The organism is Dethiosulfatibacter aminovorans DSM 17477 (assembly GCF_900142005.1).
Lineage (GTDB): Bacteria > Bacillota > Clostridia > Tissierellales > Dethiosulfatibacteraceae > Dethiosulfatibacter > Dethiosulfatibacter aminovorans.
The window spans coordinates 1-57,671 of record NZ_FQZL01000025.1; the positions used below are offsets into that span (position 1 = coordinate 1).

The window sequence follows — 57,671 nt, forward strand, 5'->3', positions numbered from 1 at the left end:
TCCGTAAACATCAACGTCGGCGGCGTTCCCCTGTCAAGAAGCACTAACGGTGTTGCTCCTAACAGCGGCCCTGCAACCAAAACTTGGGTTGACGCTTACATTTATATCACTCCACTTGAAGATACAAACATGATCAATGACACACATACATTCACAGCTACCGTAATGGTCAACGACGGCTCAGGTTGGACTACTGCTCCTGACGGAACCACTGTCAACTTCAACAAGGATTCAGGTCCGGGAAATCTCAGTGCATCAAGTGATACAACTACAAACGGAGATGCTTCAGTAAACTTGACTTCAAGCATAGCAGGAACATCTGTAGTTAGCGCTAATGTCAACATCACCGTTGGAGGAGTGCCACTATATCGTTTCACTGATGGAAATACAGAGTTCAATCCTGGCGAATTCAATAATCCTGCCATCAAGCACTGGATAGCACCAGAAATCGAGACCGCTTGTGCCGCACATGTACCAGGAGATTACCGTTTCACTGAAGATGGTAATTGGTTCACTTACGTTGATTATGAAAGAGTAGTGAGTCCAGATGGAGATCCAGGTGAAAGTACAACATCTGGTGCTGTGAACATCTATGCAAGCAAAGATAAATATGTAGGATATGCTGTATTTACAGAAATTAGCGGTGGTGTTGAAATCACCATCCACCTTGATTCCGGATGGTATCTTGCAGATGGTAATTCCATAAGTATACAAGACTATGCATCTGCACCTGATGGTATAAAAGCAGTACCTGGCTCATTCGATTATCAATATGCCGAAGGTGATACTATTGTGGTTCCACTTAACAACTTCTATGCTATTCATATTGATGTGTACAGTATGCCATAACAAACAATAGTTTAAGTATTTAAACTAACATAATATAGTCAATTAATAAAATTTCTGAAAACTTCGGAACATAACAATCTAAATTACATAAATCAATAAACTAGATTCCCGAGATGATTGTCTCGGGAATCTTTTAATATATGTTAAAATATTTTCTTTATCAAACGCATTTTCACTTATCGAATAAAATTGTACTCATCAATTACAATTGTTGCTTTTTTGATGTAATATTTTATATATAGTATAAATTAATAATCAACAAAACTTTAAGTAAAGTTCCAACATACACTATATCACCTTAATTATGATAGTCAGGCTACTGAAATTCTTTTCAGTAGCCTATTTTAATGATAATTTCGGATTTATCATTGAATATTGAATACTGAACAGTCACGATTTTGATAATATTTTTGGAAAGAAACCCAGTAACACTTCTGCTACTCTAAATATTAAAAATATTTATTGTTTTCATGTTACACCGATTGGTTTTCTCATTTTTTGCGATAAAAAAATAGGCGAATAAAAAAACTCACCTATCATTAATAAATATTGATTTCATAATATTCCTCTACCTCACAATCAACATAGGAACTGTAGCATGATGAAGCACTTTGTTGGTAACACTTCCCAACAGGAACCTCTTTCCTGCACTCATTCCGTGGGTACACATGATTATAAGGTCATATCCGCCCTTTTCAGCTTCATCCAGTATGTCTGCAGCCGGATACCCCTTTACCACTTTGGAGGTTGCATTAACTCCCCTCTTCTCGAAATACTCGACTGTTTTCTTAATCATTTCCTTTCCCTCTTCTTCTGTTGTAACAACGTGATAGTCAAACACATGAAAGATCATCAGTTCGCTTTCAAACTTATTAGCTAAATCTTCTGCAATATCCAAGGCTTTTTGACACCCCATAGATCCGTCGGTTGGAAATAAAATCCTCTTCATTTTAGTACCACCTTTCAAATATTAATAATTGGGCAAAGACATTATCCTGATTTAACTCTTTTGTCACTTTAATTATACACCTAACGGCTCATTAATGAAATGCTATTTATATTCTTCCTTCAGTATTGAATAGTATTTACAATCCACCAAATCGCCTTTGTTGTTCTTAAGAATTTTTCTCAATGTGCCTTCATATGTCAGTCCGCATTTTTCCATAACCTTGCCTGACGCCGTATTTTCAACGTCATGCCTTGCAGCAATTCTCTCAAAACCTATCTTTTCAAAGCCAAACTCAATAATTGACTTGAAAGCTTCTGTGGTTATTCCCCTGTTCCAATATTTTTTTGAAATGCAATAGCCTACCTCGCAATTATAATTGTTTTCATCAATATTCATTATGCTTATACTTCCTATCAGTTCATTTTCCTCTTTGAGGCATATTGCCCACTGATAATAGTCCTTGTGAAAATAGTTATCTATCCATTCCTTTATAACATCTTTTGTCACATAGTGATTCTTATGGGTTGGCCAGGTGAGATACTTAGTGACTTCAGGATCCGAAGCCCAGTTTTCAAACATTTCCTTGTAGTCTTCCTTTTCAAACCTTCTAAGTATCAACCTTTCTGTTTCAATTTTTATAGTCCACTTATGATTAAGCATATTATCCTCCCTGTCCATCATCCATAAAATCGTATCCTCGTTTTCACAAACATATATTTTTGCACAAGGAAACTTTATTAAACTATAAAAAATGCAGCCATTTCTGACTGCAATTTTTTTATGTATGTATCTATCTTACTACCAGTATAGGCACCTTGATATGATGTACAACCTTGTTGGTTACGCTACCTAGAAGGAATCTCTTTCCTGCAGACATCCCGTGGGTACACATGATGCATACATCGTATTCCCCTTTTTCAGCTTCATCAATAATGTCTGAAGCCGGATCTCCTTTCACCAACTTGGATTCAGCCTTTACTCCCTTATTCTTGAAATAGTCAACTGTCTTTTGCAGCATTTCCTTACTGGCATCAGAATCGTAAATCTTGTCTATAACAGCCGCATATTCCATTTCATTTGGAACTTTATGATAATCGAACACATAGAATACCATAATTGTGCTGTCGTACTTTTTAGCTAAATCTTCTGCAATATCCAAAGCTTTCTGGCACTCAACTGATCCGTCTATTGGAAACAATATCTTCTTCATACTTACCATCCTTTAAATATTTAATTTAACTCTTTTGTCACTTTAATTATACAATAATAATTCATTAATTAAAAGCGAATTAAAAAAAAAGATGAGGAAAGCCTCATCTTTCATACGCCTTAGTTATGCTTTTTTTCTATTACTGATATTTAAAATCAACTTGCCATTTTTTATACTCGTAAGTAAGAGACCGCAGCATATCATAATGCATCCTAGTCCCTGTATCAATCCGAATTTTTCATCAAGAACTATTATACCGCAGACAACAGATATTACCGGTGTAAAATAGGTGAAGACTGATGTTCTTGTGCTTCCAACTTCAATTATTGCCTTGTTCCACAAGATAGTTGCTATACCTAGAGCAAGGCTTCCTGAATAAAGGATGGCATAAATACTGACAGCCGGTATTTCCATTATAACAGCAATGTCGATATGTCTCCTCCAGAAAAACAACATGCAAATAAATCCTATTGAAAGTCCATATACAGATATCTTAAGGGGAGAATACTTTTTAAGATATCTTTTAATTGTGATGGAATAGATTGCCCATGAAAAGGTCGCAAGGATAATAAACAAATTCCCTTTAAAAAACTCCATTCCAGATGACATGTCTTTACCCGAGCCCAATATAACAGTCACCATACCGGCAAAAGATATCACTATGCCAGAAATCAACTTTAAACTTATTTTTTCAAGTTTGAACAGGATGTTTATAACTACTACAAACACTGGCAACAACCCATAAATAAGCGATGTATTTCCTGCCGTTGTCAAGCTGATACCATTTATATAATAGGCCTGGTATATAAAGTGCCCCAGAAATCCGGTCATCAGAATTCCCGGTACATCCTCTCTCCTTATTTTCCAATCCTTTTCTGCTTTCAAAAGCAACATCCAACAGACAATCAGAGCCACGAAGGTTCTTGATATATTGAAGAGTATGTTGTCCATCCCTCTAAGTCCAAGCTTGACTATAGTAGGATTTAGACCCCATATGCTGACGGTTAGAAGCAATATGCCGTTTGTCCTTAAATCCCTGATTTTTCCCAATCTATTGTTTCCCATTTCAATTCTCCCGAATTTCATGACATGTCAATATGAATTCAATAATATGAAATAAATGCTGGAACTAACAGTTCCAACATTCATTATAAATCAAAAGGTTCAAATGTCAATTATTACATTGCACTATCACTGAAATTTCTTTTAACTTCCCCTTCCCGCAAGGTTGCACCGTCATCAGTCTTGATACCATATTTGGCAGCAGTAACTCCCATCAAAGCCAACCATATTAGAATAAGTACTCCTCCTGCTATCATACCGTTGCCTGCTATGGCAAAGAGAGGCAAGAGTGCTACAATGAGAATCTCAACAAATGATATGAATACATAAGCCATTCCGTAATCCTCAAGTGTTTTGCTTCTATACTCAGGATCTACAATTCTAAGAAGAGTAACGCCCATTGCCACGACACCAGTACTCCATCCATATATGAATATTGATCTTTCAAACCAGTAATTCTTAAAAAGTCTCCTGCATATTACCATTGAATAGAACACCGCATAGAACAAGCCTATAGCCAGCATAACAATTATCGGAACTGCATACTTTACAACTATTGATATTTTAATTGAGGCAACACCGAAAGCAACCAGATAATCTGTAATGGAACTGCCTATTCTAGTAATCACCCTCTTGTCTACATAAGAATCCATTTTTACAGCCTTCAATACAACTTGTACCAGTATACCCGCAAGCATTGACAAACTGAACATGGGAAGCGTGATTCCAGGCAATACTTTTTTCATGCCAATTTGGGCAAAATATCCTCCTGCAGTGGCAATAAGTATTAAAAGCAAATGCCATGTCATTGGATCTATGGACATTGGGCTAACAGTGTTTTCTCCCATTACATCCCTTTCTTTCTTTGGAACAAGTCCTGTCTGCATGCTAAGAGGAAGCTGATTCATGGATTTTACAAGTCTTGTGTATCCTTTTCTTGTTGCGATGTTAATAAGTATAAGACCACCGATAATTCCACTTAGAAGACCTATTGTAGCAAACGTTTGTCCAATTGTAATAGCTTCATCCCATCCGCCTACATCTTGAAGCGTTCCACCAATGGCAGCTGCATAGCCGTGTCCACCGACAAATCCTGCAGGCAATAATATTGAGAATGCATGATTGACTTCAGGGAAAAACTTGGTCAATACAAATGTTCCAACAAGCAGTGAAAATCCAAATTGTCCTATTTCAGCAGCCATATTTAAGGTGAAGGTGTCCCCAACCTCATTAATAACCTGCTTGAATGATCCCTTGTTTTCATTCCCTATGAAAAGACTGGCAAATAGCACCACGATTCCAAGATAAGCATAACTGGATATTTTTTCACTGAAAGGCAGTATTCCCAACACCTGATTACTGCATACAAGTCCCATGAAACCTGCAATCAATGATGACGGCAAATAAAGATTCTGAATAAGCTTTATTTTGCTCCTCATTAACTGCGCAAGAAAAAGAAGCACCGACATTAAACAAAAATCAATCAAAAAATCATAAGGTCCAAAATTCATAAAATCCTCCTCTAATTTTTAAGAGTCCACTACATTATACAATATTCATCGAATGAAGCAAAACTCTAAATTTTCTCTTAGAGGGGCAATTTCTGCCCCTCTTTTATAGTTTTGGGCTGCTTTCTTGTCTAGTCAATCCAGTTTTGTACCATGCCTGGTATAGTCTGAAGTATCTGATTCTCTACATCTTTGTCTATAAAATCAGGTTTGTAATCTTGGAGTATACTCTTGGCAATTGCATTTGCTCTTTGAGTTCCGTCAAGAGATCCGGTATTTTCCCATGCAATTCTTGTCTGCCTGTCCGACACCTTGTTGTAGAAGAATTCATTCTTCATGTTTGATATTGTATGGTCATGAGCAAGGTAGTTTCCTGCCGGTCCAACATTGTCTATTACATCTACAGCCAATGTATTGTCATTTATCTCTATCCCTTTTACAGCTCTCATGCACATTCCTATTATGTCGTTATCTATAACATACTGCTCGTAAGATATTGCAAGTCCTGATTCAATAAGCCCTGCAGCGTCATGTATATAATTGCATCCTGACAATGCACACATCATAGTTGTAGCCATGCTCTCATAACCTGATTGAATATCAGGAATCTTAGATTCGTTGACTCCTGCAGTCACATAGTTTGGCAACTTGTAGAATCTTGAAATTTGTGAGCAAGCAGCGTTCATCATTCCCATTTCAATTGAACCGAAGCAGAATGCGCCTGTTCTAAGGTCTGAAGTTGTTGGAACACAACTGAATAGTACAGGATGTCCCGGATCTAGTATTTGTGTGAGCAATACACCACTCAAAGCTTCCACAGTCATCTGAACCAACGTACCCGCAAGAGTTCCCGGCGATGTAGATCCGGCCATTGGCGCTGTCGGAGTTGCCAAAGGAAGTCCGCTTTCTATTGCAGCTATCATGAGGTCCGTATAGTCCTTGTCCATTACAAGGGGACTCATTACACAGGTGATGAATGAAAGAAATGGCTTCTCAAGGAGAGCTTCCCTGCTTCCTGCTATCATTTCAGCATATTTAGTAATATTTTCAACACCTTCTCTAGTATAAACTCCACCCATTACGTGCTTTGTAGTATTTCTGAGAGCTGCATAGAACCTGTTTACATCAATGTCCTTTTTCTCAAGCTCGTTTGGAAAACAGGAAATTACGAAATAATGAATATTTTCAAGGGCATCAACAATTCTCGCAGCCTTCTGAACATCTTCAAGGGTTGAAGGCTTCCTTTCTCCCGTTTCAATATCTAGTGCATTGGTAGCAGTACCGCCTGTGCCGATATAAACATCAAAATCATTAAGTATCATATTGTGCTTTTCATCTCTACCATACAGTGTTACTGTTTCTGGTGCAGTGCTTATTTTCTCAAGGACCCATTCTTCACTGCACTTTACTATCTTGTTCTCATAATCCACCAGGGCTCCTGCATCATCGAATGCTTTCAACGCCCTGGCATCATTCACTTCTATTCCGGTCTGTTCAAAAACCTTCATCGCAGCCTTATGAATTTTTATTACTTCTTCCTCTGATAAAGGCTTATATTTACCTCCAGGAAGTCCTCCAGGAAATTGATTCTTTGGTTTTCTTTTTACTCTTGCCATAGTTCTTTCCTCCCTCGATTAGTATCTACAAACTTATAAGGCTATTTGCCAATTCAACGGCCGATGAGGCATCAGCAGAATATTTCGCATTTATTTCTGATGCATATTTGGGACTTACAGGTGCTCCACCTATCATTACACCCACTTTGTCAAGCAATCCGTTTTCTTCAAGGGCCTTAACAGTATCATTCATGTATGCCATTGTCGTGGTAAGCATTGCAGACATACCCAACAGTTCTGGTTCATGTTCCTTAACAGCGTCCACCAGCTGTTCCGGTGAAACATCGACACCCAAATCCACTATCTCGTATCCGGCGCCTTCCATCATCATTGCAACAAGTTTCTTTCCTATGTCGTGAAGGTCTCCTTTGACTGTGGCAAAGACACATTTTCCCTTCTTCTCAACATCCCCTTCTTTTAGAAAAGGCTTAATGATTTCCATTCCCGTATCCATAGCCTTTGATGCAACCAGTACTTCCGGTACAAACAACTCCCCATCCCTGAACAGTTCCCCTACCTCATTCATTCCATTCATCAATCCTTCATCAAGGATTTGTTTGGCTGTAGCTCCCATGTCAAGAGCCTTCTGTGTCAAGATCTTTGCCTCCATTATGTTCCCGTCTATTATCGCTTCAGATAATTGCATTATTGTATTGTTCATAAATTCCTCCTGTTAAACTGTTTTTCACTATCCTAAAATTGGATTTTCCCACAATGGAAGCTTTCTTCCCAGTCCCATTTCCTTGGCGTTTGTAAATACTCTGTGTGCTTCAGACAAGTCATGAATTCCCATTCCTATAGGATTGAAGAATATTATGTCGTCTTCAGACTTTCTAACCTGAATATTTCCAACTACCGTCTGTCCAAGATCCGTTACCTTTTCTCTTGGTATGACACCATCCCTTACAGCCCTGTAGCTTACGTCAACACCGTGTCCGGATACTGCATCAAAGTCGTCAACTACTACATGATCTACATATGTAAGTGCTTCTGCAGGTGTATCCCAGAATGATATTTCACAATGTACAGCTCCTTTTTTATACCATTTCCCATCCACATATGGAGCCTTTGCCATTGTTGCAGTTGATATTACATCAGAACCCACAAAAGCTTCCTCTGCACTGTCTACTGCTACAAAATCCATATCCGGTATTTCTTTCTTCATTCTTTCACAGAAGTTCTCGGCAGTCTCTTTGTTCAAGTCATACACCTTGCATAGCTTAAGTGAAGGAGCTCCACATTTGAATGCATGTGTCTGTGTTATTCCCTGTACAGATGCTCCAACGAGACCCATAACTTCTGCTCCGGGATTTGCCAGGTACTTGATTGCCACTCCGCTTGCAGCACCTGTTCGCATTGCTGAAACCAATGCTCCATCCATTATAACGTCGGGCATTAGTGTCTCCGGATCAACTATTATTATTATTGCATTTGCTCTTGGCAATCCATATTTCTTTGGATTGTGTGGCTTGCTCGGTATCCATTTGATTCCTGACGTGTTTACTGCACCAAGCAGCCCCTTTGCTTTTAGTTCTTCATCATATTCCAGTCCGCCAAGGAAACTTGGCATTGACATAATTCTTCCAGTTGTTTCTTCAGTTTCTGGTCCACCCCATCTGAGTACGGGCTTGTGAGGCAACATGAAATCGCCTTTTCCATGTAGAAAGAATGATCTTTCAGTAGCCGCCATAGTTCCTTTCATGTCGTATCCACCAGCTTTAACACAGTCTTCCTGCTGTAAATAAAGAAACTCAACTCTCTTGCTCATTTAATATTCCTCCGAATTTTCTGTTGTATTGATATACAAGATTTTTAGCTTTGATCAGCTATGCCTGGATATAGTGCAAAACATATGCCAACTTTGAAAATCCTTGCAAATTCCCCTTTTAATCCTCCGAAAACGTTGTCCTTAGCTGTTTTCAAGACTTTTTTATCCCGATTATTTATTGAGCAAAAAAACAGGTTACATTTCATTTTGAAATGTAACCTGTGCTCAATATTAATTTTTTTGTGTTTTTCAGTGTTTTCAGCCTTTCGTGTCAAAATGAAATGTGCATGTCATTCTGACATCTAGTCTAAAAGATTGTATTTTTTTATTTTTCTGTATATGGTGGATCTGCTGGTTCCAAGATATTTAGCTGCCATTATCCTTCCCTCTTCAGACCACCCGTATTTATCCAAAGCCTTGACTATATGCTCCTTTTCAACCTCTTCCAATGTTTTCAGTTTTATATTGTCATCTTCATTTTCCCTGAACTGGGCAGGAAGGTTGGAACAATCTATATAATCTTCTGTTACCATATTCATGGCATATTCAATGGTATTCTGCAGCTCCCTTACATTACCCTTCCACCTGTACTTCCTGAACAGGTCCCTGACTTCGTCACTGAGGCCCAATACTTTCTTGTTGAACTTTTCAGAAAACTTATCTATGAAATATTCAGAAATAAAGAGTACATCCTCGCCCCTGTCTCTCAATGGAGGTATCTTCAGTGGAATGACGTTTAACCTGTGGTACAGGTCCTCGCGAAACTCTCCTCTTTCGACCAGCTCCCTCAAATCAACATTAGTGGCTGCAATAATTCTGACATCTATACTGATGGGGGAAGTCGACCCAATCCTGTCTATCTCTTTGCGTTCGATGACTCTCAACAACTTCTGCTGAAGGTATATGGGCATATTTTCCACTTCGTCAAGAAACAACGTACCCTTGTCGGCGAAGTAAAATTTACCATGCTTGCCGGTCTTGTCAGCACCTGTAAATGCTCCTTTTTCATATCCGAAAAGTTCGCTTTCAATCAATGTCTCCGGCATCGCTCCGCAGTTGATAGCTACAAAGGGTTTTGTCCTTCTTCTGCTTTCATTGTGTATGCTTCTTGCAAAAAGTTCCTTTCCCGTACCGGTTTCACCGATGAGCATGACAGTAGAGTTTGTCATTGATACTGTTTTCACCTTGTCTATGAAGTCGGTTATTACCTTGTCCCTGCCAATTATGTCCTTGAATGTAATTATATCATTCTTCTCGGTTAAAGATATGGCAAATCTTTTGGCAACCTTGTAATCTTCAAAGAAGTACAGTACAAATTCAAGTTCATCCTGGGCAAATACAGGGGTCGATGCATATAAAAGGTCAATTTTAACATTTCCATTTTTATAGTACAAATCTTCATACTGCATCTTGTTGAGGTTGCCGACATTTGAATCCATTATTATTCCTGGAAACACATCATCAAGCCTTTTATATTGAATGCTTTCTATATCAAAACAAAGCCTGTCCAAAATATATTGATTAGCCTTTATGATATTGAACTCCTTGTTCACTATCACAGCACCTCTGTTTATATTTTCAAATACAGTATCCATCATCTTGGTATAGGTGTCAATTTGTTTAAGTATTTCCCTTTCCTGAACCTTTGTACCAATAAGTTTTCCTATTTTATCAAGGAAGTCAAGCATTTCCCGTTCATGTCCCAGAATAAGGTTTTCCTGTGCTTCACTTAACGCACCTATTCCTATTACTCCTATGGTTATTCCATTATATTTAATTGTTGCGTAAATGGCTTTTCTATACTGGCAAATGCCATATCTGTCACAGCCGATACACATTTCATCATGCCCAGGATCGTTAACAATGAGATAATCTTCATTCCTCTCGAAAATGATTCTACTTATTGTTCCATCCCTTTTTATTTCTTTTCCCAGTATATCCTTGATTCTTCCGGTTCCAGCCAGGAATCTTCTGTCCTCGTCTATTATTTCGATGTCAAGTCCCAGAGCAGCTTTTCCCGCTTCAGCAAACTGTTGTACAACATCTTTTATATCCTTTAGTTTAACCATACCGTATCCCCTAATCGCTGTATTTTATGAATAGTTATATATTAGTATAAAGATCTGCATGATTACAAGAAAAAGATATGATTTTTTATTAGTATCCTTCAGCCCTTGGCCATACATCTGCATTTCCTATGAAGCTCTTGAAATCTATATAGTGCTCCCTTCTTTTCTTGAACCACAGTGATGCAAGGAAATAAAATACAAGTCCCGAAAGTATGTTTATCCAATAACCGAAATACATTCCCACAAGAGTCAATATCGAAAGTCCCATAAGGATAATTGATGGTATTGGATGGAATGGTGATACATATTCCCTCTGAATTGTTCCCATTGGGTACATCCTCCTGAATTTAAACATCATTATTGCAGACATAATATACACTAATATTGCCGACATTATTGAAAATGTTATTACCTGATCCAGCATCCCGGTATAGCCGAAAGCTATTGCTATTGGAAGCAGAAACAGTATTGCCCTGTATGGCGTCTTGTACTTGGGATGAAGCACTCCGAATATCTCCGGTATAAGAGTGTCTCTTGACATTGCATACCATGCCCTGCTGGAATCCGTTATGCATCCGTTTGCACTTGCCATGCATGAAAGTATCGTTCCTGCAAATAATGCATTAATTACTATTGGGTTTCCTACTGCTCTTGCCGCATCAAACAACGGATATACTGAAGAGCCAAGCACGCCTGCCTCAACCAGTCCCGAACAAACAAGCCATGTGGTTGTGGCCCCAACAAGAAGTGTTATTGTTCCCACTATTGCTCCTATTGGAAGAGCTCTGCTTGTCGACCTGCATTCCTCTGCCGCCAGGGCTGTTCCCTCTATTCCAAGATAGAACCACACTCCAAACTGCAGCGCTCCTATGATTCCCATCCATCCGTATGGAAGCCCTATTGTCATCTCCTTTATCTTAAGAAGACTCTCCGTTTCCGAATAGAACCTTGTTGAAAACAGGAGTATGAATATCGTCACAAAAGCTATGGCAGTTATTACAAAATTCAGCGTGAGGGTTGCATATACTCCCCTGTAGTTTATATAGGTCAATACTAGAAGGCTCAGTATTACATAGGGGAGAGCCTGGACATCAGGACTTAGAGTCTTGAGTATCTCTCCTACGACCAGTGCATCTGCAGCTTCAAGCATTACATATTCAAACACAAGCATAAGTCCTATGTTGAAGGCTGCCAGTGGTCCTAAAAAGTATTTCGCCATTGCATACTGTCCTCCCGCCTCGGGTATTACGCATCCCATTTCGGTGTTTACCATTACAAGACATAAATACATTATTCCTATTATCCAGCAGGCTGCTATTGCTCCCAGTGATCCTCCCTTTGCTATTGCAAAGTTCCATCCCATGAATTCTCCCACTATTACTATTCCTACTCCAAGTGCCCATATATGCATTGGGCCGAGGACTTTTGACATATGTGTGTTGTTTTCCATCCTATCGTCCTCCCTGCTGCTGTCTCTCTTTTTCCACTTTAATAAAATCCTTAGCCAGGAGAAATGCAAAGAGTCCGCAAAGCCCCCAGGCTACATAGTTCATCAATGACCAAAAACTCATACTCTACCTCACTTCAATTGTTCTCTTTGCTAACGAGTCTGCCTTAACTTAGCTGCTTCGCCTTCATAGATAAAGGAAATCATCTTCTTCAGTTCCTTGTCAGACTCCTTAAGGGTGAATACAAGGTACACAAAAAGCCCACCCATCGTAAGCACAAATGACGGCAACTTGATTGAGTAACTGAGACTTCCTTCACCTCCCACTATTACGCCTCCCTGGATTACCATGGTAGTGAGTAGCGTTGCAAAACACAGCATCATTATGAAAAGTGTATCGAATATTACCGATTTCCTGCTTTGTTTTTCTCTTTTCATTTGAATGCCTCCCCGTTCTTTATATCTTCACTGTATATCCTTTCCTTTTGTTTCTTGAGATGAATGAACACAACCATTAGCGCTGTGGTTCCAAAAACAAGAACAAGTGCCCAGACAACATTCATAAACATTAACACCGATAAGTCATTTGTAATAAGCTTGATATTATTCCTTACAACAGTAAGTATTGTCCACATTAAAGCTATATAAACATAAATCAGAATCATATCGTTTTTGAACATCCTGTTGATTTTATTCTTCATTGTTCTCTCCAATTGCTTTTCCCAATCCCCAATAAGCATTATCTTATATCTTAGACATTTTCTTTTTCTTTTAAAACTTGCGTATACACTGATTTTTCATTAATATACTCCTGGTCTCTATTCAATGCCTTCAAGAAACTGTACATAATGAACAACATCAATATCATAAACGGCAACCCGACTGTAAACGATACCGTCTGAACCGCACTCAGTCCTCCTGCCATCAATAACGCAATAGCCAAAAAGCCTTCAAATACTCCCCAGACAATTTTCAAGCCTGATGACGGTTCCAAATCTCCCCTTGAAGTAAACATTCCTATTACAAAGGTAGCGGAATTTGCAGATGTTAAAAAGAAAATTGTAACCATAATCATTGCCATAGCCGACAGGAATCCTGACAGTGGATATTGGGCAAAGGTTGCAAAAACCGATGAAGTGACATCATTGAACGTTGCTTCCGCAATGCCTCCATTTCCAAAAAGTTCCAGATGTATAGCGGATCCTCCCATTAAAGTAAACCAGATTGCACTCAAAATTGTTGGAGCTACCAATATGCCAAGAACAAATTCCTTTATTGTTCTTCCTCTCGATATCCTGGCGATGAAGCTTCCTACAAAAGGCGCCCAGGTCAACCACCAAGCCCAATAGAAGACGGTCCACGAGCCTATCCAGTCATAACCTGTTTTTTCAGCAACTACACCTGCCGCATCAGTGAAGAATGACAACATGACAACATTCTGTAAATAATTCCCTAATGCTTCGGTAAAAGATTCCAGCAGGAATACTGTAGGCCCGACCATTAATATGAACAAGGCTACTACTGCTGCAATAATCATATTGATATTACTCAACCATTTCATCCATCTCTTAAGACCAGAAACGGCTGTCATTGTAAAAATAAGGGTTACTATTGCAACAAATATTATTGAAACAGACATAGTATTTGGAATGCCGAATATATAATTCATTCCTGTGACCACCTGCATGGACCCTAGTCCCAAAGAAGTGGCTACACCAATCAATGTAACTACCACAGTTATAATGTCTACAGTCTGTCCAATAGGTCCGTTTATACCTTCATCTCCTATAAGCGGATGGAGTGTGGAACTTACCAGTGCCGGAAGTCCCTTCCTGAATTGGAAATATCCAAGAGCCAATGCAATCACACCATAACTTGCCCAAGGATGAATCCCCCAATGAAAGAATGTTGTTCTCAAAGCTATCGTAACAGCTTCAGGAGATCCTGATTCCGCAAATGGGCTGTTGGCAAAATGATAAATGGGTTCAGCCGCTCCCCAGAAAACCAACCCTATACCCATTCCCGCACTAAACAGCATCGCAAACCAGGTCATGTTGGAATACTCCGGCTCCTCATCATCCTTGCCCAGTTTGATTTTCCCGTATTTACTAAATGCAAGAACAATACAAAACAGCAAAAACAATGAAACGCATAAAAGATATAGCCATCCCAGATTATTAATAAAAAATTTGAAAAGAACATTAAATATCTCTTGCATTGTTTCAGGTGTCAAAACAGTCCAGATTACAAATATTCCACAAATCGCCGCTGATATCAGTGCGATTTTTTTGTCTACTTTCTCAAACATTTTTTCCTCCCCGTTTATTGCCAATTTCATTGGCATATGCTTTGGCATTTAAAACAAAACCACCCGCAAAGCGGGTAGTTTTTTAAACCCCATTAAGCTTATTTCTTGCTTTAACTGAAACTGGATTATAAGATTCTAAAAATCATTTTATTAATTGATATCCATTTCCTTCAAGATATTTTGTCAAACTGCGTCTAGTATCTTCCGGCATGTATGGCTTCTCATAACTAGATAGCATCTGATTCATCTTATTATCTATATTGTTCTTGAATTCCTTTTCCTGATCTATTCCCAATATTGGTCCTCTATTGGCTAAATTTGGTATAAAGGAACTATTCCTGAAATTCTCAAATGTATGATTTGCTGTTAAATACTGACCTCCAGGTCCTATTTCCTTGATTACATCTACGGCCAAATTGTTTTCATCAACCTTCAATCCATCATTGTATTTCTTGAGCATATCCAAAATTTCAAGATCGACTATGAATTTTTCATGAGACATGGAATTGTATGAACCCAGGAATCCTGCAGTGTGCAACACATAGTTGATGCCGGCTTTTAGAGTGGCGAACAGTACCATGGTTGATTCATAGGCCGATTGTACAGAAAGATTTCTTGCATCGGTGAGAGTACCGCCACCTCTTGATGGCACTCCATATAATTTGGCCAACTCAGAACAATATTCTATGCATAAAGTCGACTCAGGTGTACCAATGCAGAAGCTACCGTTTCTCATATCGTTCGAAGCTGTTGCTGAACCATAGATTACAGGTGATCCTTCTTTGACCATCTGCGTCATAATTACTCCTGCCAGACTTTCTGCATTTGAAATTGCTATTGTGCCAGCTAGCGTTACAGGTCCGGTTGTTCCTCCCATAACGGCAGGAGATATCACAACTGCCTGATTGTTTTTTGAGCACTCAATCAGTGTGTCAGTCATATTTTTATCGTATTGCAATGGTGATGCACTGCTGACTATACTCAGTGAATAAGCTCTTTTTTTAACTTCATCTTCACCAAACATAATCCTCAGCATATCGATTATTCCCTGGCTCTCTCTCAAACCTCCATTGCCACCGAAAATACATTTATCCGAATAATCCATAATAGAATAAAGCATTTGTGGAAATGGAACTTCAGATTTTATTTCACAAGGAAGTACATTACCGCTGTTGATCTTGAAATTATCGGATTGCTGGGTTATTTTAAGAAATTTGATAAAATCATCATAGGTTGGTTCCCTTTCAGTACCATCATAATCCGTCATGATTGTAGAACCCGAATTACCAGGCCCAAACTCAATATTGTTCCCACCTACGGTCATGTTGTATTTATCATTTCTGGCATGAATCATGAATTCGGAAGGAGCCTTTCCAACCCAGTCCATGACTTGTTTTTCTGTAAAATATGCTCTTTTGCCGTCTGTTCTTATTCCATTCTTCTTGAACAGATCTATTATTTCATCACTGAAAAACACCATACCTACATTTTCCATAATGTTCATTGTTGCATCATGTAAAAGATTAACCTTATGTCTATTCATTTATAAATACTCTCCCGTTAATTTTTTTTACAGCAAAATAATTTTATATTGTAGCATCTTTCTTTTCAATTGTTTTTTCTTCCAAATCGATAACTTTATCTGCCTCGCTGTTGTATTTGTTTATGAATTGTCTGGAAGTCATGATTACTACTGATATCAACACTGCCAGCTCTATAAAGAAAATCGGGAAGGATGATACTATGCTCATTGTCTGAAGTGCTTGCGTACCGACTGTCCCAGCAACCAAGAGACATAATACGGTTACAGCACCTGTCATAAGTCCCCAGAAAATCTTCATCGCTGCAGGAGGTTCATTTGAATGGGTATTTTTTGTAGTCATGACCGCTATGGTTGAAGTCATTGAATCAGCCAAAGTTACAAAGGATATACCCAACGCCATTATTCCAAGAGGTATTGTAAGCATTGGGATAGGCATGTTCTGAAGCAGTGCATACATTGCCACTTCAAGCCCGCTTGCATTGATTACATCCATTATTCCTGCACTGTTGAAGAAATCAAAGTATATGGCCGATCCGCCAAAACCTGTGAACCACAGGAATACAAAAGTTCCAGGAATCATCACATTGACTATTACAAAGGACCTTATCGTTCTTCCTATTGCAATCCTTGCCAGGAACATGCCCACTATGGGTGCATAGGCAACCCACCATGCCCAGAAGAAAATAGTCCAGCCTCCGTTCCATCCTTGTCCAACATTGAACGCATCTGCATTGAACGCAGTTGGTATCAGATTCACAAGATATGAACCCATTGTTTCCACTCCAAGATTCAACAGGAATCTGGTTGGGCCGAATGTAAACAGGAACATTACCAGGAATATGTATATTATTGAATTTACGTTGCTAAGCAGCTTGATTCCTTTCTGCAGACCTGTATAACTTGATACGGTATAAGCCACTGTTAATAAGACAATCAATGAAACATAAACTGTATTTGTAGGCACGATACCAAACATATAATCGAGTCCGGCTGCAAACTGCATTGTTCCAAAACCCAACGATGTTATGACTCCACCTATCAATGCAAATATTGAAAGTCCGTCTACAAACTTTCCTGGCAATCCATATATTCTGTCTCCAAGCAATGGATAGAGACTTGAGCTTACCCTGAAAGGCAAATTAAGGTTATAGGCAGCAAAACCAATTGCAAGCCCAAACAATGTAAACAGTGAATATGGTATATACGCCCAATGGAAAACAGCTATTTGCAGACCTCTTACAGCACTTTCCGGAGTAAGTGCTTCCGCTCCTGTGAATGCCGGAGGATTGTTGAAGTGAGTAAGCGGCTCAGCCACTCCCCAGAATACCATTGCAGTAGCAATACCTGCACATATCGCTATTACACACCAGGACCAAACACTCATTTCCGGTTTGGCATTCTTGCCGCCAAGCCTTATATTTCCTATTGGTGATATCATAATTGCAAGTGTACCTATGAAGAAAATGAATACAAAAAGAAGAAACATCCATCCGAACTCTATCAACATAAAGGACAACACTGAACTTGCTGCGGCTGCAAATCCATCGGTGAAAAACAATCCAAATATCAATGTCACTCCAAGTAGAACCGCCGGTGGATAGAATACTCCCTTTTCTATTTCAAATTTTCCAAATAAATTCATAAATTCCTCCTATATTTAATTGTAATGGTTTATTGCCTCTTTATCCTCCTGCCAAAGGACCAATTACTGTTATCAATTCATTACTATCTATAATATGATTTTTGCCGACTCTTTTGCTGTCGATCAAAATCATTGGGGCCAATATTGGATTGACCCCTATTTCCATCAATATCTCATTTACAGTCATTGGTTTGTCTATGACAAGTTTTTCCGTTTCTTTTTTATCTTCGTAAATCAGAAGCATGCTGTTTGACAGTTTTACAGTAATGTCCATCAGGCTCTCACACCAAGTGATATTCCAAGTTGTTGAAGCTTTTCAGCTGTAGGGCGACCTTCTTCATCCCACCCTCTGGCTTCGTAAAATTCATCAAGCATTTCGTTGATTTCATCAAATGTTATAAAGTGTCCCTCGTTTGGTCCGTTTGGTATTGGCTCTTCATAGAACCTTGCAGGCGGATAGTCGTATTTTCTTCCAAAGTCTTCAATTTCCCTGAAATTAAAACATCTGTTAAGATTCCAGATCTTTTCCGACAAAGTCATAAGGTCTTCCCACTTGAAAGGCTTGCCTGTTACAGCCTCATAGTTCCTTTCATAATGGAATGTCTCCAAGCCTATCTCCATATATTGTAATCTGCAAGTACCCAGTATGTCAAACGCAGGTCTGATATGTTGACTGTTTATGACTATTGGAGAAACCCCCTTGACTTTTGCTTTCGGGAATTTTTCCACACTTGAACCTTCGCTTATGAGGTCACCTACACATCCGGCTTCAGCCGACCCTGCAACATCATTTCCAAGGACCCAGCATCTACCGTGATGTGCTCCAATATCAGCAGTCATATATCCAAGCATCATTCCTGGCGCATTCCTGCTTTCATAGCCTGTCCACTCAAGTCCCTTGACATGGATTGCAAATTTTTCGGTTCCCTTTCCGACTCTTTCGGAAGCACCCTTGACTCCTTCTGCAAGCAGGTCGCCTATTTTTTCCCTGTATGATATCAGTTCAAGAATTTTTACAACTGATTTCAGGTCCCCAAATGAAACTTCCATTCCAAAGTCTTCCTGGGTAAAGATTCCCCTGTCATAGCATTCAAGGGCCCATGAAACCACAACACCTGCAGAGCATGTGTCTATTCCCAGTTCATCGCATATGAAGTTTGTATACGCTATCTCGTCAATGTCAGCCAGGTCGCAGTTGCTTCCAAGCATTGCAATGGTCTCGTATTCAGGTCCTTCCATATATGTTGATCCCATGCTTGTTTTGGCATGGCCGTATTTCCCGCAGGGGATTGGGCATCCGAAGCATCCCTTGTCCGTTATCTTTAACTTGTCCAGAATTGCCTGTCCGTTTATATCACTTGCATAGTCGTTGTGTGAAGTCTGGAAATTCCTTGTAGGCATTGCTCCTACATCGTTGCACCAGTCAGTTATTCCTGCTGTCCCCTGTGGAGTCCACCCAGTATATCCCGGCTTTTCTTTTGCAGCAAAGTATGTTTCTCTTCCTGATTCATACAGTTTCTTGGGATCAAATACAGGTACGTCTTTTGTTCCACGCATTACTATGGCCTTTATATTCTTGGATCCCAGTACAGCTCCAATCCCTATTCTTCCTGCCTGTCTTCCAAAGTCATGGGAAATACATGCGAATTTGACAAGATTTTCTCCTGCAGGGCCTATGGTTAGAATCTGATATTCCTCTCCCATCTCTTCCTTCATTGCCTTTTCAACGTCAAAGGAACCTCTTCCCCAGTATTTTTCGGCCGGACGAATTTCCACCTTGTCGTTTTCTATGAAAATATAGCTTGGCTTTTCCGCCTTTCCATTGATTACTATCATGTCATAGCCTGCATATTTCATTTCAACGCCAAAATGTCCTCCCATGTTGCTGTCTCCGTATCCTCCTGTTGCAGGGGATTTGGTTCCAAAATGGGTTTTCCCCGTAGCGGGCGAGAAAGTTCCGCTCAAAGGCCCCATTGCAATTATAAAGAGGTTTTCAGGATCAAAGGGTTCCGTATTCGGTGGAAGTTCGTCAAACAAAGTCTTTGCGACAAATCCTCTTCCTCCAATATATTCATCAACCAATTCTTCACTCAGTGCTTCTTTAACTATATCGTTTTCAGACAAGTTTATTCTTAAAGTGGTTCCAGCATATCCATATAGCATTTTTTCACCTCCTCCTATTCTACAAATTCAAGCGCCGATCTAGGGCATATTTCAACACAGGCACCACAATTGGTGCATTTGAAAGGCTTGTCGAAATCTTCATGCTGCATCATTACACCGTTAGGGCAGGCTCTTACACAGGCCATGCAGCCAATGCATGCTTCATTGTCTACGACATATGTATCCCCTTCTTTCGTAATTGCACCCACTGGACATGCCTCGGCGCATTCGCCACACTGGTCGCAAAGGTGGACTACATAATCTCCCGGACCCGGAAACCTTCCTTCAACAGAAAGTGCTGCCTTGGAAGGATTGTTCACGTTGAAGTTCTTCAGGGAACATGCCAGCTGACATGTTCTGCATCCTGAACAACTTGATTCAATATATTTCAAATGCATAGTTTTCTCCTTATTATGTTTTATACTACTCCCGTCTCTACTATAAGTTCACCTTTGGCAAAACGTTCTATGCTGAGCTTTTCGATCGGAAGGCTCGTTTCTTCACCTGCCATGCATTCAGCAACAAGTTTACCTATCATTGGGGCAAGCATGAATCCCTTACCGCATCCCAGGGCCAGGAAGTATCCGTCTACTTCGGGAACCGGACCCAGAATAGGCTGTCCGTCAGGTGATATGCCGTAATGTCCCGCCCACTGTCTGACTACTCTTAAATCCTTCATGTCTGGGAACTGATAAAGAGCTTTTTTTGCCATATCCTCAATGAATTTCCACTCATGCTTGTAGTTTATTTTCTTTGGCTCGTCAGGATTTCCAAATCCCAGAAGGAATCCACCGTGAGGCACCTGATTTATATACGAGTCATGATGAAAGGACATGACCAGGGGATCCACCATGTGCTCCATTGGCTCTGTAACCATAAGTTGATGCCTTTCAGGTTCTACAGGGTGAGAAAGACCCAGCATCTTGCCTATTTCCTTGGCATATGGACCTGTTGCATTCACCACCGTATTTGTTTCTATTTCACCCTTGTCGGTTACTACTGCCACTATTTTTCTTCCTTCTCTCTTGATTCCTGTCACTGTTGTATATTTTTCAATTTCAACGCCAAGGTCCCTTGCTCCCTTTTCATATGCAAAAGTAGCCTTGAAAGGGTTTATATGTCCATCTTCCTGGCAGAAGAAAGCCGCAGTCATGTTTTCCGTATTTATATGTGGTACAATTTCCTTTGCTTCTTCTTTGGATACTTTTCTTGAAGGTATTCCCAGTCTGTGTTGCACTTCCAGGTTTTTCGTAAGCCTTTCCGCCTGTTTTTCGTCATATGTAATGAGAAGATAGCCACTCTGTCTGAATTCTATGTCTCCATATCCCGTTTCTTCTCCTATTGTCTTCCAGATTTCTGCACTTCCTCTTGAAATCAGACAATTCATTTCCGTTCCCCACTGCTGTCTGATTCCTGCTCCGCATCTGCCTGTTGATCCGCTTGTAATATATCTTTTTTCTAGGAGTACAATATTTTTAAAGCCTTTTTTTGCAAGATAATATGCAACAGAACAGCCTATTGATCCTCCACCGATTACTACCACATCAGCACTTTTACGCATTATCTTCACCTCCTGCAATAGCCCCCAGCTTCATGGGCTTGACAGGCGCCCTGTTAATCGGTATGTCGATTTCCTCTATATCCTTGCCCAGATACCTGGCTATCTCTTTTGCTATCAAATCCTTGCAAGTCCTTCCCTGGCATGGTCCCATTGTAGCTCTCGATTCCCTTTTTATTTCTTCCATTGATGTAATTCCCCTGTCCAGCATTTCGTGCAGTTCACCGAGAGTCAGATTTTCACATCTGCATAAAATTGTATTTTTATCACTCATATCATTCACCATCCACCTTAATATTTCTCACTGAATAAATAAACTCCTTCGACAAGGCCAAAGTGATTACATTTGTATGGTCGAATCTTTCATGATCCTGAACCTTAAGCACTTCAGCCGTTCCCACTGTATTCCCCTCCCTGTCAAGGGCACTTACAACATCTCCTTCCTTTGGCAGCGGAAGAAATTCATATGGAATCTTCAGTGAAAACTTATCCTCTGAATATGTCTCATCTATTACAAAGCATGCCAAACCTGGACATGCACTTACACACATGCTGCATCCCGTACATTTGTCGTGGTTTACGTCTGGTATGTTGTTTATGTCTTCCTCTATGGATTCAACAGCCTTAATCCTGCATGAAGTGTGGCAGGGATTGCATGGTATCTCCTGAAAACACTCAAATATTGCATAAGGTCCTTTGTTTCTCCTTTCTTCTGAAGGAAACTTCTCCTTTATCATTTCCAATGTAGCTATTCCTGTTTTCTTAAACATTTTTTCACCTCCTATATTTTTAAGTTTGCAATTCCTTCTCTTATTTTTGTTCCTACAGGCCCCGACCTTAAGACATTGAGGTCTTCAATGTATTTTTGTTTCAATTCCCAGATATTGCTGCCGTATCCCAGGGATTCCGCTGCAGACAAGCCTGCTATTGTACCTTCTATCATTGCACTGCTGGCTTCTTCAACGCCTGATGCATCTCCTGCCACAAAATATCCCTTGGCTGTTGTCTCAAGGTTTTCATCTCTTAATGGTACAAATCCACCCAATAGTCCTGAAAACTTCATTTCACATCCTGTATGCGAAAGCAGCTCTCCCAGCGGAGTCAGCCCGACAGAAAGGCAAATGACATCAACATCAAGCTTCTTCTCTGTCCCCGGAATAAAATTCCATTTTTCGTCCAGCTTTCCAATTACTGCTCCCTCGACAAAATCAGTTCCAACAGCTTCTTTTATGGATGCTGAGGTTATTATCGGCACTCCCATTCGTCTTACCTTTGATGCATGTACCATAAATCCTCCTATCTGGGGTGCTGCATCTATTATGGCTTCAACCTTTACTCCTGCCTGCATAAGCTGATATGAAACAATCAATCCTATGTTTCCTGCACCTATCATAAGAACCTTGTTGCCCGGCACTACTCCGTATTGGTTCATCAATGTCTGCACTGCACCTGCGCCGTATACTCCCGGTAAATCGTTGTTTGGGAAAGGCAGCATTTTCTCAGAAGCTCCTGTAGCTATGATGGTTTTGTCAGCAGTTATTTTGTCATACTTCTTTCCTTCCTCAAAAGTTATAACGCCATCATGATATATTGATAAAACCGTTGTGTCCTTTTTTACGTCTATCAGTTTGTTTTCATTGATTTTCTCAAGAAAGATCTTTGCTATGTCTATTCCTCTCGTACCTGCATATTCCCTTTCGGATCCGAAAAACCTGTGGGTCTGCTTTACCAGCTGACCACCATAATCCTTTCCTCTGTCAAATAGCGTTACTCTGGCTCCTTGTTCAGCTGCTGCAATTGCAGCACACATTCCTGCCGGACCTCCACCAATTATGGCAATTTCTGTATTATTCATCTATTTCTCATCTCCTTTAAAAAAACCTTTTCCCTGTTGCCTATTGACTACCATGTTTTCCTTGAGCTCTTCCACGCATACTCTTACATTTGGTTCTCCATTCACTTCCATAAGGCAGGACGAACAATTGCCTATTGCACAAAACAGTCCTCTCGGTCTATGGTCATGTTTCAGATCCTTTACTCCGTTGGCATGCAATGCTGCAGAAATCGGTTCATTTTCATACCCTATCATTTCCTTTCCTTCGAATATGAATTTGACCTCTTTCTTTTTTTCAAACTTTAAAACCGGATGTTTTTCAATTCTCAATTAAATCCCTCCATTCATAGTATTTAACTCTCTGATATTACTTGTGCAATATTTGTACCAATATTTTGATTTAATGATTATTTGTGATAATTCATTAGATTTCATGTAATATAATTAAAAATCCATGGAAAACCACCCGAAATTTTTTTCAGAATATTTGTAAACACTTTTAAAAGCAAAAGTGATGCATTAAAATAATGCACCCAGCAAACCTTAGGTGCATTATTTTAATGCATCGCACTATTTTTTGTCTATGTATTTAATCATGTATGTGATTTATTTAACAATTTATATCCATATTTACAGCATAGTGTATGTTGCAGAGTGAACTATTGCTCAATACATGATATTTTCAACTCCCATAATACAATTACTTTGTTAAAAAAATATTCATTTTACACGCATTAGATTTTTGCATTTGTGAACATATGCCCCTTATTTCACTCTTTCCTGGCTTATTCCATGCTTTTTCATTCTATACTGCAACCCCTGTCTGTGAATGTCAAGTGATTTTGCAGCATGAGATATATTCCAGTTGTTTTCCTTGAGAACATTCAATATTAATTGCTTTTCAACCAGATTCAAAGTTTCAGACAATTTATTCGTTGTACTGCAAAATTCAATTTCATCGCCACTGTTACTTTCATGATTGATTTCATTAATTATATGAAAGGGCAAATGATTTCTTAATATTATGCTTTCATTCTTATCCATGATATTCATTGCCGTTTCAAATGCATGCTGCAGTTCTCTAATATTTCCAGGCCAGGGATATATGTTGAATATGTCAAGCACTTCTGCAGACAATCCTTTTACACTCATATCCAAATTCTTGTTAAACTTGTTGATAAACAGATTCGATAGAATCGGGATATCCTCTCTTCGCTCCCTCAATGGAGGAATTTCAATGCTTACACCACTCAGCCTGTAGAATAAGTCCTGGCGAAGTTTGTTTTCATTTATTGCTTTGAGCGGTTTCACATTGATATTGGATATTATTCTTACATCAACGTTTTTTTCCTCTACTGCGCCTACTCTTCTGATGGAACCCTCCTGCAAAACCCTTAACAGTTTTGATTGAAGTCCCATAGGCATTGAATTAAGCTCATCCAGAAGCAATGTCCCTTCATTGGCCTGTTCAAAAAGCCCCGGCCTGTCTATGGCTCCGGAGAATGCGCCCTTTACAGTGCCAAACAGTATGCCCTCAAGGAGATTTTCAGGTATTGCAGCACAGTTTATTGCAACAAAGGGTTTGTCCTTTCTTCTGCTTGAGTTGTGTATGCTTTGACTGAACATTTCCTTTCCGGTTCCCGTCTCGCCATAGATCAATACGGGTGAATCGCTCCCGGCCGCCTTTTTAGAGTATTTCAATGTATTGTTTATTTTTTCACTAACTCCAATAATATTGTCGAATGAATATTTTTTTGATTCTACAGGGTTTTTTACTGTAGCTTTCTTACCCTTGCTGTTTATGGATTCCCTGAGATCCACGATTTCTTCAAGAAGCTCCTGTATTTTAGAGTTGTCTCTCATAATTGATACGGCGCCAATTACTTCATTTTCCTGGAACAAGGGATATGTGTTGCATACTATGTCCAACCTTTTACCTGCATTGGTGATATATGTCTGACGGGCATCGATAAAGGATTTTTTTTGTTTGATAGCCTGCATCATAATACTTGTCTCTTCTGACAAATTGTATACTTTTGTTACATGCTGGCCAATCACCTTTTCTCTTATCAGTTCATCAAGCTTTTGAGTAGAATCGTTGTACAATGTCATATAGCCTTCTGCGTCACATGCCATAATCGCCTCATCTATAGAATTGACAATGGTTTCAAGGATATCCTTCTTTACCATTTCCCTGGTTTTTTCGAGGTAGAATATTTTGTACTTTTTTTCCGCACCTTTCTTGCAAACAATTCGTATCTTAAGCTTTCTTCCATCCGACAGCGTTACTGTTTTTCTGGTGTCATAATCATTGATATATTCCTTGAACAGTGTATTGACATTCAAATTATCAATGGAATCTATATCAAGCGTCCTCAGTGCCTTGTCGTTGCTTTCTATTATATGGTTGTTTTCATCAACAACTATGACTCCCTGCCTGATGTTCTTGACTATTGCAGTCACCAGTTCGCGGAGATTTCCATCATTATTTTTCAATATTTTCCTCCCCTGAATATATTAATTTACATGATAATATCTTAATACATAATAATGAACATATCAATCAAAACTCTTAGTGTCCAGCCTATTAAATCTTCCGACATTTCTGCTTATACGCTGCAAATATTAAAGGACTGCATTTCTGCAGTCCTTTCAATATATAACGCTTTATATTATTGAATTATCCAAGTATTGGATTTTCCCACAATGGCAATACTCTACCTATTCCCATTTCCTTGGCATTTGTAAACACCCTGTGTGCTTCCGACAAGTCGTGAATTCCCATTCCAATCGGATTGAAGAAAATTATATCGTCTTTTGATTTTCTAACTTGAATATTTCCAACTACTGTCTGTCCCAGATCCGTAACCTTCTCTCTTGGTATTACTCCATCCCTTACAGCTCTGTAGCTTACATCCACACCATGTCCAGATACTGCATCGAAATCGTCAACCACTACGCTGTCAACATATGTAAGTGCTTCTGCAGGAGTATCCCAGAATGATATCTCGCAGTGAACTGCACCCTTTTTATACCACTTGCCGTCTACATAAGGAGCCTTTGCCATTGTCGCTGTTGAGATTACGTCAGAACCTACAAATGCTTCCTCTGCACTATCAACTGCAACGAAGTCCATATCAGGTATTTCCTTTTTCATTCTTTCACAGAATTTTTCTGAAGTTTCCTTGTTAAGGTCATATACCTTGCAAAGCTTAAGGGTTGGTGCCCCACACTTGAAGGCAAGTGTCTGAGTAATTCCCTGTACTGATGCCCCTACAAGACCCATTACTTCCGCTCCAGGATTTGCAAGGTGCTTGATGGCAACTCCGCTTGCTGCTCCAGTTCTCATTGCTGATACAAGTGCTCCATCCATTATACATACAGGCATTAGTGTTTCGGGATCAACTATGATTATTATTGCATTTGCTCTTGGAAGTCCGTATTTCTTTGGATTGTGCGGCTTGCTTGGTATCCATTTGATTCCTGATGTATTTACTGCCCCCAACAATCCCTTGGCCTTAAGCTCTTCATCATATTCCAGTCCGCCAAGGAAACTTGGCATTGACATGATTCTTCCAGTCGTTTCTTCAGTTTCCGGTCCACCCCACCTGAGTACGGGCTTGTGAGGAAGCATGAAATCGCCTTTTCCATGTAGAAAGAATGATCTTTCCGTAGCTGCCATTGTTCCTGTCATGTCATATCCGCCTGCCTTTACACAGTCTTCCTGTTGTAGATAAAGAAACTCAACTCTTTTGCTCATTTTGTTTTCCTCCAAAATTTTCAAATATTTGATTACAATATTTATCATGCAATTTGCATGCCAATTATTGAAACATAAAAGCCGATTCTGAATCTGAAACAAAAAACACCATCAAGATTTTATTCACTATCCCGACAGTGCTTTTATTGAAAAATAAATTATTCAATTTAAAATGTTTCTATTTTTCCGCCCCTTCAAATTCTTCCTTTATCTTTCCCAGCAACTCCTCATCTTCAATGACTTTAACTGCAGTCAAAACCAGAGCTTCTATCGTTTTTTTCATATTGTCATAGGCATATTCCGTTTTTGTACTATCCCTGAATTCAACTGTATGCCCAATTATGCCTCTGTCGTTTGTAATGTCAAAATATGCATGTATTGTAGGACACTTGTGGCTTACATTCCCTGCATCGACAGAACCCAGTGACTCTTCGGAATCAAGTATCACATCAACTCCTGCCTTTTTCAAGTTGTCAGTAAATATATCTGAAAGAATTTCATTTGTAACTAAGTTGTCATAACTGTATTCATAATTGGAAATCTCCACAGTCGTACCTGCCGCCATAGATGCACCCAAGGCACATTTTTTCACCTTTTCTACAAGCTCATTCAAGTACGTCTTTGATTTTGCCCTGACATAAAACTTGGCTACGCAATGATCCGGTATTATATTGGCGGCCTTTCCTCCTTCCGGTATGATTCCGTGGATTCTTGCATCACTTCTAATCTGTTGTCTCAAAGCATTGATATTGTTGAAGGTGTTTATTACGGCATCCAGTGCATTTATTCCCTTTTCAGGCGATGATGCAGCGTGGGCTGACTTGCCCCTGAATTCGAACTGCAGTGCTTCCATAGCAAGTGATTTTCCACTTTTTGAATAGGCGTTGCTCGGATGAGCAATCATAACTATATCAATATCATTAAATGCACCCTTGTCTGCAAATACAACCTTGGCTCCGCATGTTTCCTCTGCCGGAGTTCCAAAGACCACAACTTTTCCTCCAATATCATCCATTACCTTCTTCAATACTATTCCTGCACCTGTGCTTACTGCACCCAATAAATTGTGTCCGCATCCATGCCCTATGCCCGGCAATGCATCATATTCCGCCAGGTAAGCAATGGTTGGACCTTCCTTTTCTGAATCATAAGAGGCCCTGAAACCCGTTTCAATTCCCAGATATTTTTCATCAACATTAAATCCATGTTTTTTTAAAATTTCAATATGAAGAGAACAGGCAAAAAATTCTTCATTTCCAAGTTCAGGCCTGTTCAATATCTTTTCACTCATTTCAATTAGTTCTCCAGAAATCCCTTCTGTTATGTTTGTAATATTATCTATCATACTTTCTCCTCAGACAATTTTGTAAATATTTCTACCGCTTGCACAGAGAAATAGCCCCCACCGGGACTATTTCATCTTGATTCAATCCTTGTATATTATTTCATGAAATTCTGAATGCAAAAATTCCTGATCACATTCCCTGACCGCTTCTTCATAAGATATCTTTTCCGATTTTGCATCTACAGCCTTCAAGTATTTCAGCCTGTTCTCTATATCCTTGAGAAGCAGCTCCTCATCCCTGATTATTTTACCATGACTTGGCAATATGACATAACTGGTAAAATCCTTAAGCTTTTCAAGGGATGTTATATGCCTCTTTATATGACTTTTGGAAATCAGCGGCAGTATAGGCACTCCATCATTTGAAAAAATAAGCTCATCTCCTATGTGTACATACTTGCCGTTAATCACTGTTAAAAGACTGCAATTAGCATGGCCGGGAAACGATTTAATTTCAATATCAAACTCGCCAAATTTGAAACTGTATTCCTCTTCAACCTTAATATCAGGAGTATAGATATGATGTTTTTCAGCATCAACATAAATATCCAGAGTCTTTTCATAATCAGCACTTCCAATTATATGAACATCCGGCAGACCAGTGAGTCCATTAATATGATCCAGATGAAAATGGCTTATTATTACACTTTCTATCCGGATTCCCTTGCTTTCAAGATTCTTCTTGACTTCCGTACTGTGCATCCTGTAGCCGGAGTCTATCAACATTGCCTTATTACCGTCAATGAGTACAAAAATATTATAGCCGAATTTATTGTCCTCTTTTGGATCAAATATGAACTTAAGAAAATTTTTTTCAATTTCTTTGATTATCATAGAATCAGCTCCCTAATAAAATTATAACATACTATTACAGCTCATTTTCAGTATCATTTGTTTCTTCAACTTCATTATAAGAAATGATATCCTCTTTCAATTCAGATGTTTCATCTTCTTCCTTATTGCCTTCATCTTTCTTTAAAACAGAATAAAGAAGTTTTTCAAAATCTTCAGCATCTAGAATTTTAGGTGCCGGAACTTTAGGATTGCTGTTCTTCTCAATTATTCCTGCAATAACTTTTATATCCCTTTCTCTCAGTACTTCAATGTATTCGGGTATACCCATATTTGCATTCATTTCCTTTATCCTTGAAATGATTCGGTCACTTAATACAGATGCATCCTCATTTTCATCGCCAAGGCCTACTAAAACTGCAAGTCTTGAAAGCCTTTTGATGATTTTATCCCGTGACATTTCAAGCAGATACGGAAATACTACAGCCAATACATAACTGTGTGAAATCCCATATGCATCGCTTAAGAAATATCCTATAAGATCTCCATACCCTGTAAGGGCAACCATATTCGCCCTGCCCGAAAAATATGAAGCTGTAAAGAGACTGCTTCCTGCATCACTGTCCATTCTGTCATCATACAATTTCTCAAGATTGTTAAAAACAATCTGTACTGTTTCGATACAAAGTTTTTCAGCAGCTTTTGTCCTATATCTGCTCAAATATGATTCCATTGTCTTGGCAAGAAGATTCATTCCTGAACAAGCAAGAATTTGAGTAGGCACTTCCTTCATTAGATTTGCATCTAGATAGGATATTTCCGGCAGCAATTTTTTATCTATCACGGTAATCTTTTCAAATCTGTTGGTATCGGTAACAATGGCCTTGAAATCAGCTTCGCTGCCAGTCCCTGCAATTGTAGGCACCGCTATGAACATGGGGGGCCTTCTCCACAGCCTGTTTCTTCCCTTCATGGAATAGACATCTTTTTTATTGGTAACCTTGGCTCCAATAAGCTTTGCCCCATCCATTGCAGCCCTTCCTCCAAAGCCAATTATCGAATCACAATGATTGGTCCTGTATACTTCCACTCCCTCAACAACATTGTCTATAGTCGGATTTTCAACTATATTGTTAAATACTATATAATCAATGCCTTCATTCCTAAGTGAAGAGACAAACTCATCCATTATTTTTAGTTTAATTATTTTCTTGTCAGTAACAACCAGAGTCTTTTCACTGTTGTGTTTTTTTAGATAGGCAGCAACCTGAGAGGAACATCCAGACTCGATTACCACTACAGGTTCCGGATATCTGGAAGACCTTCTTGTCTGTTTCCTTATGGTATGTCTTGTTCTTATCATCAATTTATTCATAAATCACTCTCACTTCAGCTTGTCATTTACAGCTTTCAATTTACCCTTGATAGTAAGATCCTTATCCCTTCTGTCATCAATTCTTATCTGTGTATAAACTCTTTCAGCACCCATCTGGTACATTCTTTCCTGAATTATTCTTATGATATTGAATATATCGTCAATATCCCCCTCAACAACAGTACTCATTGGTGTCAGTACATGCTTCAAACCGGTTTCTTCCAGTATTCTGTGACACTCCGCAACATACTTGCTGTGTCCGCCCGCCCCATCTTCCTTGGATCTTGCCGATATTACCAAATCAACTACTGCCATATTGTACCTCCCGACTTTATTGTTAAATCAATAAAATGCATTATATGGTTCTCTTTTTATTTTATCACATATAATCTTAAGTATTCAAATAAATCCCCTATTAAATAAGATTTGATTCATTTTCAGTATTATAACTATATTAATAAACCTTCATATATGATATTATTATCCTATGATTTAGCAAAACAACAATTCAGCAGGTGAATTAATGAACGAATACATTATTAAACTAATCTTTAAAAACAAAACACCATCAAGAAAATCCATAGGATATTTGAGTGCATTTACCGGAGCACTATGCAATGTTTTTCTGTTTATAACCAAATTAATTATTGGAATGGCTGTAAACAGTATTTCAATAACAGCCGATGCTTTCAACAACCTTTCGGACCTGGGAACAAACTTTGCCTCTTTCATGGGATTCAAGTATGCAGACATGCCGGCTGACAAGCACCACCCCTTCGGTCATGGCCGATACGAATATATCTCTACACTACTGATATCAGTAATCATACTGTTCTTCAGTTACGAGCTTTTGCATTCATCGACAGGAAGGATTTTAAACCCGGAACCTGTGAAGTTCGAAATGGCGGCTGTAATTATACTTATCATATCCATACTTGTAAAACTTTGGATGGCGTTCTTCAACAAAAAACTTAATACTCTGATCACTTCAAAGAATATAGATGCTGTTCTTCTTGACAGCATAGCCGACATGCTTGCAACATTCACCGTACTGCTTTCTTTCATCTTATCAAGGTACAGCATCTTGCCTTTTGATGGCATAGCAGGCATACTGGTTGCCCTTTTCATTGGGTACAATGGCTTCAGCCTCATGAAAGATACGGTAAACTCACTGATTGGCACGCAACCTGACGAAAAGCTTTTTACCGACATACAGGATTTCATACTGAGCTTTGAAAACATTGCCGGCGCCCATGATTTGAGGATACACGATTATGGCCCAGAGACAAAACTATGCACAGTTCATGTTGAAATGTCAGCCCAACACTCATTTGTATATGCTCATACATTGATTGACAGTATAGAAAATGAAATAAAGGACAAGTATGGAATAGACCTGCTGATACATGTGGACCCAATAGATGAATCATGCAATGCAACATCATTTGCAAAGGGAAAACTGGAAGAAATATTGGATAAGTATGATTCCATCAAGGGAATACATGATTTTCGCGTAGTAAACGAAAGAGGAAGAAAGGCTGTTGTATTCGACATGGTGGTGGATGATAAGATGAAACCTTCCGATGTGGAAAAGATGAAGGAAAAAATCGAAATGGATTTCTACAAGATTGACAAAAGCTACAAGCTCGTCATAAAAGCAGAAAAAGAAAGTACATTCGTGGAGATGAAATAAAAAAGACTTTCAGAGCCTATCGGTTCCGAAAGTCTTTTTTGTTTCTATTTTTACCTTATTCAGATTATTTAATTTAGTTTAGACAAGATGTCATAGGCATATTCAACTGTTATGATTTCTCCTGGATTGAATTTTCCTTGAGAATCCAGTTCAAACACTTTATGGTCAACAAGCTTCTGGATGATCCTTTTATTCTCTGAATCTTCAAGGTCAGCAATTTCCACATGATTATCCATAGCTGCATATTTACCGCGAAGATAAATCGTCTTAGCAAGCTCGTCCTTTGTTATATACTCATTTGGATGGAAGTATTCTTTCCCGTCTTCCTTGAATGAATCAACAAGTCCTGCGATGACTGCAGTTTCCACATAATCGAATTTTTCATCATTCCAGTGCACATCCCGAAACAACCCGTAGGTATGTCCCGAGTACTCACTTTCATAATAGTGGGAAGATGCCGGTGTATAAACCGGCAGATGAAAGCACTTTACTACAAGCTCGGCATAAGCTTTTCTTGTAAGTTGTTCGCTGCCAATCATATCTTCTGTTGAATCAAGAATCTCCGGATACAAATATCTGGCAAATTCCTTGACACCTTTAATATATCTGAATGTAGGTGACGATATTATTTTTTCATTGATCGTATAAACTTTGTGTTCCTTAACAGCTTTAATGGTTTCAAAGCCGGGTCGCTGAAGTATGGTTTTTTCATTGCCGCCACAGTTCATGGCTCCCCTTTGGGAAATGTAGACATCAATGTTTTCTCCAATCTCAACAACTTTTTCAAGTCCGAAAGGAGCAATTGAAGATCCCTCTGTCATAGCAGGGATATCTCCCGCTGTATTTATGCCCCCTGCAAATCCTATTGCAAGACCCGGCATTGAATCAGATGTTACAGTTCTTACATTAACATCTGTAGATTCAAAAAATATAGTCTTCTTGTCTTCAATACCACTTGTCAACTGGGATATACCATCGATGTCCTCATGAAATTCCTTTAACAGCTTTTCAGCCTCAACTGTTTTCCCCGATAAGAGAGCAAGCTTTTCGATATACTCGTCAAACTCGTCAAAGCTTTCGGGATAGAGGGAAACCACCAACACTCCTGCATTTTCAAGGGCTTCTACAAACTCTGGAGATTTTCTATTTATGAAGGGCCTTATTATCACTGCATCTGGGTTTACCGCAATAATCTTCTCCGGATCTTCCTGATATAAGTATCTGGGAAGAAAGGCCGCCTCTGGAGGATAAATAGAAGTCTTGTAGGCGCCTATTATTTGGTCTCCAGCTCCAAGGAAATACAAGTTTTCCGTATGGGCTGAATAAAGAGGGATAATTCTTTCGCAGGGGCTGTTCAGGTTAATCTGATTCCCCATATCATCAATGAATGATATGGTGTAATCAGTATTGTCAGCTTCGGTTATATCTGCTGTTCCTGTTGAACATCCTATGATAAATGACAATGATAAAATTGACAATAATACTAATATTTTTGATTTCATGTTATTCTGCGTGTTCTCCTGAGATTGCAGCTTCCAGATGCTCCAGGAACATTTGCTGAATTCCTTCAATTTGTCCAAGTCCCATAAGTACAGGCTCAACATCGTACCCTTCAGCTTTAAGAATCATTTTCCATGCATCTTCTTCGTCTCCTGCCATGTCATTGTTTGCATGGTCTCCGGCAACAATCATTAAAGGCATAAGGTAAAGCTTTGAGTAATCCTTTCCTTCAATTTGTTCCATTATGGCATCAAGAGTTGGGAATCCTTCAACTGTTCCTACATATACATCTTCATATCCCTTGTACTTGAACATATAGTCAAGAGCAGAGTATGCTGTATTTGCATGGTGGTGAGTACCATGTCCCATGAGCAGAAGGGCCTCGCCTTCCTGAAGTTCAGGCATTTCGCCTGCTACAACCTCAACAACATTTTCGAAATCTTCAGTGCTTGAAAGAAGGGGCTGTCCGATTTTAAGGTCTGCAAAGTTTTCTTCATATTCTTCAACTACAGCCATAAGATCGTCATACTCTGCACCATTCATTACATGTAGCGGTTGAATAAGCACAGTTCCGAAATCATTATCTACCAGATATTCCATGGCTTCTTCGACATTGAATATTTCAAGACCGTCTCTTTCCTGCAACTTGTCTATTATGATTTGAGCTGTGAATGCCCTTACGAATTCATAATCAGGATGTGCATCTGCCAATACTTTTTCTGTTGCCTCGATTGTTAATTCTCGTGTATCATTGTAGCTAGTTCCAAAACTTACTACTACAAGAGCTTTGTTTGCCGCATCACCTACTGCTGGTGCCTCGGGTGCTCCGTTTGTTTCCTCTGCCGGTGTGGTGCTGCATCCAGCCAATGATGCTATAAGCATCATTGCTATCAGCATTAATCCAATAATTTTTTTCATGTTCTTCTTTCTCCTTTATGTCATTTTATAATAAAGCCTTTACCAGGCAATATTTCCACATCAAGATTGAATACATCCTTAACGGACTTCTCGGTAAATACTTCATTGGGATTTCCTGAAGCATATAATTCTCCGCTTTTTAAAATATGTATGCCGTCGCTGTATCTGTAGGCGGTGTTCAAGTCGTGCATTATTGCAACAACAGTCAACTTTTTTTCATCTACTGATTTTTTCAGCATTTTTATCATGGCAAGCTTTGCGCTGATATCCATTTCCGAAAAGGCTTCATCAAGAAAAAGCACTTCAGGCTTCTGTACAAGAGCCCTTGCCAATATAACCTTCTGGAACTCGCCACCACTTATTTCCGATGTCTTCTTGCCTGCCAACTCCTGGATCTCCAAAGCTTCTATTGTTGAATTTATCATGTCATAGTCATCCCTTCCAAGCCTTTCGAGCCTGCCTGTATGAGGATGCCTTCCCATGCATATCATTTCATAGCAGGTATATGTAAATCTTGTAGAATAATGTTGCTGAACAATGGCATAACTTTTTGCCCTTTCCTTTGGTCCAATATTACTGTAATCATTGTCCCTATATGTTATATTTCCTTCATATGATTTGTTCAGCCCGCTTAGGAGCCTCATAAAGGTGGTCTTTCCTGCCCCATTTGGTCCTATGATTGAATTGAAGGTGTTTTCCCTAATATTCAAGGAAACATTATTAAGTATAGCCTTGCTTCCATATCCGAAATTAATGTTGTTTGCTTTTATCATTTATTTCCCCTCCTTAAATATATGAAGAGAAAGAACGGTCCTCCAAGTAGTGTTGTTATGATTCCTACAGGAATCTCGCTGGTGAAAACAACTCTTGAAAAATTGTCAGAAACCATGAGCACTATGGAACCGAGAAATCCCGATAAAGGTATAAGTATTCTGTTGTCAGGCGTAAGCATGAATCTAAGCATATGGGGTACTATTAATCCAACAAACCCTATTATTCCGCTTACTGCTACACAGGCTGCAGTCATAAGTGATGCCGTAACAAGATAGATCATTCTGATCTTCTTTGTTTCTATTCCAAGACTTACAGAGGTATCCTCCCCGAGAGACACGATATTCAGGTCGGCTGAAAAAAATATGCATATCATTGTTCCTGCAAATATCAATGGTGTCAGCAGATGGACATGAGTCCAGCTTCTTGATACAAGACTTCCCATAAGCCAGAAGACAATTGCTCCAACTTCTTCACCTGCTGCATTCTTAATGAAACTAATGCCTGCAGAAAGTATTGAACTGACTATGATTCCCGAAATGATCAGACTGCTGCTGTCAAACCTACCACCCTTGTCCGCCAGAACTATTACAAGTAGCAAGGTGACAAGCGCAGCAACGAATGCAAACAATATTATGGGCACCTGTACATTCTCTAGAAAGATATTGACATATATGGCAATTGATGCCCCGAAAGCTGCTCCAGTGGAAACACCTATGGTATAGGGGTCAGCAAGAGGATTCATCAGTATGGATTGAAATACTGTTCCCGATACTGCCAGACCCATTCCAACCATTGCTCCCGCCAGAATCCTGGGGAGTCTGATATCCCAGACTATGGCTGTAGAAGAATCCTTTATCCCATTAATCATGGAAGGAAGATTCAGCATCTTTCCTATGATTATTTTCCACACGTCTACAAAAGATATTTCTGCCGTGCCGAAATTCACAGACAAGGTGATGCTTATTGCTATCAATATCATTAATACGATGCCTGAAATTACCGATTTTCTTATTTTTGATGTCAATTGTGATTCCATACTTCTCCTTTAGCAGTCAAGTGCAATAAAAAAACCGCCACGATGGGCGGTTGTATCCTGCATAAAAAAACATCTAACTCCCCATCGAAGCTGATAATGCACTTTTCAGGCAGGTCTTCCGACTGATGTTTATGGCCTGGTCACCTTCCCGGGTAATCCCAGTGGTATTCGACTTCGGCAAACAATTACGGCAGCGAGGGCTGTGCAGGTCTTACACCTGACTTCCCTATTAATCACATATGTGAACCTAAAAATTTATATTCAATTTTATATTATATTAACATTCATTATGATATTTGTCTATATAATTTTTGCTATTATTTTACTGTAATTTTCTCTACATATAGTATTTCGCATGCACCATCACCGGTATCATTTCTGGTCAGGCTTGAATTCCAAGTGAAGTTTTCTCCTTTAACATATACCAGATAACCCTCCAATTCAACAAGGTCGTTGACGGTTACCTTGCTTATCTGCTTTGCAACCAGGTCATTGGCAGGAATCAGATGCACATTTGCAGAATGCTGCCCTATGTATGCCTTGGATACGGGAGTAGACGAATCATACTTGTAGTAATACCATCTGCCTGACTGGGAATAATCTACATGTTCATCAATTTCCGGTTCATTAAGCTCTCCCCAGGCAAGGGCAAAATCATAATTTGAAATTGCAGAACTCAAGTCCCTCGTATATTTCTTCTTGCTTTTTACTACTGCTTCAATATAATAACTGGCCTTTTTGGTCAGCTTGTAGGTGTTTCCTCCAGATTCTATTTTCACAAAGGGCTCACCAATAACATCTTCCTGTACCGGGTCTTCTATAGTACCATAATGGCTTTGTGTTCCGGATCCGGTTATAATATCCCTGGCCATGATTCCCAAAAGAAAGATTATTGTAAATATAATTAAGGTCTTTATTGTCTTTGACATGAGTTCCCCTTTCTTCATAATATAAATTTATTATACTATAAACCTGTGAATATTGGTACCAACACTGTTGTAAAGGGTAAATATATTTAATATTAACATTCTTAAGAAATTCTTAATAGTTGCCACAACCTAGTCTTATGAAGGCCTTGACCACCCAATACCCCCAATATACTTTGAATGTCAAAGTTTTTCATTGACAATGCCTTTTTCTGATAATATACTTTGATTGTCAAATTAATTGAAAAGAAAAAAACACAAAAATAATGTAAATTACGGAGGAATAGAAAATGACTTTTGAAAAAGTAAAAGAAATATTGGTAGAAGAACTGGGATTGGACGATGAGGTTAACCTTACTGACAATTTGAAAGATGACTTGGATGCAGATTCACTGGACCTTGCAGAGGTTGTTATAAACCTTGAAGAAGCTTTCGATATCGAGATTCCAGAAGAAGATTATCCTAAGTTTGTAACTGTAAAGGATATCGTAGACTTCATAGACGCGAAAAAGAACTAATAGGTGCCTGACATGGGATATTTAGAACTATGTAAAATGCTAGACATCAAATATCCTATTTTCCAAGGTGGTATGGCTTGGATTTCAGATGCAGACCTGGCTGGAGCAGTTTCCAATGCAGGTGGATTGGGAATAATCGCTGCTGGTAATGCTCCTGTCGAGTATCTGGAAGAACAGGTTTACAAAATAAGAAAAATTACTGATAAGCCATTTGGTGTAAACATAATGCTTATGAGTCCTTTTAAAGATGCCGTTGCTGAAGCTGCGGCATTTCTCGAAGTTCCGGTTATTGTATCAGGCGCCGGAAGCCCTGGAAAATATATGGATTTATGGAAAAGTAAAGGCAGCAAGGTATTCCCCGTTGTTCCTACTACAACCATGGCAAAAAGGCTTGTGAAAATTGGAGCTGACGGAGTTATATGCGAAGGTACAGAAGCAGGAGGCCATGTTGGAGAACTGACTACCATGTCACTTGTTCCCCAGGTGGTTGATATTGTCGATGTGCCTGTAATAGCTGCAGGCGGAATTGCCGATGCAAGAGGCTTTGCGGCAGCACTTATGCTGGGAGCTTCGGGTGTACAGATAGGTACTAGATTCCTGACTGCCTATGAGTGTAATGTACATCAGAACTATAAGGAAGCCATCCTTAATGCCAAGGATACCGATGCCGTTGTAAGCGGCAGAAGAACCGGTCATCCTGTCAGAAGCATTAAAAACAGACTGACATCCAAACTAAAGAAGATGGAAAAAAATGGTGCTTCACCTGAAGAGCTTGAGAAGGAAGGTGTTGGTGCCCTTAGAAGAGCCGTTGTTGAGGGTGACATTAAAAACGGTTCTGTAATGTCAGGTCAGATTGCTGGCCTGGTCAACAAGGAAGAGTCCTGCGAAGAAATTATTATGGATTTAATGAGCAGCACTTCTCTACTCATTAAAAACTTTAAATTTGAGGAGTAACCATGAATAAGATTGCATTTATTTTCCCCGGCCAGGGTGCTCAGTATGTTGGAATGGGAAAAGAATTTTATGATAATTTTCCTGAAGCCAAGGCGGTATTTGATGCTGCTGATGAAGCTTTAGGATTTGATATAAGCAAGATGTGTTTTGACGGACCTGAAGAGGATCTCAAACTCACAAGAAATACTCAACCGGCAATACTTACAATGAGTATTGCTGCTTTGAAGGTACTGGAAAGCAAAGGAATAAAACCTGAAATCACTGCAGGCCTCAGCCTTGGAGAATATGCAGCACTTGTTTGTTCAGGAGTAATGGATTTCAAGGATGCTGTACAGGTAGTTGAAAAACGAGGTACCTACATGCAGGAAGCGGTTCCTGCCGGTAAAGGCAAGATGGCTGCTTTAATCGGAATGGACAGGGAAAATGTACTTAAGCTTTGTGATGATTTCGGAAGCTATGGAGTACTTGAAGCTGCAAACTTCAACTGTCCAGGACAGATTGTAATAGGTGGAGCAAGTGAAGCTGTTGAAAAGGCAGTTGATGCTGCAAAGGAATATGGTGCAAAGAAGGCTGTTTTACTTCCTGTAAGTGCTCCATTCCATACGTCAATGCTCTCCCCTGCTGCCGAGAAGCTTGAAGTGGAACTGAAAAAACTCAACTTCAATGATGCTTCCGTACCAGTAATAGCAAATGTTGATGCGGAAGTTGTAGAGTCTACGGACAAATATCTTCCAAATCTAAAAAATCAGGTGTCTTCTTCAGTAATGTGGGAAGACAGCATAAGAAAAATGATAGAGCTTGGAGTCGATACATTTGTTGAGATCGGCCCTGGAAAGAGTCTGTGCGGATTCGTCAAAAAGATCGACAGAAAGCTTAACTTCATGAACGTTGAAGACATGGCCTCTCTTGAAAAAGCCCTTTCCAAACTGGAGGCGTAAAATGGTCTTAAACAAGACGGCAGTTATAACAGGCGCATCAGGCGGAATCGGAAGCGCTATTGCAAAAAGAATGAACAGCCTTGGCTACAATCTTGTTCTCAACTACAACAGCAACAGCGAAAGTCTAAAGGCTCTTGTAGAAACATTTGAAAACAAGGAAGTTGAAACAAAAATATTCCAGGCCGACATCTCGAAGTTCGAGGAAGCCGAAGCGTTGATGAAAGAAGCAATAAGCAGTTTCGGTACTGTTGACGTACTTGTAAACAATGCAGGCATAACAAGAGACAAGATTCTTACAATGATGTCAGAAGAAGATTTCAACTCAGTAATCAACATAAACTTAAACGGTACTTTCAACTGCATCAAGCATGTGTGCAAAAAAATGCTTAAACAAAAATCAGGTAGAATAATAAACATATCCTCTGTAGTAGGTTTGATGGGAAATATCGGACAGGTAAACTATGCCGCTTCAAAGGCAGGAATTATCGGTCTTACTAAATCCACTGCAAAGGAAATGGCAAGAAAAAATATTACCTGCAATGCCATTGCCCCTGGATTCATCCAAACAAAGATGACTGATGCAATGACAGATGCTGCAAAGGAAGAAATATCAAAAAATATACCATTGAAAAGACTTGGTAAGCCCGAAGAAGTAGCCGATCTTGTAGAGTTCCTTGCTTCGGAAAAAGCTTCATATATTACCGGTCAAGTTATATCCGTCGACGGCGGATTATACATGTAATTTCAATTAAAAGAATAATAATGATGTTTTATCTCATAACAAGTTTCGTAATAATTCATATAACATTTAATATATAATTGAACCGTTTATATATCAAATAACAAATGAATTAACTCAACTAAAGTTATGATATAAAACTAGGAGGAAAAGAATGAGTAGAAGAGTAGCAATTACCGGAATGGGAGTCATATCCCCTATCGGTAGCGGATTAGAAAAATTTTGGAGTGCAATAAAAGAAGGAAAATGCGGTATTGATGAAATAACTGCATTTGATACAACTGATTTCACAGTTAAGCTTGCTGGTGAAGTAAAGGACTTTGATCCTAAAGAGTATATGGACAAGAAAGAAGCTAAAAGAATGGACAGATTCTGTCAGTTCGCTATTGGAGCTTCTCAAATGGCCATAGACGATTCAGGTCTTGATCTTGAAAAAATCGACAGCGAAAAAATCGGAGTAGTCATCGGAAGCGGTGTAGGCGGAATCAATACTATAGAAACAGAAATTGAAAAACTTCACAAAAGAGGACCAAGCAAGGTATCCCCTTTCTTCATACCAATGATAATTTCAAACATGGCTTCAGGCCTTGTTGCCATTAGATTCGAAGCTAAAGGTGTTAACCTTTCTGTCGTATCTGCCTGTGCGTCAGGTACAAATGCAATTGGTGAATCTTTCAAAAAAATACAGTCAGGAGTTTGCGATATAATGCTTGCTGGAGGTTCTGAAGCTTCAGTAACACCTGCCACTGTTGCAGGATTCTCTTCAATGACTGCACTATGTACCAATAATGATAAAAACAGAGCTTCAATACCTTTTGACAAGGAAAGGTCTGGTTTTGTAATGGGTGAAGGTGCAGGAATGCTTGTAATGGAAGAATATGAGCATGCTGTAGCAAGAGGCGCAACAATTTATGCTGAAATTGTCGGATACGGTGCTACTTGTGACGCTCATCACATGACAGCCCCTCATCCTGAAGGAAAAGGAGCCGCAGGAGCAATTGCAGGAGCAATTGAAGATGCAGGAATAGAGAAGGAAAAAGTAGGATACATAAATGCCCACGGTACTTCAACTCCATACAATGACAAGCTGGAAACACTTGCAATCAAGAACGTATTTGGCGACTATGCATACAATGTTCCTGTAAGCTCTACAAAGTCAATGACAGGTCACCTGATTGGAGGAGCCGGAGCTGTTGAGGCAATTGCAACTATAATGGCCTTAAAGGATGGTTTCCTGCCAGCTACAATAAACTACAAGGTTCCTGATCCAGAATGTGATCTTGACATAATTCCAAACGAAGGAAGAAAGGCAGACATTGAATATGCCATGTCCAACTCTCTTGGATTCGGCGGACATAATGCAACTGTGTTGTTCAAAAGAGGTTAATCATGTACAACAGTAATGATATTGAAAAAGTACTGCCTCACAGGTACCCTTTCCTCCTCATTGACAGAGTCATAGAGATGGAAGAAGGAAAAAAGGCAGTAGCAATAAAGAATGTCACTGTAAATGAATATTTCTTCCAGGGTCACTTCCCTGGAAACCACGTTATGCCAGGAGTACTCATTGTTGAAGCCTTGGCACAAACCGGAGCATTTGCCATGCTTTCCCTTGAAGAGAATAAAGGAAAAACTGCATACTTCGGTGGAATCAAGAAAATGCGATTCAAGAAAAAGGTCGTACCTGGAGATACTTTAAGATTGGAGTGCGAAATCACCCGTTCCAAAGGTCCTTTAGGTGTAGGCAGTGCCGTAGCATATGTAGGTGATGAAATCGCCGCAGAAGGCGAGCTCACTTTTGCAATAAGCTAATTGTTAAATCTTAATTATATTGACTGACAATCAAAGTAAAAAAAGAGTATAAAAAATTCGAGACATGAAAATGTCTCGTTTTTTTATAGCTGCTTTGTTTCTACAAAACAAAAAACCCTGCCTGTCGGCAGGGAAAATATTAAGCTTCTTTTAGCGCTTCTTCTGTTCCAGTTATTCTCTTCTTGTAATTGTTGTAGTATTCAATTACTGCAAGGAACTTGTCAACCATTGATACTATCCAGCTTTCCTTGAATTTAGGAATTCTCGCAGGAAACATATGGCTTTTAATTATATTACATTCTTTCTCGTTTAATTCAAATATCTCTTTTGCGTTTTCTAATGCGATTACCGGATGTCTAACTGCGTGCAGGAAAGCGTCCAACGGAAGTCTCAACCTTGGAGTTTTATCAAACTTGTACAAGTAAAAGTCATGAAGCAAAGCTCCTCTTATAGTAGATTCCCAATCCAATCCCATTTTATATGCTATCTTGTAAGACTGATAAGCCACATCCAATACATGTTCGTAAACACTTTCATCATGATGCTTTATATGCTTCATCTTTTGAAATACACTATTGCTTATTATGGGGCCGGCCACTTTCATAAATCTGTGGTCAGAAAATTTCATTTAATCACCTTTTTCAATATTTAACACCTTTATCATTATACCACAAAAGACACTGCTTGTATATTAGTTTTTCTTGTTTAATATTCGCTTTCCTTATATTTATGCACCCTGATATATCAGATTCGCATTAAAAACGTTGAATTTCAGCCATTATTCCAAAGAAAACTTCCTTGAATTTTTCTATATTTATTTTTGTCAATACAGTAGTATTCTTCTCCAAATTTGAAAAAGGCCTTCTATCCGCCAGCGTCATCCCCCTTGTTATCTCTCCCCTGGTCTCAACATCAACATTGTACTTTTCTGTGCCGAAGATTTCAGGCTCAAGCAAGTACATTATTGTGCACACATCATGGACCGGTATTCCCTTTTCCGGCTTTAAACTGTACTTTGCACTGCAATCTTTGATTATTTCAACCAGTTTCCTCTGCTTGTCTCCAAAACCCGATAATTTTTCAAGGTCATGTCCATAAAGTCTGGTTTCCCTTGTTACATCCAGACCTGCCATTACAATTTCAATTCCCGATCCGAAAACATCCTTGGCAGCCTCCGGGTCACAGTAGATGTTGAATTCAGCGGCCGATGTAATGTTTCCAGTATTCAGGGCACCACCCATCATTATAATTTTTTCTATTTTCTTTTTACATCCCGGATGTGTTTTCAGCAATTTTGAAATATTGGTTAAAGGCCCAAGGGTTACAAGGGTTACCAGTCCACTTTCCCCTTCAAGCTTATCCTTCAGGAATTCAACAGCGCCTCTTTTATCCTCTTTTGTTTCACATTCCGGTAAACCGAAAACATCCTTTTCAGACACCTCTGTAGCAGTGTTTTTCCCGTTTAGCGGTTCTTTTTCGCCAAAAGCATAGGATATATCAAGATTGAAATATTCAATCATTGAAGCAGCATTTCTATTTACTATGTCCAGAGATGTATTTCCAAACACAGTTGTCAATCCTAATAAATCCAGTTTTGAAGAAAATGCTGCTGCAATAATTGCAGCAGCATCATCATATCCCGGATCTGTATCAATCAGTATTTTGATTTTTTCACAATCCATAAATTAGTCTCCACTTTGCATGGTAAGGTTTACCAGCGATTTTTCAAGTTCAAGAATCAAATTATTAATAATCTTGTACTCCCCTACTTTTATTTCATCATTGTCCAGAGTTGTTTCAGTCATGTCAAAAGCCTTGCCTGCAAGTTCCTTAAGTCTTGCGATATCTTCCTTGAGTCGTTTCACTTTCTCTTCTTCACAAGGCTCATCATCTTCCTTCTCGGCAGTTTCCTCAATCTTACCAACTTTCCTTTCTTCTTCAGGCTTTAATGTTTGCTTGACATCCTTCTTGTCGACTTTATCAATTTTAGCTTCATGTTTTTCAATTTCAGCCTTGTCTTCCCTGACAGTTTTTTTAGACTCGGCTTTCTCTGCCTCTCCGACCTCTTCCATTGCCAAGTCAAGTACGTAACCTTCTTCTATTACACTGACTTCACCGTTTTCCATCAGATATTCAGAATTCATCTTTGGAACAACAGTAGAAAAACCAAGCTCTTCTTCTATTTTTCTAGAGAATTCATCCCTTGCATCAGGTTCACCATGAACAACAAAAACCTTCTTTGGTGCTTCCTTGAATCCTTTTAGCCATTCCAAAAGTCCTTCCTGGTCCGCATGTCCGGAAAATCCTTCCACACTTTCTATTCTTGCCTGTACACAGATATCCTCGCCAAAGAGTCTGACTTCTTTCTCTCCATTCTTTAGAAGTCTTCCAAGAGTACCTTCAGCCTGATATCCAACAAATACAATACTGGAATTCTTCTTCCATAAATTGTGCTTCAAGTGGTGTCTTACTCTGCCGGCATTGCACATGCCGCTGGCGGATATTATCACTTTCGGTTCCGAAGACATGTTAAGCGCCTTGGACTCATCCGTAGTATGGGTGAAGTGAAGATTCTTGAACTCAAGGGGATTATCTCCCGAAAGTATCTTTTCTCTTGCTTCCTCATCAAAAACATATGCATTTTTCTTGAATATTTCAGTGGCCTTTGATGCAAGAGGACTGTCAATATATACAGGTATATCTTTGAAATACTTGCTGAATTCATCGTTTCCGTCGTAGTGCTCGTTTAAAGAATATATTATCTCCTGTGTTCTTCCAACAGCGAATGAAGGTATGACTACAGTACCCTTGTTTTTTACAGTGTCAATAATTATTCTCGACAGTTTATCTACTCGTTGTTCCGGTGACTCATGAAGCCTGTTTCCATAAGTTGACTCTATTATTAAATAGTCAGCCTTCTCAACAATCTGCGGGTCCCTGATTATTGGCTTGTCTTTCATCCCCAAGTCTCCTGAAAAGACCACCTTTGTCGATTCTCCATTTTCCTTGAACCATAATTCAACTATGGAAGACCCCAGGATATGACCTGCGTCAACAAACCTTATAGTCAGTATGTCGTCAATTTCTTCATACTGTTCATATAGAACCGGATTAAAATAATTTAAACTTGCTTGAGCATCCTCAGTAGTATAGAGAGGCGCTACAGGCTCACCGCCTTTTCTCATGGATTTTTGCGATTTCCATTCCGCTTCCATTTCATGTATATGGGCACTGTCCATAAGCATTATGGTACAAAGGTCATATGTGGGAGAAGATGAAAATATTTTACCCTTGAAGCCATCTTTAACCAATAAGGGTATCCTTCCACTATGGTCTATATGTGCATGACTTAGAATCAAATAATCAATTTCAGCAGGATCAAAAGGAAATCCCTCTTCATTGAGCTTTTCAACATTCTTCTTTCCCTGAAACTGACCACAATCAAGCAATAGCTTCTTACTTCCGTATTCAATATAATGACACGATCCTGTAACCGTTCCTGCTGCTCCCGTAAATTTAATCTTCATGTTGTCCACCTCGGAGTTTAATTTGTCTTTATAAACCTTTCGATATCCGCATTGCTCTTCAGTTCTTCAAGTTTTTCAGTATATTTAGCATTCTGATAATCTGCAAAAACTATATCATAGTTGTCTTCCAGGGATTCTTTTCTATCATTTACCTTCAAGATATGGAACCCATAAGTGGTTGATACTATTCCACTTAATTCTCCCGGCTCAACGCTAAATGCAACTTCTTCAAATTCGGCTACCATCTGCCCCTTGTAGAAGTATCCCAGCTCTCCACCGTTTCCCGCACTTCCAGGATCCTGTGAATATTCCATTGCCATTTCTCCAAAATCCGCACCGTCGTACAGCTTTGCCAGAATGTCTTGAGCCTCTTCCAGTGAATTCACAAGTATGTGACTTGCATTTACAGCAACAAATTTATCCTTATTTTCATCAAAATACGATTCAAGAATTTCGTCATTTATTTCAATGGTATCAACAAAATTGCTTACGTATCTATCAATTATCTCTCCATTTTTCAAATATTCCAAAAGGAAAGCCTCATCCATTCCACTACTGGCGAGTGACTCGTTATATGTTTCTTCGTCTCCGTAGTATGCCTTGTATTCTTCGAAGAGGCTTTGGAGTTCCTCATCAGTCACTTCAACACCATTCTTGGCCGCTTCCTGCAACATGATTGTATCCATAATCATATTCTCAATCACATTTTCCTTTAACGACGAAAGATAAGTAACGCCTTCTTCAATTTCTTCATCCCACGCTATGTCTCCGTACTGCGATTCATACATATTCTTGTATATTTCAAGATTTTTTTCAAATTCAGCTATGGATATTTCATCTCCATTTACAACGGCTGCCGCCGATTCCTTGTTTTCCTTCACACATCCTGATGCCATCATCAAAATCATTACCAATGATAATGCTAAAGCTGTTATCCTTCTGTTCTTCACTTTGAACCTCCATTTTTTTCTGTAGAATTTTTGTCAGTACTAAAATTATATAGGTTTTCAACAGTATTTTCAAGAATGACCAATACATCTTTTACTTCGTCTCTTCCCATTGAATATTTAAGTACAGGTTTATTTGATACATCGAATTTAAACTTGCCTTTATATTTCTCCATTATGCCGTTGATCATGGCTGGAGAAATTGCTTCGCCATTCTTAAACTCGATGTGTACAACGTTGTTTATCTGTCTCAGCATTACTATTTTAAGCTTTTTGCATATGGACTTTATATATGATATTTTAATGAGATTGTTCACTGATTTTGGAATGTCTCCAAATCTATCAATAATCTCCTCAGTAACATCACTTATGTCGTCATGATTTTCTATTACAGAAATCTTTTTATAGATTTCAATCTTTTGCTCTTCATCTTCAATATATCTAACTGGAATATGGCCGTTTACGTCAATTTCTATTACCGTTTCAAAATCATCTTCCCTTTCTTCATTATGGGTGATTCTGTTAAGCGTTCTTTCCATCATCTTGACATAGAGGTCATATCCAATAGCCTCAAGATGTCCTGATTGCTGAGAACCTAAAATATTGCCGGCGCCTCTTATTTCCAAGTCTCTCATGGCTATCTTGAATCCAGACCCGAATTCGGTGAATTCCTTGACAGCCTTCAGTCTTTTATCCGCTATTTCACTGAGAACCTTGTTCCTTTCATAGGTAAGGTATGCAAATGCAGTCCTGTCACTTCTTCCTACACGCCCTCTCAACTGATATAGCTGAGACAACCCCATTTTATCGGAATCATCTATCACTATGGTATTTACATTGGATATATCCATTCCCGTTTCAATGATTGTAGTACACACCAATATGTCATATTCACCCTCTATGAATTCAACCATTATATTTTCAAGTTCCCTCTCGCTCATCTGGCCGTGAGCTACTGCTATTCTGGCATCAGGCACCATGTTCTTCACCATGGCTGCCTTGTTGTGAATATCCTTGACCCTGTTGTGTACATAGTATACCTGTCCGCCTCTTGACAGTTCCTTTATCAGCGCTTCCCTTATGAGTCCGCTGCTGCTTTCCAGAACAAAGGTCTGAACAGGATGTCTTTCTCCGGGAGGCTCCTCTATAACACTCATATCCCTGATGCCAACCATTGACATATTTAGGGTTCTTGGTATTGGCGTTGCCGTCAAAGTTAGTACATCTATGTTTGTTTTCATCTGCTTGATAAGTTCCTTGTGCTTGACTCCGAATCTCTGCTCTTCGTCTATAACAAGAAGTCCAATATCCTTGTATCTTACATCCTTTGATAGAAGCTTGTGTGTCCCGACAACCACATCTATAAGTCCCTTGTTGAGATCGCTGATGATCTTTCTTTGCTGTCCCGGTGTTCTGAAGCGGCTGAGCATCTCAACCTTTACAGGATAGTTTTTGAATCTTTCCACCATATTCGTATAGTGCTGTTGGGCAAGTATGGTTGTAGGCACCAGGACAGCCGCCTGCTTGCTGTCCATGACAGCCTTGAATATGGCTCTCATGGCTACCTCCGTCTTTCCAAAACCCACATCCCCGCACAATAATCTATCCATGGCTATTTCACTTGTCATGTCTGTTTTTATTTCATCTATGCATCTCAGCTGGTCCTCTGTTTCCTGGTATGGAAAAGAGTTTTCAAATCCTCTCTGCCATTCATTGTCCTGAGAGAAAGAATATCCTTTTTTTGATTTTCTTTCAGTATAAAGTTTCAAAAGCTCGTCGGCTATTTCGTCTATGGCCTTCTGAGCCTTCGTCTTCGCCTTGACCCACTCTGTGCCACCCATTTTATTGACTTTGGGTTTTGCAGAATCGGATCCAATGTATTTCTGGACAAGATCCATCTGGTCAACGGGCACAAACAACTTATCCTTGTCCCTGTAACTGATGCAGAGATAATCCTTCTGGATATCCTTGATATCTATTTTCTCAATTCCCGTGTATACACCTACGCCATGATATTCATGGACAACATAATCTCCAGGTTTCAAATCCGTGAAGCTGTCTATCTTTGATGCCTTATGCTTTTTCTTTGCCTTCTTTTTTCTTTTCTTTGTTCCGAAAATCTCCTTTTCAGTCAATATGGCGATTTTCCACTGGGGAAATTCCATACCCTTGGACATGGAACCTACAACTGCAGCCCCATGTCCAGACGTAATTCCCTCGTCTCCCGAAATCAATATGGATATCTCACAATCCTTTTCACTTAGCATATCACGGATATTCCCGGCGCTCTCTACCTTCCCCAGCTCAAGATAAACCTTATAGCCTCTGTACTTGTATCTGTTGATGTCTTTTGCAAGATCGTCCATTTTTGAATAATATGTGGGAAGCTCTCTTGACCTGATGTTGAAAACCTTGTCAATGTTGAAACCCACATTGTTTTTCAGATTATTATTGTAGACAATAAAGCTTAAATCTGACTTAATTTTGCTGACAAGCGTTTCAAATTCCATGAAGATTTTTTCCTGCTTGGACAGAAGCATTCCCCTGCTGTACAAGTCGGTGAATTTGCTTATAAAATCTTCCCTGCTTCCTTTTCTGGCTTCCCTTATCAGGTTCGGTTCATCGAACACTACTATTGAATCATCTCTGAGATAATCTCCAAGATTTTTTTGTTCTACAGGCAGATATGGCCTGTAAAACTCAATATTGTCGATATAATTCCTGTTTTCCAGTGCTTCAACAACATCAAACTTCAATTTCAGAAGGTTCTCTTCAATAGTTCTTGCATCTTCCTTGCCTCTTATGAATTCAAGTCTCTGTTCAATATCCTCAGTAAACCTGCAAACAGCCTCTTTTATTTCGTCATCTGAAAGTACGATTTCACAACATGGTATTATCCTGTAACCTTCAATGTTTTCAATTGACCGCTGAGTCTTCGAGTCAAATATTCTCAAAGAGTCGATTTCAATATCAAACAGTTCTATCCTGCAAGGGTTGCTTTCAGCCGGAGAAAAAATATCCAGTATTCCTCCCCTTATTGAAAACTGCCCCTTACCTTCTATGAATTTGACCTTTTTATATCCCATTTCAACCAGTTTCCTGGAAATCGCCTTCAGGTCTATCTGCATGCCATATTCAATATCAAAGGCAAAATTGTCGTATCTCTCCTTTTCCATCAAAAGGTTTGAATATGCTTCCACCGAGCTTACAATAACCATCTCTTCATTTCCAGATAGTTTGTCAATTACAGCAAGCCTGCTGTTTATGCTTTCCCTGCTCAATGCATCTATGCCAAAGAGGGAGTATTCCTTCGCTCTCAAATGATAGGATTTGCTGTAGATACTCTTTATACTTCCATATATCCTTGATGCCTTCATATCATCGGATACAAGTATCAGCACCTGCCTTTTTTCATTTTTTGAAAGAACCGATGAAAGAAGGAGCATGGCCTCTTCTTCCAATCCGTGCAGCAACAAGCTTTTTCTTTTGTTCAAGCAGCTCATCATCTCAGAATATTCTTTTGTTTTAACTATGTTTTTTAAATAGGATTGATTCATTCTACTTCCTTCCTGTGTTACAACTTAAGCCCGGATATTATATACCCGGGCAATTAACAAGTCATTTTAAGACTTCATTTTATATTATACTTGTTCATGGCAGAATCAACAGAATTTTCTATGATTTCATCAACTGCAAGAGCTGCATTTTTCACAGTATCAGTCAGCTGTTCTATTTCAGCTTCTGAAAATTTCTGCAAAACAAAGGATGCAAGATCCATTTGTTTGTTTCTGCCTATTCCCACTCTTATGCGGCTGAAGTCTTCAGTTTGAAGCTGGTATATTATCGACTTCATTCCATTATGGGTTCCGGCACTGCCGTTGGGCCTTATCCTAAGCTTACCAGGCGCCAAATCGATGTCGTCATATATGACTATGATATTTTCTGGATCTATCTTGTAGTATCTTGAAATATCAAGTACCGCAATTCCGCTTCTGTTCATGTAAGTAAGGGGCTTTGCCAACAGGACCTTCTCTCCCTTTATCCTGTACTCGCCGTATACAGCATTAAACTTCATCTTATCAAGCTTTATATCCTTTTCAGAACAGATATAGTCAATTACTTCGAATCCTATATTATGTCTGGTTCCGGCATATTGCTTGCCGGGATTCCCCAGACCGACTACCAAATACATCTTTTCCTCTTACTCGAAAAGCTTGCTTACAGACCTGTGCTCGGAAACTCTTTGGATAGCTTCTGCAATCAGAGGCGCAACACTTACCACTTTTATTTTGTCTATCTTTTTCTCTTCAGTTAAAGGAATGGTATCAGTAATGATCAGCTCTTCTATTACGGAATTGTCTATTCTTTCTATTGCCGGCCCCGACAATACACCGTGTGTACAGCATGCATATACCTTCTCTGCACCAAAATCCTTAAGTACCTTGGCTGCTTTTGTAAGGGAACCAGCGGTATCTACTATATCGTCAATCAGAACAACATCCTTGCCCTTGATATCTCCAACAACATTCATGACCTCTGACACGTTTGCCTTTTGTCTTCTTTTTTCAATTATTGCAAGAGGAAGATCAAGTATGGTTGCAAAGTTTCTGGCCCTTAAAACTCCTCCAACGTCGGGAGATACAATTACTGTATTTGGAGTAACCCTTGGCTTTATGTATTTTGCAAGGATTGGCCCGCCAAGAAGCTGGTCAACAGGCAAATTGAAGTATCCCTGAATCTGTCCGGCATGAAGGTCAATTGTAATCACCCTGTCTGCACCTGCTGCTGTTATCATATCGGCAACAAGCTTTGAAGTTATTGGATCTCTTGCCCTTGTCTTTCTATCCTGTCTTGCATATCCGTAATATGGTACTACGGCATTGATTCTTCCTGCTGATGCCCTTTTAAGAGCATCTATGTATATAAGAAGCTCCATAAGGTTGTCGTTTACAGGCCCGCAGGTAGGCTGTATAACAAATACATCCGCACCTCTGACAGATTCCTTTATGTGCATTTGCACTTCACCGTCACTGAATGTGTTGACTTCTGCATCACCCAGTGATATACCCATTTCCTTTACTACTTTTTTTGCAAGTTCAACATTTGCATTTCCTGTGAAAACCTTGATTTCCGAAAATCCTGTATGCATTTTTTCCTCCTACTTATACTTGTTTTTGGCTTTTCCGTTTTTATTTACCTGTCTCGCTCTTGCTATTGCAAGTGTTTCTTCTTCTACATTTTCAGTGATTGTAGACCCGCATGCAACATAAGCGCCTTCACTTATGGTGACTGGAGCTACAAGGTTTGAATTGCTTCCGACAAAAGCGTTGTCCTCAATTATGGTCTTGTTCTTGTTTTTGCCGTCATAGTTTACAAATATGACTCCGCATCCTATATTTACATTTTTGCCCACTTCACCGTCGCCAAGATAAGCAAGGTGTGAAGCTTTGGATCCGTCGCCTATTTTAGAGTTCTTTACTTCCACAAAATCCCCGATTTTAACCCCGTCGCCCAATTCAGAACCTGGTCTTAAATAAGCAAAGGGTCCTACCGTAGTGCCGTTTCCAATTCTTGAACTAATTACCTTTGAATTGTCCACGCTGGTGCCTTTTCCTACAAATGAATCAATTATTCTTGAATTTGGACCTATTATACTGTCCTCACCTATGGATGTAGTTCCTTCAAGAATTGTACCTGGATAAATAACTGTGTCTCTTTCTATAGTAACCGATTCCTCGATGTAAGTACTCGAAGGGTCGATTATTGTAACACCGTTCAGCATATGTTCCTTGTTAATAAGGCTCTTTTTATATTCATTCAATTCATGAAGCTGATACCTGTTGTTAACACCGCTTATTTCAACATTATCCCCGATTAGATATCCTCCGATTTTACAGCCCTTGTTTTTAAGTATTCCTATGGCATCAGTCAAATAATACTCGTTCTGCGAATTGTCTGTGTCCAGATTCTTAAGAGCTTCCTTGAGACCACTGCCATTAAAACAATAAATACCGGAATTGATTTCTTTAATCAGTTTTGTCTCTTCATCAGCATCCTTTTGTTCTACTATAAACGCAACCTGATCTTTTTCATCCCTTACAATTCTACCATATCCGAAAGGATTTTCAAATACAGCCGTAAGTACTGATGCCGAACATTTCTCGCGATTGTGGTATTCCATAAAGTCTCTGATGGTTTCTTCCCTTATCATGGGAACATCTCCGTTCAATACAATGACAGTATCGTCATCGCCAATATGTTTCTCTGCCTGCATAACTGCATACCCTGTACCGTATGGAAATCCCTCTCCAACAGGCTGTTCCTCAAAAATCACATCAGACTCATCAAGTGAATCCATGATCTTATCCCTACCGTGTCCCAAAATAAGGATTTTCTTGTCTATTCCAGCCTTGTCAGATGCATCAAGAACATATTTGACAAGTTCCTTTCCGCAAACCTTGTGCAGGACTTTGGGAAGCTTGGATTTCATTCTCGTGCCTTCGCCGGCAGCCAATATTACTGATATATTCATTGCAATCTCCTGTATTTCCTTAATCCAAAACATATTATAATATTAATGGGAGGAAATAACAATAGTTCATATTATTTTTTTTACAATAAAAAAGGGTCCATGGATAGACCCTTAGCGGATACTAATTATTATTATTCCTCATCTTCCGCCTGCTTCTCTTCGTAAGCTTGAAATACTGATTCTTGAATTAAACTTCTAGTTTGTGAATTTATCGGATGTGCAATATCCTTAAATTCACCATCTGGCATCTTTCTACTTGGCATTGCAATGAAAGGCCCATTTTGTCCTTCAATGATCTTGATGTCATGAACTACAAAACAGTCGTCAAAAGTGACAGAAACAATTGCTTTCATTTTCCCCTCAGAGTTGATTTTTCTGACTCTTACATCTGTAATTTGCATGGTTTCCCACCTCCGGAATATTATGTCCAAACATATTAATATTTTACTACAAATTTAATAAAAATGCAAAAATCTTTATTTATTTATTGTTTTTTTCTCAAATATCCGTGTTTTCCTGATCGTAGGGCCTGATTTTTATTGCCTTTTCAATCTCATCCACACCTTCAAGTACCAGAAGGGTATTATAATCCTTAACCAGTTTATCCTTGTGCTCCGCAGTAGAAATAACGACCGATACGCCAACCACTTCTGCGTTGAACTCTGCCATCAGATCTATCATTCCTTTTGCCGTTCCTCCACCTTTCATGAAGTCATCAACCACAAGAACCTTGGATCCTTCCTTTACAGCCCTTCTTGAAAGAGTCATGGATTCAATCTTTCTGGTTGAACCCGAAACATAATTTATACTGAGGGTAGACCCTTCTGTAACCTTGCTGTTACGCCTTATTACAGCAAGCGGAACATCAAGCTCCCTTGCAGTCATAAGTGCCACAGGTATTCCCTTTGTCTCCACAGTCACCACATAATCTATTTCTTTGCTGGAATATTTTGAAGCAATGATTTTTGCTATATTGGACGAATAATATGGTGAATTGAAAATATCCGTCATATAGATATATCCTCCCGGTATTATTCTATTGGGATTTGAAAACGCAAGACAAAGTTCGCTTAAAAGTCCTGCCGTATCCTGTTCACTTAGACTGGGAATGTATATTACACCGCCTGCAGCTCCTGCAATAGTTTCAATCCTTCCAAATCCGAGATCGGACACCAGTTCCCTGACTATTACAATATCCTCGCTTATAGTTGATTTTGCAGCATTGAACAACTCCGAAAAATAATTATATGAAAACACATGGTTTGGTCTTTCAGTGAAAATTTTCATAAGAGCGCCTACTCTTTGATTCCTTTTATACTTCTTCATTAATTCACTCCTTGACGAATATTTATATCTATTATACATATAAAATTCGTGAATCACAAGATTATATTTCATAATTTTACAATTTTATTCAAATTAAGCTTTGATTTGCTAGTAATTTGACTCATATTATCTTTTAGCACTTAAGCCTTTATAATGATACAATTTATTGATATAATAATTAGAATACATTCATTGCATCTTGAATGAATAACAAAAAGGATGATAATCATATGAAAAACTACAAATATATACATTTCATCGGCATTGGCGGAATAAGCATGAGCGGCCTGGCTGAAATCATGTTGAACAAAGGCTGCAGAGTATCAGGCTCCGACATCAATGAAACAAACCTGACTGAGCACCTTGAAAGCCTCGGTGCAACAATACAAAAAGACCATGATGGCAAGATTATCGACAACCAGGACCTGGTAGTGTTTACCGCTGCAGTAAACAGCGAAAACCCTGAATACAAAAGATCGGAAGAACTCGGAATCAAGCTTCTTGAAAGAGCCGACTTCCTGGGAGAGCTCATGCATGACTACAACAGTCCAGTAGCCATTTCCGGAACCCACGGCAAGACAACGACTACGGGATTCATGTCAAGTATTCTTCTAAAGGAAAACTCTGACCCCACAATACTGATAGGAGGAGAATACGACCTCATAAATGGTAATATCAGAATAGGAAACGACGAAACGCTTCTTACCGAGGCCTGCGAATACAAGAGAAGCTTTGTGAAGTTCAACCCGCTCTATGGAGTTGTACTGAACATAGAAGAGGACCACTTGGATTATTACAAGGATATTGATGATATAAAGTCCGCTTTTCTTGAATTCGGATCTAAAATACCATCCAATGGATACCTTATATACAACAGCGACTGTAAAAATTCAGAACACCTGTTTGAAGATTTGTCGTGCAGTCTCAGAACCTTTGGAATAAAAAACAAGGCAGACATATGGGCGGACAATATAACCTACTCTCCCTATCCGTCTTACGACCTTCATATTGATAATTCTTTAATATCAAGAATTTCACTGAAAGTCCCAGGAGAACACAATCTATACAATTCACTGGCTGCCATAGCCTGTGCCCATGCAATGGAAATTGAAGTTTCACATATTGTTGAAGGCATTGAATTTTTCACCGGAACAAAAAGAAGATTTCAGTTTAAGGGCGTACTAAACGGTGCAACTGTAATAGATGATTATGCACACCATCCAACTGAAATAAAAACGACTCTCAAAACAGCCAGAAAAATGACCGACAAAAAGATTTTATGTGTATTCCAACCTCATACCTACACCAGGACTTCCTCATTACTGAAAGAATTCTCAGAATCATTCTCAGATGCCGATACAGTTCTGGTAGTGGATATATATGCAGCAAGGGAGAAGGATCTTGGTGTAGTTCATTCAAGAGACCTTGCAGATGGCATCGTAAAAAGCGGGACTGAAGCAATATACTGCAATTCCTTTGATGCAGCCGAAAAATACTTCAAGGAATATGCCTCCGAAGGCGATATAATACTGACAATGGGAGCTGGTAATGTACATGAAATAGGTGAAAATATTACAAATATTTAACATTTAATCTGTTTCAATTTTACCCCTGTGGGTATATTAATACTGACAATGTCCCCACTCCCCCTATCTGGCAGTCAACCGGATAGGAAAAGAAAGCTCCCTATCCGGAAGCTTTCTTTGCTTTTTGCCTATATCTATTTGTTACAGTTACATCTCTAAACTTACAGCTCTTTCAATTTCAGAAAGCATTTCTTCCGATATCAACAGCTCTTCACATTTGTTGATATCTTCAAACAGCTCCCTGTCCTCTTCAAGTTTTTCAACCTTGCTTCTCAACATGTTGTAGGCAATTTCAGTAGCCGTACCCAGTTTTTTCTTTCCTCTAAGATCTATGGCCTGGCAAGCGCACATCATTTCCATAGCTATTACCCTTCTTGCATTTTTCATGATTTCCCTTGCTTTTCTCGCTCCTATGGTACCCATGGATACATGGTCTTCCTGGTTTGCTGAAGAAGGAATGCTGTCAACACTTGACGGATGAGCAAGAACCTTGTTTTCTGATACCAGCGCTGCTGCAGAATATTGAACTATCATAAATCCCGAGTTCAATCCGCCATTTTCTACAAGAAAAGCCGGAAGTCCGCTCAATGCTGGATTTACAAGTCTTTCAAGTCTTCTTTCCGAAACATTCGCAAGCTCTGCAAGGGCTATGGACATGAAATCGAAGCTTAGTGCCATCGGTTGTCCATGGAAGTTTCCACCGGAAATACCAGTTTCTTCAAATATTATTGGATTGTCTGTTACTGAATTCATTTCAATATTGACTCTTTCCTCGATATAATTCAAGGCATCCTTGCTGGCCCCATGAATCTGTGGAGTACATCTCAATGAATATGCGTCCTGAACCCTAATATCTCCCTGTTCAGTAGTCATCTCGCTTCCTTCAAGAATCCTGAGCATATTGGCAGCTGTAGTCAACTGTCCCTTGTGAGGTCTTACAAGATGAGCCCTTTCATCCAGTGCAGTCGTTATACCATTCATAGCTTCAAAAGTAAGCGCTGCTGATACATCTGCAAGTTTTGCAAGATTTATTCCGTCATAAATTGTCAATGCTCCTACTGATGTCATTGCCTGCGTTCCATTGATAAGTGCCAGCCCTTCTTTCGATACTAGTTCAACAGGCTTGATTCCAGCCTTTTTCATCGCT

The 57,671-nt window shown here is 39.2% G+C and carries 53 protein-coding genes, 1 pseudogene and 1 riboswitch (1 of these 55 running past the window's edge); of the genes and pseudogenes, 9 read left to right on the forward strand and 45 right to left on the reverse strand.

What is annotated here, in order from left to right:
• A partial coding sequence (locus tag BUB05_RS18730; RefSeq protein ID WP_175548572.1) for an Ig-like domain-containing protein occupies nt 1–849 on the forward strand: 849 nt, incomplete at its 5' end.
• A gap of 568 nt (nt 850–1,417) precedes the next feature.
• On the opposite strand, the gene BUB05_RS13805 is transcribed toward BUB05_RS18730, so the two are convergent.
• The 29 genes and pseudogenes from BUB05_RS13805 to BUB05_RS13950 all read right to left on the reverse strand — a co-directional run bounded on the left by BUB05_RS13805 (nt 1,418) and on the right by BUB05_RS13950 (nt 31,113).
• On the reverse strand, nt 1,418–1,798 hold the full coding sequence (locus tag BUB05_RS13805) for a universal stress protein (protein ID WP_073050208.1): 381 nt from the start codon (nt 1,796–1,798) through the stop codon (nt 1,418–1,420).
• A 102-nt stretch (nt 1,799–1,900) separates the two neighbouring features.
• Nucleotides 1,901–2,458, reverse strand: a complete 558-nt coding sequence (locus BUB05_RS13810) for a GNAT family N-acetyltransferase (RefSeq protein WP_073050209.1) — start codon at nt 2,456–2,458, stop codon at nt 1,901–1,903.
• Nucleotides 2,459–2,588: 130 nt separating this feature from the next.
• Entirely contained in the window at nt 2,589–3,008 is a 420-nt protein-coding gene (locus BUB05_RS13815; RefSeq protein WP_073050210.1) for a universal stress protein, read from the reverse strand.
• 123 nt (nt 3,009–3,131) lie between these two features.
• Entirely contained in the window at nt 3,132–4,073 is a 942-nt protein-coding gene (locus BUB05_RS13820; RefSeq protein ID WP_073050211.1) for a DMT family transporter, read from the reverse strand.
• Nucleotides 4,074–4,186: 113 nt separating this feature from the next.
• On the reverse strand, nt 4,187–5,581 hold the full coding sequence (locus BUB05_RS13825) for a sodium/glutamate symporter (RefSeq protein WP_073050212.1): 1,395 nt from the start codon (nt 5,579–5,581) through the stop codon (nt 4,187–4,189).
• 128 nt (nt 5,582–5,709) lie between these two features.
• Nucleotides 5,710–7,197: pseudogene (locus BUB05_RS13830) on the reverse strand (trimethylamine methyltransferase family protein); the annotation flags it as partial.
• A gap of 22 nt (nt 7,198–7,219) precedes the next feature.
• Complete coding sequence (locus BUB05_RS13835) at nt 7,220–7,855, reverse strand: corrinoid protein (protein ID WP_073050214.1); 636 nt, start codon at nt 7,853–7,855, stop codon at nt 7,220–7,222.
• Between the two features lie 27 nt (nt 7,856–7,882).
• On the reverse strand, nt 7,883–8,962 hold the full coding sequence (locus BUB05_RS13840; RefSeq protein WP_073050215.1) for an ornithine cyclodeaminase family protein: 1,080 nt from the start codon (nt 8,960–8,962) through the stop codon (nt 7,883–7,885).
• A 302-nt stretch (nt 8,963–9,264) separates the two neighbouring features.
• Nucleotides 9,265–11,031 carry a sigma-54 interaction domain-containing protein gene (locus BUB05_RS13845; protein ID WP_073050216.1) on the reverse strand — a complete coding sequence of 589 codons (1,767 nt, stop codon included), beginning with the start codon at nt 11,029–11,031 and terminating at the stop codon, nt 9,265–9,267.
• Between the two features lie 88 nt (nt 11,032–11,119).
• Nucleotides 11,120–12,481, reverse strand: a complete 1,362-nt coding sequence (locus tag BUB05_RS13850; RefSeq protein WP_073050217.1) for an APC family permease — start codon at nt 12,479–12,481, stop codon at nt 11,120–11,122.
• Between the two features lie 150 nt (nt 12,482–12,631).
• Nucleotides 12,632–12,916, reverse strand: coding sequence for a hypothetical protein (locus BUB05_RS13855; protein ID WP_073050218.1), 285 nt, complete (start codon nt 12,914–12,916; stop codon nt 12,632–12,634).
• The gene (locus BUB05_RS13860) at nt 12,913–13,179 is read right to left on the reverse strand and encodes a hypothetical protein (protein ID WP_073050219.1); all 267 of its coding nucleotides are present in this window, start codon (nt 13,177–13,179) and stop codon (nt 12,913–12,915) included. The genes BUB05_RS13855 and BUB05_RS13860 overlap by 4 nt, the downstream gene beginning before the upstream one ends.
• A 50-nt stretch (nt 13,180–13,229) precedes the next feature.
• Nucleotides 13,230–14,786, reverse strand: coding sequence for a glycine betaine uptake BCCT transporter (locus BUB05_RS13865; protein ID WP_245819900.1), 1,557 nt, complete (start codon nt 14,784–14,786; stop codon nt 13,230–13,232).
• A gap of 142 nt (nt 14,787–14,928) precedes the next feature.
• Nucleotides 14,929–16,329 (reverse strand): trimethylamine methyltransferase family protein, encoded by a 1,401-nt coding sequence (locus tag BUB05_RS13870; protein ID WP_073050220.1) that lies wholly within the window; start codon nt 16,327–16,329, stop codon nt 14,929–14,931.
• A 43-nt stretch (nt 16,330–16,372) separates the two neighbouring features.
• The gene (locus tag BUB05_RS13875) at nt 16,373–17,971 is read right to left on the reverse strand and encodes a BCCT family transporter (RefSeq protein WP_073050221.1); all 1,599 of its coding nucleotides are present in this window, start codon (nt 17,969–17,971) and stop codon (nt 16,373–16,375) included.
• A gap of 40 nt (nt 17,972–18,011) precedes the next feature.
• The gene (locus tag BUB05_RS13880) at nt 18,012–18,245 is read right to left on the reverse strand and encodes a hypothetical protein (RefSeq protein ID WP_073050222.1); all 234 of its coding nucleotides are present in this window, start codon (nt 18,243–18,245) and stop codon (nt 18,012–18,014) included.
• On the reverse strand, nt 18,245–20,134 hold the full coding sequence (locus BUB05_RS13885) for an aldehyde ferredoxin oxidoreductase family protein (RefSeq protein WP_073050223.1): 1,890 nt from the start codon (nt 20,132–20,134) through the stop codon (nt 18,245–18,247). The genes BUB05_RS13880 and BUB05_RS13885 overlap by 1 nt, the downstream gene beginning before the upstream one ends.
• Nucleotides 20,135–20,148: 14 nt before the next feature.
• On the reverse strand, nt 20,149–20,532 hold the full coding sequence (locus tag BUB05_RS13890; protein ID WP_073050224.1) for a 4Fe-4S dicluster domain-containing protein: 384 nt from the start codon (nt 20,530–20,532) through the stop codon (nt 20,149–20,151).
• A 20-nt stretch (nt 20,533–20,552) separates the two neighbouring features.
• A complete protein-coding gene (locus BUB05_RS13895) occupies nt 20,553–21,695 on the reverse strand; it encodes an NAD(P)/FAD-dependent oxidoreductase (protein ID WP_073050225.1) in 1,143 nt (380 codons plus the stop codon).
• Nucleotides 21,688–21,966 (reverse strand): (2Fe-2S)-binding protein, encoded by a 279-nt coding sequence (locus tag BUB05_RS13900; RefSeq protein ID WP_073050226.1) that lies wholly within the window; start codon nt 21,964–21,966, stop codon nt 21,688–21,690. Before BUB05_RS13900 ends, BUB05_RS13895 begins: the two co-directional genes overlap by 8 nt.
• Nucleotide 21,967: 1 nt before the next feature.
• Nucleotides 21,968–22,462 (reverse strand): 4Fe-4S binding protein, encoded by a 495-nt coding sequence (locus BUB05_RS13905; RefSeq protein ID WP_073050227.1) that lies wholly within the window; start codon nt 22,460–22,462, stop codon nt 21,968–21,970.
• An 11-nt stretch (nt 22,463–22,473) separates the two neighbouring features.
• The gene (locus BUB05_RS13910) at nt 22,474–23,547 is read right to left on the reverse strand and encodes an NAD(P)/FAD-dependent oxidoreductase (protein WP_073050228.1); all 1,074 of its coding nucleotides are present in this window, start codon (nt 23,545–23,547) and stop codon (nt 22,474–22,476) included.
• Nucleotides 23,548–23,856 (reverse strand): (2Fe-2S)-binding protein, encoded by a 309-nt coding sequence (locus tag BUB05_RS13915; protein ID WP_073050229.1) that lies wholly within the window; start codon nt 23,854–23,856, stop codon nt 23,548–23,550.
• 435 nt (nt 23,857–24,291) lie between these two features.
• On the reverse strand, nt 24,292–26,022 hold the full coding sequence (locus tag BUB05_RS13920) for a sigma-54 interaction domain-containing protein (RefSeq protein ID WP_094762959.1): 1,731 nt from the start codon (nt 26,020–26,022) through the stop codon (nt 24,292–24,294).
• Nucleotides 26,023–26,206: 184 nt separating this feature from the next.
• Nucleotides 26,207–27,286: an ornithine cyclodeaminase family protein gene (locus BUB05_RS13930; protein ID WP_073050230.1), complete on the reverse strand. Its 1,080-nt coding sequence runs from the start codon at nt 27,284–27,286 to the stop codon at nt 26,207–26,209.
• A 178-nt stretch (nt 27,287–27,464) separates the two neighbouring features.
• The gene (locus BUB05_RS13935) at nt 27,465–28,631 is read right to left on the reverse strand and encodes a M20 family metallopeptidase (RefSeq protein WP_073050231.1); all 1,167 of its coding nucleotides are present in this window, start codon (nt 28,629–28,631) and stop codon (nt 27,465–27,467) included.
• An 81-nt stretch (nt 28,632–28,712) separates the two neighbouring features.
• Nucleotides 28,713–29,465: an MBL fold metallo-hydrolase gene (locus BUB05_RS13940; RefSeq protein ID WP_073050232.1), complete on the reverse strand. Its 753-nt coding sequence runs from the start codon at nt 29,463–29,465 to the stop codon at nt 28,713–28,715.
• A 34-nt stretch (nt 29,466–29,499) separates the two neighbouring features.
• Nucleotides 29,500–30,798, reverse strand: a complete 1,299-nt coding sequence (locus tag BUB05_RS13945; RefSeq protein WP_073050233.1) for an iron-containing alcohol dehydrogenase — start codon at nt 30,796–30,798, stop codon at nt 29,500–29,502.
• Nucleotides 30,799–30,807: 9 nt separating this feature from the next.
• A complete protein-coding gene (locus BUB05_RS13950) occupies nt 30,808–31,113 on the reverse strand; it encodes an MTH1187 family thiamine-binding protein (protein WP_073050234.1) in 306 nt (101 codons plus the stop codon).
• A gap of 208 nt (nt 31,114–31,321) precedes the next feature.
• On the opposite strand from BUB05_RS13950, the gene BUB05_RS13955 reads away from it, so the two are divergent.
• A complete protein-coding gene (locus BUB05_RS13955) occupies nt 31,322–32,491 on the forward strand; it encodes a cation diffusion facilitator family transporter (protein ID WP_073050235.1) in 1,170 nt (389 codons plus the stop codon).
• 68 nt (nt 32,492–32,559) lie between these two features.
• On the opposite strand, the gene BUB05_RS13960 is transcribed toward BUB05_RS13955, so the two are convergent.
• The 5 genes from BUB05_RS13960 to BUB05_RS13980 all read right to left on the reverse strand — a co-directional run bounded on the left by BUB05_RS13960 (nt 32,560) and on the right by BUB05_RS13980 (nt 37,648).
• A complete protein-coding gene (locus tag BUB05_RS13960) occupies nt 32,560–33,993 on the reverse strand; it encodes an ABC transporter substrate-binding protein (RefSeq protein WP_073050236.1) in 1,434 nt (477 codons plus the stop codon).
• 1 nt (nt 33,994) lies between these two features.
• Nucleotides 33,995–34,909 (reverse strand): sirohydrochlorin cobaltochelatase, encoded by a 915-nt coding sequence (locus BUB05_RS13965; protein ID WP_073050237.1) that lies wholly within the window; start codon nt 34,907–34,909, stop codon nt 33,995–33,997.
• A gap of 20 nt (nt 34,910–34,929) precedes the next feature.
• Nucleotides 34,930–35,682, reverse strand: coding sequence for an ABC transporter ATP-binding protein (locus tag BUB05_RS13970; protein ID WP_073050238.1), 753 nt, complete (start codon nt 35,680–35,682; stop codon nt 34,930–34,932).
• The gene (locus BUB05_RS13975; RefSeq protein WP_073050239.1) at nt 35,679–36,719 is read right to left on the reverse strand and encodes a FecCD family ABC transporter permease; all 1,041 of its coding nucleotides are present in this window, start codon (nt 36,717–36,719) and stop codon (nt 35,679–35,681) included. Before BUB05_RS13975 ends, BUB05_RS13970 begins: the two co-directional genes overlap by 4 nt.
• 91 nt (nt 36,720–36,810) lie before the next feature.
• Nucleotides 36,811–36,985, reverse strand: a riboswitch (cobalamin riboswitch).
• A gap of 51 nt (nt 36,986–37,036) precedes the next feature.
• Complete coding sequence (locus tag BUB05_RS13980; protein WP_073050240.1) at nt 37,037–37,648, reverse strand: hypothetical protein; 612 nt, start codon at nt 37,646–37,648, stop codon at nt 37,037–37,039.
• A 287-nt stretch (nt 37,649–37,935) separates the two neighbouring features.
• Here BUB05_RS13980 and BUB05_RS13985 point away from each other — a divergent pair, with 287 nt between their 5' ends.
• The 6 genes from BUB05_RS13985 (at nt 37,936) to fabZ (ending at nt 42,606) form a co-directional block, all read left to right on the forward strand.
• The gene (locus BUB05_RS13985; protein ID WP_073050241.1) at nt 37,936–38,163 is read left to right on the forward strand and encodes an acyl carrier protein; all 228 of its coding nucleotides are present in this window, start codon (nt 37,936–37,938) and stop codon (nt 38,161–38,163) included.
• A gap of 12 nt (nt 38,164–38,175) precedes the next feature.
• On the forward strand, nt 38,176–39,117 hold the full coding sequence (fabK, locus tag BUB05_RS13990; protein ID WP_073050242.1) for an enoyl-[acyl-carrier-protein] reductase FabK: 942 nt from the start codon (nt 38,176–38,178) through the stop codon (nt 39,115–39,117).
• 2 nt (nt 39,118–39,119) lie between these two features.
• Nucleotides 39,120–40,055, forward strand: a complete 936-nt coding sequence (gene fabD / locus BUB05_RS13995; RefSeq protein WP_073050243.1) for an ACP S-malonyltransferase — start codon at nt 39,120–39,122, stop codon at nt 40,053–40,055.
• Between the two features lies 1 nt (nt 40,056).
• Nucleotides 40,057–40,797, forward strand: a complete 741-nt coding sequence (gene fabG, locus BUB05_RS14000; protein WP_073050244.1) for a 3-oxoacyl-[acyl-carrier-protein] reductase — start codon at nt 40,057–40,059, stop codon at nt 40,795–40,797.
• Nucleotides 40,798–40,948: 151 nt separating this feature from the next.
• On the forward strand, nt 40,949–42,181 hold the full coding sequence (gene fabF / locus BUB05_RS14005) for a beta-ketoacyl-ACP synthase II (RefSeq protein WP_073050245.1): 1,233 nt from the start codon (nt 40,949–40,951) through the stop codon (nt 42,179–42,181).
• A gap of 2 nt (nt 42,182–42,183) precedes the next feature.
• Nucleotides 42,184–42,606 carry a 3-hydroxyacyl-ACP dehydratase FabZ gene (gene fabZ, locus BUB05_RS14010; protein WP_073050246.1) on the forward strand — a complete coding sequence of 141 codons (423 nt, stop codon included), beginning with the start codon at nt 42,184–42,186 and terminating at the stop codon, nt 42,604–42,606.
• 139 nt (nt 42,607–42,745) lie between these two features.
• Here fabZ and BUB05_RS14015 read toward each other — a convergent pair whose 3' ends face one another.
• From BUB05_RS14015 to purR, 10 genes are all read right to left on the reverse strand, one after another.
• A complete protein-coding gene (locus tag BUB05_RS14015; RefSeq protein WP_073050247.1) occupies nt 42,746–43,234 on the reverse strand; it encodes an HD domain-containing protein in 489 nt (162 codons plus the stop codon).
• A 127-nt stretch (nt 43,235–43,361) separates the two neighbouring features.
• Nucleotides 43,362–44,288 carry a nucleoside hydrolase gene (locus tag BUB05_RS14020; RefSeq protein ID WP_073050248.1) on the reverse strand — a complete coding sequence of 309 codons (927 nt, stop codon included), beginning with the start codon at nt 44,286–44,288 and terminating at the stop codon, nt 43,362–43,364.
• Nucleotides 44,289–44,291: 3 nt separating this feature from the next.
• Nucleotides 44,292–46,133: an MBL fold metallo-hydrolase RNA specificity domain-containing protein gene (locus tag BUB05_RS14025; RefSeq protein ID WP_073050249.1), complete on the reverse strand. Its 1,842-nt coding sequence runs from the start codon at nt 46,131–46,133 to the stop codon at nt 44,292–44,294.
• A gap of 17 nt (nt 46,134–46,150) precedes the next feature.
• Nucleotides 46,151–47,083 carry a peptidylprolyl isomerase gene (locus tag BUB05_RS14030; RefSeq protein WP_073050250.1) on the reverse strand — a complete coding sequence of 311 codons (933 nt, stop codon included), beginning with the start codon at nt 47,081–47,083 and terminating at the stop codon, nt 46,151–46,153.
• On the reverse strand, nt 47,080–50,637 hold the full coding sequence (gene mfd / locus BUB05_RS14035) for a transcription-repair coupling factor (RefSeq protein WP_073050251.1): 3,558 nt from the start codon (nt 50,635–50,637) through the stop codon (nt 47,080–47,082). Before mfd ends, BUB05_RS14030 begins: the two co-directional genes overlap by 4 nt.
• A gap of 74 nt (nt 50,638–50,711) precedes the next feature.
• A complete protein-coding gene (pth, locus tag BUB05_RS14040; RefSeq protein WP_073050252.1) occupies nt 50,712–51,272 on the reverse strand; it encodes an aminoacyl-tRNA hydrolase in 561 nt (186 codons plus the stop codon).
• A gap of 9 nt (nt 51,273–51,281) precedes the next feature.
• The gene (locus BUB05_RS14045) at nt 51,282–52,229 is read right to left on the reverse strand and encodes a ribose-phosphate pyrophosphokinase (RefSeq protein ID WP_073050253.1); all 948 of its coding nucleotides are present in this window, start codon (nt 52,227–52,229) and stop codon (nt 51,282–51,284) included.
• 9 nt (nt 52,230–52,238) lie between these two features.
• Nucleotides 52,239–53,612 (reverse strand): bifunctional UDP-N-acetylglucosamine diphosphorylase/glucosamine-1-phosphate N-acetyltransferase GlmU, encoded by a 1,374-nt coding sequence (gene glmU, locus BUB05_RS14050; protein WP_073050254.1) that lies wholly within the window; start codon nt 53,610–53,612, stop codon nt 52,239–52,241.
• Nucleotides 53,613–53,743: 131 nt separating this feature from the next.
• The gene (gene spoVG / locus BUB05_RS14055) at nt 53,744–54,013 is read right to left on the reverse strand and encodes a septation regulator SpoVG (RefSeq protein ID WP_073050255.1); all 270 of its coding nucleotides are present in this window, start codon (nt 54,011–54,013) and stop codon (nt 53,744–53,746) included.
• Between the two features lie 97 nt (nt 54,014–54,110).
• On the reverse strand, nt 54,111–54,938 hold the full coding sequence (gene purR, locus BUB05_RS14060; RefSeq protein WP_073050256.1) for a pur operon repressor: 828 nt from the start codon (nt 54,936–54,938) through the stop codon (nt 54,111–54,113).
• Between the two features lie 230 nt (nt 54,939–55,168).
• Here purR and murC point away from each other — a divergent pair, with 230 nt between their 5' ends.
• A complete protein-coding gene (gene murC / locus BUB05_RS14065; protein WP_175548573.1) occupies nt 55,169–56,524 on the forward strand; it encodes a UDP-N-acetylmuramate--L-alanine ligase in 1,356 nt (451 codons plus the stop codon).
• A gap of 147 nt (nt 56,525–56,671) precedes the next feature.
• Here murC and hutH read toward each other — a convergent pair whose 3' ends face one another.
• Nucleotides 56,672–57,671, reverse strand: the 3' portion of a protein-coding gene (hutH, locus tag BUB05_RS14070) for a histidine ammonia-lyase (protein WP_073050263.1). It continues 521 nt past the right edge of the window; 1,000 of the gene's 1,521 nt are visible here — the last part of the coding sequence; its start codon lies beyond the right edge, outside the window; the stop codon is at nt 56,672–56,674.

Bases quoted from the DNA above. Each gene is read 5' to 3' on its own strand.
- BUB05_RS13805 (WP_073050208.1), bottom strand. From the start codon at position 1,798: ATGAAGAGGATTTTATTTCCAACCGACGGATCTATGGGGTGTCAAAAA.
- BUB05_RS13810 (WP_073050209.1), bottom strand. From the start codon at position 2,458: ATGCTTAATCATAAGTGGACTATAAAAATTGAAACAGAAAGGTTGATA.
- BUB05_RS13815 (WP_073050210.1), bottom strand. From the start codon at position 3,008: ATGAAGAAGATATTGTTTCCAATAGACGGATCAGTTGAGTGCCAGAAA.
- BUB05_RS13820 (WP_073050211.1), bottom strand. From the start codon at position 4,073: ATGGGAAACAATAGATTGGGAAAAATCAGGGATTTAAGGACAAACGGC.
- BUB05_RS13825 (WP_073050212.1), bottom strand. From the start codon at position 5,581: ATGAATTTTGGACCTTATGATTTTTTGATTGATTTTTGTTTAATGTCG.
- BUB05_RS13835 (WP_073050214.1), bottom strand. From the start codon at position 7,855: ATGAACAATACAATAATGCAATTATCTGAAGCGATAATAGACGGGAAC.
- BUB05_RS13840 (WP_073050215.1), bottom strand. From the start codon at position 8,962: ATGAGCAAGAGAGTTGAGTTTCTTTATTTACAGCAGGAAGACTGTGTT.
- BUB05_RS13845 (WP_073050216.1), bottom strand. From the start codon at position 11,031: ATGGTTAAACTAAAGGATATAAAAGATGTTGTACAACAGTTTGCTGAA.
- BUB05_RS13850 (WP_073050217.1), bottom strand. From the start codon at position 12,481: ATGGAAAACAACACACATATGTCAAAAGTCCTCGGCCCAATGCATATA.
- BUB05_RS13855 (WP_073050218.1), bottom strand. From the start codon at position 12,916: ATGAAAAGAGAAAAACAAAGCAGGAAATCGGTAATATTCGATACACTT.
- BUB05_RS13860 (WP_073050219.1), bottom strand. From the start codon at position 13,179: ATGAAGAATAAAATCAACAGGATGTTCAAAAACGATATGATTCTGATT.
- BUB05_RS13865 (WP_245819900.1), bottom strand. From the start codon at position 14,786: ATGTTTGAGAAAGTAGACAAAAAAATCGCACTGATATCAGCGGCGATT.
- BUB05_RS13870 (WP_073050220.1), bottom strand. From the start codon at position 16,329: ATGAATAGACATAAGGTTAATCTTTTACATGATGCAACAATGAACATT.
- BUB05_RS13875 (WP_073050221.1), bottom strand. From the start codon at position 17,971: ATGAATTTATTTGGAAAATTTGAAATAGAAAAGGGAGTATTCTATCCA.
- BUB05_RS13880 (WP_073050222.1), bottom strand. From the start codon at position 18,245: ATGGACATTACTGTAAAACTGTCAAACAGCATGCTTCTGATTTACGAA.
- BUB05_RS13885 (WP_073050223.1), bottom strand. From the start codon at position 20,134: ATGCTATATGGATATGCTGGAACCACTTTAAGAATAAACTTGTCTGAA.
- BUB05_RS13890 (WP_073050224.1), bottom strand. From the start codon at position 20,532: ATGCATTTGAAATATATTGAATCAAGTTGTTCAGGATGCAGAACATGT.
- BUB05_RS13895 (WP_073050225.1), bottom strand. From the start codon at position 21,695: ATGCGTAAAAGTGCTGATGTGGTAGTAATCGGTGGAGGATCAATAGGC.
- BUB05_RS13900 (WP_073050226.1), bottom strand. From the start codon at position 21,966: ATGAGTGATAAAAATACAATTTTATGCAGATGTGAAAATCTGACTCTC.
- BUB05_RS13905 (WP_073050227.1), bottom strand. From the start codon at position 22,462: ATGTTTAAGAAAACAGGAATAGCTACATTGGAAATGATAAAGGAGAAG.
- BUB05_RS13910 (WP_073050228.1), bottom strand. From the start codon at position 23,547: ATGAATAATACAGAAATTGCCATAATTGGTGGAGGTCCGGCAGGAATG.
- BUB05_RS13930 (WP_073050230.1), bottom strand. From the start codon at position 27,286: ATGAGCAAAAGAGTTGAGTTTCTTTATCTACAACAGGAAGACTGTGTA.
- BUB05_RS13935 (WP_073050231.1), bottom strand. From the start codon at position 28,631: ATGATAGATAATATTACAAACATAACAGAAGGGATTTCTGGAGAACTA.
- BUB05_RS13940 (WP_073050232.1), bottom strand. From the start codon at position 29,465: ATGATAATCAAAGAAATTGAAAAAAATTTTCTTAAGTTCATATTTGAT.
- BUB05_RS13945 (WP_073050233.1), bottom strand. From the start codon at position 30,798: ATGAATAAATTGATGATAAGAACAAGACATACCATAAGGAAACAGACA.
- BUB05_RS13950 (WP_073050234.1), bottom strand. From the start codon at position 31,113: ATGGCAGTAGTTGATTTGGTAATATCGGCAAGATCCAAGGAAGATGGG.
- BUB05_RS13955 (WP_073050235.1), top strand. From the start codon at position 31,322: ATGAACGAATACATTATTAAACTAATCTTTAAAAACAAAACACCATCA.
- BUB05_RS13960 (WP_073050236.1), bottom strand. From the start codon at position 33,993: ATGAAATCAAAAATATTAGTATTATTGTCAATTTTATCATTGTCATTT.
- BUB05_RS13965 (WP_073050237.1), bottom strand. From the start codon at position 34,909: ATGAAAAAAATTATTGGATTAATGCTGATAGCAATGATGCTTATAGCA.
- BUB05_RS13970 (WP_073050238.1), bottom strand. From the start codon at position 35,682: ATGATAAAAGCAAACAACATTAATTTCGGATATGGAAGCAAGGCTATA.
- BUB05_RS13975 (WP_073050239.1), bottom strand. From the start codon at position 36,719: ATGGAATCACAATTGACATCAAAAATAAGAAAATCGGTAATTTCAGGC.
- BUB05_RS13980 (WP_073050240.1), bottom strand. From the start codon at position 37,648: ATGTCAAAGACAATAAAGACCTTAATTATATTTACAATAATCTTTCTT.
- BUB05_RS13985 (WP_073050241.1), top strand. From the start codon at position 37,936: ATGACTTTTGAAAAAGTAAAAGAAATATTGGTAGAAGAACTGGGATTG.
- fabK (WP_073050242.1), top strand. From the start codon at position 38,176: ATGGGATATTTAGAACTATGTAAAATGCTAGACATCAAATATCCTATT.
- fabD (WP_073050243.1), top strand. From the start codon at position 39,120: ATGAATAAGATTGCATTTATTTTCCCCGGCCAGGGTGCTCAGTATGTT.
- fabG (WP_073050244.1), top strand. From the start codon at position 40,057: ATGGTCTTAAACAAGACGGCAGTTATAACAGGCGCATCAGGCGGAATC.
- fabF (WP_073050245.1), top strand. From the start codon at position 40,949: ATGAGTAGAAGAGTAGCAATTACCGGAATGGGAGTCATATCCCCTATC.
- fabZ (WP_073050246.1), top strand. From the start codon at position 42,184: ATGTACAACAGTAATGATATTGAAAAAGTACTGCCTCACAGGTACCCT.
- BUB05_RS14015 (WP_073050247.1), bottom strand. From the start codon at position 43,234: ATGAAATTTTCTGACCACAGATTTATGAAAGTGGCCGGCCCCATAATA.
- BUB05_RS14020 (WP_073050248.1), bottom strand. From the start codon at position 44,288: ATGGATTGTGAAAAAATCAAAATACTGATTGATACAGATCCGGGATAT.
- BUB05_RS14025 (WP_073050249.1), bottom strand. From the start codon at position 46,133: ATGAAGATTAAATTTACGGGAGCAGCAGGAACGGTTACAGGATCGTGT.
- mfd (WP_073050251.1), bottom strand. From the start codon at position 50,637: ATGAATCAATCCTATTTAAAAAACATAGTTAAAACAAAAGAATATTCT.
- pth (WP_073050252.1), bottom strand. From the start codon at position 51,272: ATGTATTTGGTAGTCGGTCTGGGGAATCCCGGCAAGCAATATGCCGGA.
- BUB05_RS14045 (WP_073050253.1), bottom strand. From the start codon at position 52,229: ATGCATACAGGATTTTCGGAAATCAAGGTTTTCACAGGAAATGCAAAT.
- glmU (WP_073050254.1), bottom strand. From the start codon at position 53,612: ATGAATATATCAGTAATATTGGCTGCCGGCGAAGGCACGAGAATGAAA.
- spoVG (WP_073050255.1), bottom strand. From the start codon at position 54,013: ATGCAAATTACAGATGTAAGAGTCAGAAAAATCAACTCTGAGGGGAAA.
- purR (WP_073050256.1), bottom strand. From the start codon at position 54,938: ATGAAGAAGTATAAAAGGAATCAAAGAGTAGGCGCTCTTATGAAAATT.
- murC (WP_175548573.1), top strand. From the start codon at position 55,169: ATGAAAAACTACAAATATATACATTTCATCGGCATTGGCGGAATAAGC.